Here is a 46,741-nt window from a genome sequence, read left to right on the forward strand (position 1 = left end):
ATCTAATGTGATTTATTTTTTGAAGTTCTTTACGCCTTCATCTAAGAAGTTGATAAAGTTTTCCACATTTAAGTCATACGCTTTCGCTGGAATCATCTTTTCACCTTCGCTATTCAATAAGCAGTAATACGGTTGTGCATTACTGTTGAATTTTACGATTTGGAAATCGAAGTTCTTCGCTCCAATTGTTTTCTTCATTTTCTTATCAAAAGTAGATTGTATCCACTCCTCTTCTGGCAATTCTGTTGGATCATCAACATATAACGCTAGAATGATATAATCTTCTCTTAAACGCTGTAATACTCTAGGGTCTGACCAAACATTATCCTCCATCTTACGACAGTTGGCACAGCCGTGTCCTGTAAAGTCAAGGAAGATAGGCTTGCCGAATTTTTTAGAAGCTTCTATCGCCTGATCGTAATCAAAATAACCTTTCAGACCGTGTGGTAAATCAAACAAATCGTCATATTTCACAGGAGTCAGCAGTGTTTGCTTTTTGTTTGGTCCAGAAATTTGAGCCGCATCTATTTCTTCGCGGATAACACTTCTAATATCAAATGTATGACGTGAAGACTGTGGTAAGATACCTGACAGCATTTTTACTGGAGCACCAAATAAGCCAGGAATCATATAGATCACAAAACCAAAAACGGTTGTTGCTAAGATCATTCTTAGAGGACTGATTGAATCAACTGGAGAGTCATGAGGCAGTCTTATTTTTCCTAATAAATAGAGACCAAGCATCATAAATATCGCAATCCATATCACTAACATAATATCCTTATCCAAAATGTGTAAATGATATACATTGTCAATGTTAGATAAGAATTTAAATGCAAATGCTAATTCAATAAAACCTAAAACTACTTTGACTGAGTTTAACCATCCACCTGATTTTGGCAAGCCTTTCATTAAGCCAGGGAAAAGTGCAAAGATCGTAAAAGGCAATGCGAATGCAGAAGCAAAGGCAATCATACCTAAAACAGGCTTTAATGCCGCTCCGTTAATAGACTGAATTAGAATGGAACCTACAATTGGACCTGTACATGAAAATGAAACTAGTACCAATGTAAATGCCATAAAAAATATAGCTACTAATCCTCCTTTATCAGATTGCTTGTCCATTTTATTGACCAATGAACTAGGAAGTGTTATTTCAAACATCCCAAAGAAAGACAAGGCAAAAATGATGAAGGTGACGAAAAATAAAGTATTCGGTATCCAGTGGTTACTAAGCTGATTTGCGAAAGTGGCATCCTTAGTTAAAGGGATTAATACTGCACCAAAGAAACCGTAAATCGCAATGATTGAAAATCCATATAAAAATGCTTTAGACTTTCCGCCACTTTGATTAGTGAAAAATGACACTGTTAACGGGATCATTGGGAAAACACAAGGCGTAAAAATGGCTGCTAATCCAAACAGAAAAGCTGAGATCATAAAGCCAAGAATGCTCTCATCTTCAGCACTGCCCTCCGCTTGTTTTGGGGATTCAAAAGTAAAATCTTTACTTAATGGAATACACTGTCCTGTTTCATCTGAACAGCTTTGTCCTGAAATACTTGTTTCTATTTTAAAAGGAACTTCAAGGATTTTTAATTGCTGAGTGAATTCACCGTGTTTTTTAAAGTACGTGATATCACCCTCCCAAAGTTCATCGTATTTTTTCTTTGGATTGACTGGAGTAAACTTTCCTGCAACTTCAAATGTTTTGTTCAAAGTATATTCTACCTCTGTCAGCATTGGTCCTAAATCAGGATCAAAATCTGAAGAATAAAGGTACCATCCGTCTATGATATCAGCTTTATAAGTGATAGTGATAACGTCTCCTTTCTGAGGTGAATTGTTTGATAGTTCAGCACTCCATTTGACAGGGTTAATCAATTGGGCATTGGTAGTAGATACCATCCCTATCAGGAATAGACCTATTAGATAAATTGATCGAAAAAATGTGTTCATGTTGTTTTTAAAATCGTTTTAGATCGTTTCTTCTCTTAATACAGAGCGGAACTGACTTACTTTCTCTCCGAATTTCTGTTTGAGTTGAACATGCAAATCCTGTTCGTGTTGTCTCATAAAACGGTCAGCGTCAGATAAGGTTTCTACATCTAACATCAGTGCAAAATTACTTCCGGTAGCTTCCGCTTTCTCAGACAATAATTTCATTAGTTTATGACTTTTAAAACACTTGGTATTCGCAACTTCAGGAATGAAAAAAGTTTTCATCCATTCTTTCCATGCAGATAGCACTTCATCGTCTACATGGAAGGAGATATTATATATGATCATGGTATGTAATTTTCTGCAAAATAAAGACTATAGTAATAATGTACTATTTTTTAAAATTCTTTTTCATATTGACCTACAAGCTATACCCGTTTTCAAGCAGTTAAACACTTAAAATTGGGAAAAGTTAGATTATTATTTTTTTGCCTAATCAAGGCAGAATTGAAGAGCATAGCATAGCTATGTGATGAAATTCTAACGCTGAGTAGTCAAAAAAAGAAGGTCTAAAACTTCCGATTTTAATTGTATAACTGCTTAATACCTAAGCAATCTATTTTATCTAAATAATGAAATTTATTGAGTACAAATATCAATTCATTTCTTCAAAGATTGATTGTATATACTTCCTTACTACTTGTATAAATTTCCTTTGTATTAGAACGTAAATAATTACGATGTTTATTTTAGTTGTATTATTCTAAGAAATCATGTGATTGAGTAATGTAGACTGGAAAGAAATTTCATTTGAGAAGTGTAATAAAGTACGTAAATATTTACGTTTATTAATTTTGAGATGCTATTGATATAAATTCTACATCTGTGATATTGTAAAGAAATTTGGGTATTTAGGGGTAACGGAGATAAGGTTTGGAACTTTTTAATCCAAATTAGGATTGAAGGAGTAAAGAATACTTCGATTACCATGATTTTAAGAGTTAGACCTTTTATTCTTTGAAGATTAACGTCAGAAAAATGGAATAAAAAAAAGATCTTACATGGGAACTAAAACGGAGTATTAGTCATATCGTAAAAAATATTGACTATGAAACCTAATTTTATTAAAACATACCCTACTATTCCTCTATTAAAGATGAAGGTTTGGGAAGAAATTAAGACCTTTGCACAAGAAGAATATCAGCAACTAGCCATCATAAAATGCTTTAAGAGGGATTTTTATGATTTGATTTCTGAGGCAAGAGGAGGAATTACGGACAATAATACCCCGTTACTTCTTCAGTCGTTACATACTTTAAAAGGTATTGCGGGAACAATAGGTGCTACTAGACTTCAGTTTATTACTAAAGAAGCGGAAGGAATGACACGGATAGACAGTGCTTTTATTGATGAAATAGAGCAATGTGGCAGGGTGTCAATAGATGCATTGAATAATCATTGTGGATAAGGTAAATCAAAAGGAAAAGTATTCAAGACTTATAAAGGAAGAGGCAAAACGCCTTGGTTTTTCAGAATGTGGAATTGCAAAAGCAGGTTTTTTGGAGGAAGAAGCAGATCCTTTGGAAAAATGGCTGAAAGCAGGAATGCATGGGGAAATGGGTTATATGGCCAATCATTTTGATAAGCGACTTGATCCAACTAAGTTGGTAGAAGGAGCAAAATCAGTGGTAATGCTTTCTTATAATTATTTTCCAGCCAAAGATTTAGCACAGGAAGGGAATTTCAAAGTAGCAAAATATGCTTACGGAGAAGATTATCATTATGTGATAAAACGAAAGCTCAAGGACCTTGTAAAGTTTATCAATGCTGAAATTGGTGAAGTGGAAGGGAGAGTGTTTGTAGATTCTGCTCCTGTGATGGAAAGAGCTTGGGCTAAAAAAGCGGGTTTAGGCTGGATTGGGAAGCACAGTTTGCTATTGAATAGACAAATGGGGAGCTTCTTCTTTTTAGCGGAACTGATTATTGATTTAGATCTTCAGGAAGATGCTCCAATCAAAGATTACTGCGGAACGTGTACCCGATGTATTGATGCTTGCCCAACAGATGCAATTCCGGAAAAAGGAATTGTAGATGGAAGTAAATGTATTTCTTATTTGACTATAGAACTAAAAGATCAGATCCCTCAAGAGTTTCAAGGAAAAATGGAAGATTGGATCTTTGGTTGTGATATCTGTCAGGATGTTTGTCCTTGGAATCGATTCTCAAAACCACACAATACACCTGAATTTTCTCCTCATGATCACTTAGGTGAAATGTCTAAAAATGATTGGCAAGAGATTACAGATGAGGTGTTTAAGGAAATTTTTAGAAAGTCAGCTGTAAAAAGAACAAAGCTTGAGGGCTTAAAGAGAAATATTTCTTTTACACAAAAAAAGTGATCACCTTCTGGTTTAGGTGACCACTGTAATAATTTCTTGATTTTTTAATGTGAGTGAGTATGTTTTATTTTAGCCAACTAGTGCATACGAATTAATATGTTTGTTGCACTCATTTTGGATCGTAAAGGCATACTTTGGAAAGTTTGATTTTCCCCATGATCTCAAAGAAAGAACCTCGTTGATCGATAGGATTCCCAAAGATTTGCGTAACTCTTTTAAAAATAAGTGTCTGTCAAATGACACTTTTTTGAGAATTACCTTAGTATATTCAAGCATGATCGGGTACGGTTTTACTTGGTTATCTTGAAAATTAAAAATTTGGTTGAACAATTATTTTGACATCTGCTAATAAGTGTAACGCTAATATAGTGTATAAGTTACATTTTTATTAGTTATAATACATTTTTTTAAACTTTTTTCACATCTTTTCTTCCTTCGAATTATAGATATTTACGGTATGAAAAGATCACTATTGAAATTTTTTACTTTTAAAGGCTCAATACAACAAATTGGGCTTCTTGTACTTTGCTCAATCCTGTTGTCATTTTCTACTTATGCACAAACAGTAAGTATTGCAATCGGTAGAACAGAGATTGGTCAGAATGAAAATTTTGAAATCACTTTAACTGTTAAAAACGGTCGTTTGACCAAGTATTCAGAGTTTCCTGATATTGCAGGATTCAAAAAAGGAAGACCGTCTACATCAAGTCAGACTTCAATTATAAATGGTCAGGTTTCGACACAGCAGAGTGTGGTTCAGATGTATGCACCTACTCAACAAGGTACATTCAAGCTGGCACCTTTTACAATGTCTGTCAATGGAAAATCTGTAAATAGTAATGGAGCAACCATCAAAGTAGGTGCTCCGGTACAAAGACAGGTGTATGATCCTTTTGCAGATTTCTGGGGTGGAGGTTCATCAAGAAACCAACAAAACCAACAATTTATAGATGTAGAAGCAGATGCATTTTTCTCAGTAAGCACTGATAAGAACAGTGTATACAGAGGAGAAGGTTTTAAAATGGACATCTCTTTCTATGTGGCTGTGACGAACAGAGCAGAAATGGATTTTTATAAACTGGATGAGCAAGTGACTGAGATTTTAAAGAAAGTAAAACCTAAAAACTGTTGGGAAGAAAACTTTAATATTGAGTCTGTACATTCAGAATATGTTACTGTAAATGGTAAATCTTACCGTCAGTACAAGATATATGAGGCAATGTTCTATCCTCTGAATACTGAAGATATTGTGATTGAGCCTACAGAGCTTCAGATGATCAAATATCAGGTGGCACAAAGACAGTCTTTCTTTGGCAGAAATAGCAAAGAGACCGTTGAGGTGTTTAAGTCAAGAGGAAGAACAGTAAAGGTGAAGCCACTTCCAGATAGTCAGTTTAAGAGTATTGCGAGTGTGGGGAATTACCGCTTAAAACAAAAGTTGAGCGACACAGAGATTCAAACAGGAGAAAGTGTAACGCTTGAATTTAAAGTGGAAGGTGTAGGTAATATTTCATCAATCCGTGAGCCGGACTTAGTAGAATCAGAAGATTTACTTTTCTACCCTCCGAGTGTATCTCAAAACATTAAGAGAGCCAATGGCAAGGTGGTAGGTTCAAAAGAGTTTGTCTATTATATAGAGCCACAAGAGCCAGGGGAATATAATTTGAAGGATTTTATCAGCCTGACAATTTTCAATACAAGAACAAAGAAATACGAAACGTTATATCCTGAAGGCACAGTGGTGGTAAAAGGAAAGAGTCTTAGAGATGCTAAAATCTCAAAAACAGACCTTGGTTCTTTTTATGACGCTATGAAAAATGCAGATAACACTTTATTATCTATGGATAATACACCGATGATTCAGATTATTTTGAACATCTTTGTACTTATCGCATTGATTATTACAGGCGTGTTACTCTTTAAAAAGTTCTAATTAAAGAAGAAATTATGAAGGGAAATTTCTCTCTATATATATTTAATATAATAATAGCACTGTGTTTTTTCACTTCTTGTGAAAGGTATGTAGATACTTTTCCTCCAGTGATAGAGTTTTTTCTGATCAATGATAATGATGGGAAAAACGGTGAGGTGGATGTTGATACTTTAAGTACTGATCTTGAAATCCGTGCTTTTTTTAGAGACGAGAGCAGTATGCTTTCTTATACCATTTCTTTTGAATATATAGGAGGGGATGATTCACCGGGTTTGAGAGTACCCGCTTATCTAAATCAATTTGATACATTTCCGGTTGCTGGAGCTCAGACAGAAATTTTCAGAACGATAAGAGTGGCTTCAGGTCCAGATTCTGACAATTCAGCAGTAGCGGCAACAGGAGATTATAATGTGCACATGGATGCTAAAGATGTAGCTCTAAATAATGCACAGCGAGCAACGATAGCGATGGAGTTTAGAAACTATACTCCTTTCTATAAATTTTCTGAGATAGAGCAGGATTCTACTACAGCACAAAAGGATGTAACCTTCCCAATCAACTTTATTTTAGGAGATTTGGATAAAAACACGAACTCTCTTTCTATGGAGATGTTCTGGCTTTTGTATGATCCAGATAATATTGAAAACGGAGGAATTACCGATTCATTGATACAAGTGTTCCCAGTAGCGACGCCTACTCCTGGAAATGATTCAATTCCTTATAATGAGTCTTTTGTTTTCCCAGATACTGGTAACTATGAACTAAGGTTTAAAGCGGGAGACGAAAGAAGAAATGAAACAAATGCCAATATTTTCATCCGAGTAGATAACTAGAAAGTATTCCATATAAATAGAAAGACCTCTTACAGTATTTGTCCTGTAAGAGGTCTTTTTTTATTAATAAGGTATCAGAGATTAATCATTCTTATAACCAAACATCTTCAAGCTTTTATCATTCTTTCTCCAGTCTGAATCTACTTTCACATGCGTTTCAAGGAATACTTTTTTCTGAATGAATTTTTCTAATTCTTTTCTTGAATCAGCCCCAACATGTTTCAGTTTAATACCACCTTTGCCAATGATAATACCTTTTTGGCTTTCTCTTTCTACCATAATTGTAGCTTTGATTTTCACCATATCATCACTTTCTTTAAAGCTTTCTACAATCACCTCACAAGAATAAGGTACTTCTTCTTTGTAGTGCATAAAGATTTTTTCTCTGATGATTTCAGAAACAAAGAAACGCATCGGTTTATCCGTCAACTCTTCTTTGTCATAGAAAGCCTCATGTTCAGGAAGTAGATTAAGAATTTCATCTAGAATGGCGGGGACATTAAAGCCATGTAAAGCAGAAACAGGCATAATCACTTTAGGATTAAGCTTTTCTTGCCAGTATGTTACTTTTTTCAAGACATCATCTTGCTTTGCCTGATCAATTTTATTGATAATGACAATGATCGGTGCCTTTGTTTTCTCCAACTTTATAAGAGCATCTTTCTCTTTAAAAGTTTCAAAAATATCTGTTACAAAAAGTACAACATCAGCATCATTCAAAGAGTTGTCCACAAAGTCCATCATAGACTCATGCAATTCGTACTTAGGATTGATAATACCAGGAGTATCTGAATAAACAATCTGATAATCCTCAGAACTCATAATCCCCATAATACGGTGTCGAGTGGTTTGCGCCTTGCTTGTAATAATGGAAAGCCTCTCTCCCACCAACTCATTCATCAACGTTGATTTACCAACATTTGGTTTTCCTACAATACTCACAAAACCTGCTTTGTGCTTTTTCCCTTCACTCATGATAATGTTCTACTTAAATTATATATGTTCAAAGTGTGCAAAAATCCTTTACACACCCACAGTTCTATTAAAATGTGCCATACCAAAATAGATACAGCGGTATGGAAGTTCTCCATTAAAATAATCAAAAATTGCCTTTACTCCTTGATTCGCCCCTACATTTCTGATTGCTTCTGCTACAGCTTCTAGTTGTTCTCCATCTACATATTGGAAAATATCAATATTGTATCCCATCTCATACAAAGAAGCCAAGTGATTTAAAATACTTTCATCTCTTAGCTTTCTTTCTTGAGCGATTTCATGGATAGAAAGACCTTTCTGATACAGTTCATAAGTCAGCAGAAGTGAACTTCCTTTGATTTTAAAGCCTTCTTTAGATTTGGAAATGATATAATGAACAATAGCTCCAATAAATTCATTACCATACTTTCTAAGCTTAGTTTCACCCACACCAGATACTTTGATCATGTCATGCACAGAAATAGGCATTTTCTCTGTCATGTCTTTTAATGTAGCATCACTGAATACAACATAAGGAGGAATGCTGTCTTTATCAGCAATTTTCTTACGAAGCACTCTAAGTGTTTCAAACAAGTCTTGACGCAGTTGTTCCTTCGCTGTCACTTTCTTCGTTGGAGCCTTAGAAGAAGGTGTTTCCTTAAACTGTGAAAGCTTCGCAAAATTAACAGGAAATTTCCCCATTAACACATTCTCACCTGCTTTTGTCACTCTAAAAGTGTTATGATGTTCGTAGGCGATCTCAATTAATCCAAGATTGAGCATCTGCTGTAAATACAATTGCCAGTGATCATAAGAAATATCATGACCAGCACCGTATGTTTTGATTTGATCGAACCCCTGACGAATAAGATCTATTCTTCTAGAACCTCTTAGTATATCAATCAGCATACCAGCAGAAAGAGATTTATTCATTTCCCTTTTGGCTCTGATCACAGCCGACATTGCTTTCTGAGCAATGACAGTTCCATCAAACAGTTCTGGAGGATTTCGGCATACATCACAGTTGCCACAGTCTTTCTCAAGACTTTCTCCAAAGTAACTTAATAAAATACGTCTACGGCAGGTTCTCGTTTCAGAATATTGTTGTATTCTTTCAAGTTTAGAAAGTTGAAGCTGTGACTGTCCACTTTCCCCCACCATATCTCTCAATTGCATTACATCAGCAAATGTGTAGAAAAGCAAAGTATCAGACGGCAACCCGTCTCTACCCGCTCTACCAATTTCCTGATAATAGCCTTCCATATTTTTAGGAAGATTATAGTGAATCACCCATCTCACATTGGGTTTGTCGATTCCCATACCAAAGGCAATAGTAGCACAGATAATAGGAATATCATCTTTGATAAATCCTTCTTGTACTCTAGCCCTTTCATTTGCAGGCATCCCTGCATGATAATATAAAGCGTTATGTCCGGCGTTGCGTAATTTTGTCGCAAGGCTTTCCGTATTTTTTCTCGATAAACAATAAATAATTCCTGACTGATTAGGTCTTTCAGCAAGGAAATGCAAAATTTTCTCTATCCTTTTCTGCCCCGCTTCCACTCTCAGACTTAAGTTGGGTCTGTCAAAAGAAGAAATGAACATTCTTGGATCAGTCATACCCAGCTGTTTTGCGATATCATTTCTAGTGGCTTTGTCTGCTGTAGCTGTCAAAGCAATAAATGATACATCTGGGAAACGCTGTCTTAAAGAAATAAGTTTGGTGTATTCCTGTCTGAAGTCGTGTCCCCATTGAGAAATACAGTGTGCTTCATCAATTGCAATAAAGCTGATGTATACTCTTGATAGGAAATCTAGAAATTGAGAAGTAAGTAGTTTTTCAGGAGAGATATATAGAAGTTTCAACCTTTCATGAATAAGGTCTTCTTCCACCTCCCTCATTTCAGTGTAAGATAACGTACTGTTTAAATAAGCTGCAGGAACACCGTTTGCTTTAAGGTTTTCCACCTGATCTTTCATCAGTGCAATTAAGGGAGAAATTACAATGGCTACTCCTTGAGAAATAATTCCTGGAATCTGATAACAGATTGACTTTCCACCTCCTGTAGGCATTAAGACAACCGTATCTTGTTTTGCAAGCACATTTTGGATAATGTCCTCTTGCATTGGTCTGAATCGGTCATACCCAAAATACTGTTTGAGGGCATGTTGCGCAGTTGAGATATCCATTGAAAAGTTTTTTTGTCAAAATATTTCCGCAAGTTACTATGAACTTGATCGCTATACAAAAAATGTCAGTCTTTAATAATAAGAGTTCTAGATTGATAACAACCCTTTGGAAAATGTAATAATCTGAATGTCTTCAAATATAATTTTTTCAAAAAAGCATCTGATTTCGTGAGTAAAAATATTAAATCCGTAAAAAAAATACCGAAACCGGTTGCGGTGTAGATAATACAATTACTCTACTAAATCTATAGTTTAAAGCATCGAGTGCATAGTGTTTTGATTATAAATTAGATACAAAACAGTATTTTTATTCGAAAAGTTTAAAATAATACGTTGATTATTTGCGAAATAGTTAATATTATAATATGTTTACAGTCAAGAAGTCAACCAAATAAGGAAATGATTGAAAAAATCGCAATTTCCTGTTTGACTTAGTTAAAGGGTGACTTAGTATCATTCTTTAATGAATATATTTCGATGGAAGTTTAAATAATTGAATTGGTTAGAAAGAAGGTGAGTAATGCTCACCTTTTTTTATGCTCAATATTTTGCCCAAGAATTCCCAAAAGTAATTTATCTTTGTACAGCTTAAAGGCTATTAATGAATATTGTATTTAACATTGTTCATAATAGCCGATTTGAATAAAGTCTGACAAATCATAAAGAAAAATCAATTTATAATGTGAAGAACATCTATATTAGAAATCTAATTGAAGCTTTATTGGTTGAAAACTTTGTTTCGATTAGGACGCACAATTGTTTAGCATCAGTCCAATTGATTGGATGTTAAAATGTAAGAATAATTATATTTCATATTCTACTTATGAGTAATTACAAGAATATTTTTGTTATTGATGATGATCCGACAAATAATTTGATTTGTCGTAAAATGATAGAGAAAACAGGATTTGGAGAAAACGTAACCACTTACCTCAACGTACAAGAAGCTGTAGACGCTTGGGAAGAAGTACAGCCTGAGGTGGTGTTTTTAGATATTAATATGCCTCCAAGTACTGGATGGGATTTCTTGGATCAATTGAAAGCTAAAAATATAGAAAACGATAAGGTATATATGCTTTCTGCAGAAGTCACATCAGAAGATAGAAAAAAAGCAACGCAATATGATCAAGTGGCAGGTATCATTATCAAGCCATTAACTCCTGTGAAGTTGGAGGAGATCAAATAATTGTGTCTGAATAGATTTAGACGAAATTTTATAAAAGGTGATAATCTGTAATATACATAAGAGGTGGTGGAAAATAGCAGTTTGGAGTATATGCATGTTATTGCCTTTTTTTTCCTTTGGTCAATCGTTGGAAAAGGACACGTTGACGATCAAGGAACATGAAGTATCAGAAATTCAAGCCGAACTAGATTCTTTACTCCGCAATAATTACCACTTAGAAGCTACTGCATTGGCAGATAGTATATTAGTTCTGGCAAAAGAAACTTATAGCAACACAGATCTGCGGATCGTATTGATTCATAAACGTATTGCTGAGAAATTCGCAGATAACGGTTACTCCAATATTGCATCTCAATACATACAAAGAGCATTGGCAATTTTACGCTCTAACCCTACTCCCGATTATGCCTTTATTGGCGATATGTATATTTATCTAGCCCAGATTTTTAGGCATCATCAGCTCTCCAATATTGCCATCAATTATTATGAACAGGCTTTGGAAGCGTATGAACAAGCAGAAGGAAGGGAGCATTATTTTCGTCTGGTGACGGTTTATATGACATTGGGTACTTTTCATTATGAAATAGAAAATTTTGGTACAGCAAGTTCTTATTATACAAAGGCTTCAAACCTTATTTCTAAAATGGATACACAGTACCGTGCGGATATGGTAGAGATCCTTAACAGGATTGCGAAAGCGCAAACTAGGACTGGAGCTTATAAATTAGCAATCCAGAATTTAAATCAATCCATTCAGATCGCTAAGAAAGTTTTTGGAAAAAATTCTATTGAACTAGCCAATCAATATGAATCACTGGCAGAGGTATACCTTCAGAGAGGTGATTCTCAAGAGGCAAATACATCAGCTGAGAAAGTGGTGAAAATTCTGGTAGGTAACATCGGCACTGCCGAAAGAAGGCAGACCTATGAGAGAAAAATTGCAGATACTTTTTTCTATAAAAGAGAATATGAATTAGCACATCAGTGGTATCAGAAACTTTATGCTGATGCGTTGATAGCCAATCAGGATCTCAATGATTTCACACAGCTGTCGGATTGGTATATTCAAGTGGCTGGTAAATTTGAAAGGGTGAAGGAAGACGCCATAGCTTTGAAAATCTATCAAGAACTATTACAGCAGAATCAGGAAAGGTTTGGTGAGAATAATTTGAAGGCGGCGGAGATGATGCACTTTATTTCAAAATGCTATGTCCGCTTGAATGATTTTCAACAGGCAGAAGACTATACCAATAAAGCTTATGCCATTGAATGGGAAATAGGATCAGAAAAAGACTCTACACAGCTTGCGATCCAGAATATAGATATGGCAGGCTTACTACTGATGAAAGGAGACACAGTGGAGGCAGTGAAGTTATATCAAAATGTGGAAAAACTGGAAGAGAATCGTGAGAGCAGATGGAAGGCAATTGCCTATAATAATTTGTCGATGATTAATTTTCATCAGCAAAAATTCAATGAAGCTTACTATTACAGTGAACTGCTGTTGGGGTATTATAAAGAAAACTATGGCCGTGATTATATCAAGACTATAGGTTGTTATTTATTGATGGGAAATATTATTTATGCCCAGGGAGAAAAAGAAAAAGCCGTAGAAAATTACTACAGCAAGCCTATCCGATTGGCGGCGCAGTTGTTCAGAAAACCCAATGAAGTGAGCTTTCAGGCCAGCAGAAACCTCTCAGACTATTATAAAAATCTAAAAAAAGAAGACCTGTCTCAACGTTACGCTGCTTACGCACGAGAGATACAGGTCGTTATATCTTCGGAAAATACCAATTAAATCAAAACGGAGCTTTGCTTAGCTGTTTTTGATTTCTGATAGTTTCTCATTTAATGTGTCTAAGATGTTACGGAGGTGACGCTCTAGTTCAGCCCAAGCCATTACCGGGTCAACAGAATTGACATCCTCTTTATAGTTAGCACCTACTTCAGCCATAAAACGCTCTAAAGTGTCAAGGTTAAAAGTATGTAGTCTTGTGCTAAACTTGTGTTTAACAGCGCTAAAAAGGTCAGAGTCTTTATCTTCTAAAGCTAATTTTAATTTTGGAAAGTCAGATTCAAATTCATCAATAGAAATTGATAAGAAATCTACATATCCATCTTTGTCCCCTTCGAAAAGAGTATCTGTAAAACTGAAATCCATAGGATAAGTTGATATTGCCATAATATTAGTTCATTTTAAAAATATGAATTCTTTCTAAAAAATTCTAGATTTTAGAATGATAATCATCAAATCCATAAGATCTCGATGAAAATCTAAGGTACACCGCAAAGATAGAGGAGGAAAAACACTCCAATGTATAGTCAACACTTAATAAAAGTAAATCACTAACGATCATTAAAAGTTTATTTAGAATATTTTTTAATGAAATGTTTCAATTCGGTTGCTTTTAGGTTTTTTGTTGAAAGAATGAACCGCAATAATACTTTTTTATGACTAGGAATTGAAGTACTATTTTCAAAAAATCCTTACTTGACTTCTGAATTATGAAGCAAGCACAAGGCGTATTTTAATATCCAAACGATTTTCTTCAATTTTTATCAAAATAAAGGCTATTGAAAATCAGGTCGTTTACATTCATTTTTATCTTTTTTCTTATTTTCTTTTGGAAATATAAAATCTCGCCTTACCTTTGCATCGCTTTAAACGAAAAGCATGAATGAATAAGCGAAAATAGCTCAGCTGGTAGAGCGCAACCTTGCCAAGGTTGAGGTCGCGGGTTCGAACCCCGTTTTTCGCTCCATTTAAAAATTTCATTTGTCAGCAATGGTAGATGAGCCGGGATGGCGGAACTGGTAGACGCGCAAGACTTAAAATCTTGTGAGGGCAACCTCGTGTGGGTTCGATTCCCACTCCTGGTACAAAGTATGCGAAAATAGCTCAGCTGGTAGAGCGCAACCTTGCCAAGGTTGAGGTCGCGGGTTCGAACCCCGTTTTTCGCTCTAAGTGCCAAGTTATTAAATGGCTAAGATATAAGGAAGACTTGACTTCCTTTCAATAAAAACAAGAAAATACTTTCATTTGTCAGCAATGGTAAATGAGCCGGGATGGCGGAACTGGTAGACGCGCAAGACTTAAAATCTTGTGAGGGCAACCTCGTGTGGGTTCGATTCCCACTCCTGGTACAAAGTATGCGAAAATAGCTCAGCTGGTAGAGCGCAACCTTGCCAAGGTTGAGGTCGCGGGTTCGAACCCCGTTTTTCGCTCTAAAAAGCCTAACAGAATTTCTGTTAGGCTTTTTTTTATGTCTTTTTTGGTGTTATCCTTACATTTTTTTGTATTTAATGGTGCTGAATGCTTTAAACTTCTTACATTTGCATGTTTTTAATATCACTTAGTGACTTCGGACTAATTTTCAAGTGAGACGGTCAAATGGCGGAGTGTTTGGAAATTAGGGCGTAAAAACATTAAGATTTAAATACGAACAGATTCATATATAAAGCATTTTTTTTTAGTTTATCATGGCAATAATTACGAAGATCCGAGAGAAGTCTGGCGTTGCAGTTGGATTGATCGCAATAGGTCTGATTTTATTTATGGTGGGGGGAGACTTAATGTCACCTAACTCAAGATTATTAGGAAGCAACAAACAAATTGTTGGGGTTATCGGCGGAGAAGAAGTTGAATTGAGACAATTCAGTGAAATCGTCGATGGCATAAAAAGCAATTACCCTACACCTCCAAACGAGCAACAAATGCAAGGTGTTCGTCAAATGGCTTGGAACGAGTTGATCTATCGTGTTGCTTATGGTCAACAAATGGAAGAACTTGGTATTTCTATTTCTGCAGAAGAATTAGATGATATCATTTCTGGTAACAACATCGCTCCAGAATTCGGTCAGTACTTCAGAGATTCAACTGGTGAAGTAAGCAGAGAGAATATCAAAATGTACCTTGCTTCATTAAAGCAACAAGGTCCTAGTTCTCCTCAGTACCAACAATTCTTAAGCTTCGAGCAGCAATTGAAAACTTCTCGTACTAGAATCAAATACGAAAATCTTATTTCAAGAACTTACTTTGCTTCTGACTTGGAAGGAAAGAAAGAATATGAAAAACAAAACGATAAAGTTGAAATCGCTTACTTAAACGTACCTTTCTACAGCGTTCCAGATTCAGCAGTAAACACTACTGATGCAGATGCAAAAGCATACTACAACGCCAACAAAGAAGAGTTTAAGCGTGATGCCAACAGAGGTATTGAGTTTGTAAGTTTCCAAGTGAAAGCATCAGATGCTGACAAGAAAAACTTAGAGGCAGATATGCAAGACCTTGCTAGAGCATTTGAAAGAACTTCAAATGACACTGCATTTGTTGATGCGAACACTGAAGGAGCTACTAAGTTCTTATCAGCAAACATGACAGGTCTTCCTACAGTTTTAGATGCAAACGCATTAGAAGAAGGAAAAGTTTATGGTCCTTTCTTCGCTGCAGGTGCTTACAGAGACTACAAAGTATTAGGTACTTCAGAAGATACAGTTTACTCTGCTAGAGCTTCACATATCTTATTCAAAAACGATAAGGATGATGCTAAAGCAAAGAAAGAAGCATTAGCTACTTTAAGAAAAATCCAAGGTGGTGAAAACTTCGAAGAATTAGCGAAGAAAGTAGGTGACGCAGCTCCTACTACTAAATCAAGAGGTGGTGACTTGCAGTGGTTCTCAGAAGGACGTATGGTTCCTGAGTTCGACAAGGCAGTATTCTCAGCTAGAAAAGCTGGTTTGATCTCAAGATTAGTAAAAACTTCTTTCGGTTACCATATCATCAAAGTAACTGAAACGAAAACGAAAAAGCAGTTTGAATTAGCAGTAGTAGAGAAGAAATTATCTGCTTCAGATGCTACAATCAACGAAGCTTACCGTAAGGCATCAGTATTTGCTGCTTCAGCAAAAGGTGGTAGAAAAGCATTTGAAGAGTTAGCGGAAGAGCAAAAGATCTTCATCGAGCAAGCTTTAACAATCGCTCCTACTGCAACTTTCATCAACAGCTTAAGAGGTAACTCTGTAAGACAAGTGATCCGTTGGGCATACACTGAGGCTAGCATTGATGAAGTATCAGAAGTATTTGACTTAGACGACCGTTTTGTTGTTGCTACGTTGATGACTTCACGTGAAGAAGGTATTGCTGACTTTGATGAAGTGAAAAACGAGGCAATGGTTGAGGCGAAGAAAGCAAAGAAAGCTGAATTCATCACAACTAAATTAGCTGGTTTATCAGGTTCTATCGAGGACATGAGAAAAGCTTACGGAAACGGTGCTAAAGCGGATATCGCTTCAGATCTTTCTTTAAATGATGTATCTATCCAAGGTATTGGTATTGCTCCAAAAACAATTGGTACTGCATTTGGTTTAAAAGAAGGAGAAGTTTCTGCTCCAATCGTTGACGAGAACAGCGTAGTAGTAATCAAAGTAAGAAAAGCAGACAAAGCTTTAGAAACTGCTGACTACTCAATCTACCAAACTCAAGTAGAAAACAGATACAACAGATCTGCTAACTACAACATCTTGGAGGCTGTAAAAGAGCTTTCAGAGGTAAAAGACGAGCGTTACAAGTTCTTCTAGGAACTTTCAACATATAATAAAAGAGACTGCCTCAAAAGGGTGGTCTCTTTTTGTATAAAACGAAAAGTACAATCAATGGGAAATATCAAGATTATAGAAACAAGCGACGGTTCAAGTTCTTTGTTCAATGAACAGCTGAATGAAACGTATCATTCGAATCATGGTGCATTGACAGAATCAAGATATGTATTTATCAAATCAGGTTGGGAAGATGTGAAGGACGGAAAAGATAAAACGTCTATTCTTGAAGTGGGTATGGGCACTGGGTTAAATGTGATCCTAATGATAGAGCAAGCCTTGAAAAATCCTGATCATACCTTTTCCATGATTACCTTAGAGCCTTTTCCTTTAAAGGAAGAGTTGATTGAAGGCTTAAATTATACTGATCTTTTAGAAGATGAGTTGACGTCTTATTTCAAAACAGTGCATTCTTGTGAATGGGAGAAGGGAATTGCTATTTTACCTAATTTCACCCTTACGAAAAAGAAAGCAACCTTGCAGGAATTTGAAGCGGAAGAGAATACATTTGATGTGATTTTCTTTGATGCCTTTGCTCCAAACAAACAACCTGAGGTGTGGTATGTAGAGAATCTTACAAAATGCTTTGCAGTGAATAAAAAGGATGGCTTGTTTGTGACGTATTGTGCCAAAGGGCAGCTTCGTAGAGATTTGGTGAGTGTAGGTTATGAAGTAGAGCGTTACCCAGGCCCTCCAGGTAAGCGTGAGATGTTGAGAGGTTGGAAGAAATAATAATTAAAGAATGAAGACAGGATTATTTTTTGGTTCATTTAACCCCATTCATATTGGGCACCTGATACTTGCCAATGCCATGATTCAAAGTGGTGAGGTGGACGAAGTTTGGTTTGTAGTTTCTCCTCATAACCCTTTTAAAAAAAGAGGATCATTGCTTCACGAATTTGACCGTTTAGATATGGTCAACGCCGCCATTCAAGATAATTACAAGTTTAGAGCATCAGATATTGAGTTTAGAATGCCTAAGCCGAGTTATACTGTGGATACACTGGTTTATCTTCAAGAAAAGAATCCGAAACATTCTTTTAAAGTGATTGTAGGAGAAGATAATCTCGCTGGTTTTAAAAAGTGGAAAAACCACGAAATTATCTTAGAAGATTATGGCCTGTTGGTTTACCCAAGACCACATGCAAAGCCTTCTGATTTAAAAGATCACAAGAATGTGAAAATGATCAATGCTCCTATGGTGGATATTTCTGCTACTTATATCAGAAGCTGTGTCAAAGAAGATAAGGACTTTAGGTATATGGTTCCTGAAGGGGTGAGAACCTTGATTCAGAGTAAAGGATATTATAAATAAAAGATGAAGGCTTAATAGATAAAAATCTACTAAGCCTTCTTTGATTGAAGTTTAAAGATGAATGTATTAGAATCTAAAATTGATATTGATGCCTGTATAAATGTCAAATAATGGTTCTCCTCTTAGTTTCCTTTCATAAAAGCCAGAAAGACGATAGTTATTGCCTAAATCAATGCCTCCTTCTATTTTATAATAGATTACAAAGTCATCAAAGTTCCAAACCCACCTATTGTCTATAGCTACATTAATCCATTTGTCATCATACTGGTATTTCACTGAAGGTTCAAAACGAACAACGCTGGAGCAACAGTATTTTCTACAGCTTGAATTGTCGGTATATATGCTCTCCATTGATTAGAAAAAGTGAGGTGATTCCCCATTAATTTCCATCCGTATTGGATCATTGGCTCTAATGTATAATGACCAAATAACCCTGATAAGTCAGAATTACCTGTTGGTAAATGCATTTTCATTGTAGCGTTTAAGCCTAGAAAATCTTTGCTATTGGAAGGAATAATAGATCTTGTGTATGAGATATTCATGTCTCCTGGAGAATATATTTTTCGTCCTTCTTCCGTGTATTGCGTTTCTATTAATTCTACAATCAAGTGACTATTGTCTTTAAAAGTAATTCCTCCTTTTAAAAGAAAATAAGTGGCTTGATGCATCGAGTTGAAGTTATAGTATTCTTTGTGAAGGCTGATAGAAGTGAGCCTTGTTTTTGAAGGAGACGTGTCTTGTCCAAAAACAGTGAATACTGAAAATAGTAAGAATAGTATGCCAAGAGAAATACGATGACTCATAACAAGGGAATGTAAATTGTAGAAATAAAAAAAGGGGATGTGCACCATGACTGAAGTCATGGGCAAGTGATACTGACTCCACCAACACTAAAGTATTATCTTCATTTTCAACCTTCAAGACTTCAGTCTTGGATAGGTTGCTGTATTACCTGCCCATAGTTTTAACTACGGTGCACTTAACACTCAATGACTTTATTCCAAATACTTAAATGGATGAATTGACGATCCTCTCAATAAAGTTGAAAATGCTTTTGGTATTATATATAGGTTAATAAAGGAGAGTGAATTAAAAAATATAGAGATAGATAGTCTTCTTGCTGTTCGATACTTCTTGTCAAAACCATATCATCATAGATGATAAACTTCTCCTCTTGAAAAATTAAACCATCACCAAATTCATTTTTCTGAATAAAACCACTTCCATACTTTGAAGGAAAATAGAATCGATCATTATCAATAGACGCTTCCATCTGCTGACTTAGTTCTTCTAATAAGTTGAGGATAGAATTGATTTTGATATTTCTCATATTAAGTTTATTGGTGATGTGATTACTATTAAGTAAAAAGTTTCCTCAAAATAAAAAAATCCCTTACAGCATACACTGCAAGGGATCTTTATATATGAAATCTATTTTATCAGTTGTACAATTAAAATCGGAATTTTTGAATTTTCTTTTTTAGCCTACTCTTCGTTAGAATATCATCACGTAACTATGGCTATGTTCTTCTATTCTGCCTCGATTAGACTAAAAAATAATTAACCAATTTATCCCAATTTCAAATGTACAACTGCTTGATTCAGAATTATAATTCTGCGAAGAAGTCATTTCCTTTGTCGTCAACGATGATGAAGGCTGGGAAGTTTTCGATTTCGATCTTACGAACCGCTTCCATTCCTAAATCTTCAAAGTCAACTAACTCCACAGATTTGATGTTCTCTTTTGCAAGAATTGCTGCAGGACCACCAATTGAACCTAAGTAGAATCCACCGTGCTCGTTACAAGCGTCTGTTACTTGTTGTGAACGGTTACCTTTTGCCAACATGATCATTGAACCACGTTTTGCTTGGAAAGGTCCTACATAAGGGTCCATTCTACCGGCAGTAGTTGGTCCGAATGAACCTGAAGGCATTCCTTCTGGCGTTTTCGCAGGACCAGCATAGTAGATTGGGTGATTCTTGAAGTACTCTGGCATCTCCTCACCGTTGTCCAACATTTCTTTGATACGTGCGTGAGCGATATCACGAGCTACGATCAATGTACCTTTTAAGTTCAAACGAGTTTTGATAGGGTATTTCGTCAATTCAGCTAATACCTCATCCATTGGACGGTTCAAGTCGATTTCAACTGGGTTGTCCATTTGTGATTCTTCAGTAGGAATCAAACGACGTGGATCTTTTTCTAACTCTTCTAACCAGATACCATCTTCGTTGATTTTCGCTTTGATGTTACGGTCAGCTGAACAAGAAACACCAATACCTACTGGGCAAGATGCAGCATGACGAGGTAAACGGATTACTTTCACATCGTGCGTGAAGTATTTACCACCGAACTGAGCACCGATTAAGCTCTCTTGACAGATCTTTTGGATTTTTTCTTCCCACTCTACATCACGGAACGCTTGACCGCCCATGTTACCTTCAGTTGGCAAGTGGTCATAGTAACCTGCAGATGCTTTCTTCACTGTAGCCATGTTTGCTTCAGCAGAAGTACCGCCTACTACAAATGCTAAGTGATAAGGAGGACAAGCCGCAGTACCAATTGATTTTAATTTTTCCTTTACAAAAGCAGTCAAACTTTCTTCGTTCAATAACGCTTTAGTTTGTTGGTAAAGGAAAGTTTTGTTGGCAGATCCACCACCTTTTGCCATAAACAAGAACTCATAAGAGTTACCTTGATCTGAGTAAATGTCGATTTGAGCAGGAAGGTTAGTACCTGTGTTTTTCTCCTCAGTCATTGTCAAAGGAACAACTTGAGAATAACGAAGGTTTCTTTCCTTGTATGTTTCATAGATACCACGCGATAACGCTTCAGCATCATTTGAACCTGTAATTACGCCTTCACCTTTTTTACCCATTACAATAGCAGTACCTGTATCCTGGCAAGAAGGTAATTGTCCTTCCGCTGCTACAGCTGCATTTTCTAACAATGTACGAGCAACAAAACGATCGTTATCAGAAGCTTCTGGGTCGTCTAAGATTTTAGCTACTTTTTCTAAGTGTGCTGTACGAAGGTAGAAAGATACATCCGCCATTGCTTCTTGAGAAAGTAGTTCAAGACCTTTAGGGTCTACTTTCAAAAACTTACGTCCGTCTACTTCAATTGTAGAAACATAATCTTTGGTTAATAATCTATACTTTGTAGTGTCGTCCTTTATCGGGAAAGGCTTCTGATAAAAAAAATCGCTCATTGTTTGTTCATTTATTGTTTCCTATAAACAGTCAAAAGTGTTGATTAGTAATTGAATGCATTAATTCTAACCTCCTCAATACTTCAACTGCGCAAAAATACAATGCAAACATGAGTACATAAGTGAGATATGTCATAATTGTAAATACATTTTAATGATTCTTATAAAAAAGTGTGTTGAGCTACTTCATTTTCACCCAAAAACACCTTTTTCAGAAAAATAAGCGTTAAAATCACATTTTTTTCTACTTTTTGTTATGCTTGCATAATAATTTTCATATATTTGAAAATGAATGTTATGCAAGCATACGTTTTTAAGTGAATGGTTGTTTTTGTAATACATTCATCATTGCAGAATAATTAAGATACACACATCCAATAAACAATACATGAATAAACACGAGTAGTTTATTCTCATCCAAAATAACAACACACAAAATTTATACAGATCAATGAATACTGTAACCAATAAAAAAGCAATTAAAGGCGGTGAGTTTTTGATCCGCGAGACAGAGGCGAATGAGATTTTTACGCCAGAAGAATTTTCAGAAGAGCAGGTGATGATGGCACAAGCCACGAAAGATTTTATCGATCAGGAAATCACACCAAAAGCCAAAGAAATTGATGGACATAACTGGGAATTAGTAGAACAAATTTTTGCCAAAGCTGGTGACTTAGGATTATTAGGTATTTCTGTTCCTGAAGACATGGGTGGCTTAGGAATGAGCTTTAATACTTCTATGTTAATTGCAGATGTATTTGGTGAAGCAGGTTCATTTTCAACAACTTATGGTGCACATACAGGTATTGGTACTTTGCCAATCCTTTATTATGGTACACAAGAGCAAAAAGAAAAATATCTTCCAAAATTAGCAACAGGCGAATGGGCAGCCGCTTATGCACTGACAGAACCTGATGCAGGATCTGATGCTAATTCTGGTAAAACAAAAGCAGTATTAACTGACGATGGAAAACACTACCTATTGACAGGTCAAAAAATGTGGATTTCCAATGCAGGTTTTGCTGACTTATTTATTGTTTTCGCAAAAATCGAAGACGATAAAAACCACACAGCATTTATTGTAGAGAAGTCATTCGGTAACATTACGATGAACGAAGAGGAAGAGAAGCTTGGTATTAAAGGTTCTTCTACTCGTCAAGTATTCTTCAATGATACTGCAGTGCCTGTTGAAAACATGCTTTCTGAAAGAGGTAATGGATTTAAGATTGCCGTTAACATCTTGAACATCGGTAGAGCGAAGTTAGGTGCTGGTGTGTTAGGTGGTTGTCGTGCAGTGATCGATCACTCTATCAGATATTCTAAAGAGCGTAAGCAGTTCAAACAGCCTATCGCAAACTTTGGAGCAATTAAGCAAAAATTAGCTCAGATGGCTACTAAGACTTATGTAATTGAGTCGATGTGCTACAGAGCTGGACAAAATATAGAAGACCATACTGAAGAATTATTATCAAGCGGTATGGATGAAGCAAAAGCGAAACTGAAAGGTGTAGAGCAATTCGCTATCGAGTGTGCTATCCTTAAAGTCTTCGGTTCTGAAACATTGGATTTTGTAGTAGATGAAGGTGTTCAGGTCTATGGTGGTATGGGCTTCTCAGCAGATGCACCAATGGAAAGAGCGTACCGTGATGCACGTATCTCAAGAATTTATGAAGGTACGAACGAAATCAACCGTATGCTTTTAGTAGGAATGATGATCAAGCGTGCCATGAAAGGTGAATTGGACATCGTGTCACCTGCAATGGACGTTGCAAAAGAGCTGACTTCAGTTCCATCATTTGAAACAATAGATGCTTCAGTGTTATTCAACATTGAAAAAGATATTTTGAAGCGTTTGAAAAAAGCAGCCTTAATGGTAGCAGGTAGAGCGGTTCAAGTATTTGAAGCAAAAATCAACGATGAGCAAGAAATTCTGATGAATGTTGCTGACATGTTGATTCAGATTTATGCAGCAGAATCAGCAATGCTTCGTACCGAAAAGATGGTAGAAGAAAAAGGTGAGGAAGCTTGCAAAGAGCAAATCAATATTTCAAAAGTGTTTATTCGTGAGGCGGCAGAGCAAATTGCTACTTCAGGTAGAGAAGCAATTGCAGGTATTGCCAAAGGCGATGAGCAAAAAGTAATGTTGATGGGCTTGAAACGTTTCACAAAGTATGAATTAGAAAACGTACACGTGTTGCGTAGAGAGTTAGCGGATACTCTGATAGAGAAGGATACTTATCCTTTCTTTGTCATCTAATTAATAGAAAATAATATATAAGTACAAATTCAAAATTATCTCATACTAATTCTATTTATTGTTTTGCGATTACTTCCTTCAAAAAACTTTTAATAGAACCACTATTAATACGTTTTTTAGCGTTGTACTCACAAAAAATAAATTAAAATTAACTATGATTTATTTTTGATTTAGTACTTAAGAAATTTGTCTTGCCCTATATCGAGTGAGGGCAGGATTAAATAGGACGATTAAATACTTGGTTACATGAAAGAAAAAGCCAACCTGTTTCGGGTTGGCTTTTTTTAATGACTTAGTACTTACTTCTCAAAAAAAATACTTAACATTAAACATCAAATTTTTTCCCAAACTTAAACTAATATTCAGCTATGAAAATTATTGATCTCTCAAAACCAATTCAATTCAACAAAAAAGACCCATGGTTTATGCGTGTCAAAATCAAGCACAAACCACATCGCAAGGCAAAATGGCTGATCCGTCTTTTTGGTCTTCCTTTTAAATTATTTCCAAAAGGATTTGAAGGATGGGCAGATGATACCATCGAAAAAATGGGTGTTCACTCTACCACTCATATTGATGCCCCTTGGCACTACTCTCCTACTGTGGCGGGGCAAAAAGCGAAAACCATTGATGAAGTTCCATTAGATTGGTGTTATGGTGAAGGGTTGGTGATTGATATGAAACACAAACTAGACTTTGAACCTATTACTCAAAAGGATATAGAAACTTTTCTTTCCGAAAATAACCTTGAGTTAAAACAAGGAATGATCGTGTTGATTAAAACAGGTCGTGATAAGTTCAATGGTACGGAAGATTTCCATAAAGTGGGAACAGGAATGAGTGCCGAAGCGACTCACTTTTTAATTGATCAAGGCATCAAAGTGATGGGAATTGATGCATGGGGTTGGGACTTGCCATTACCTTATTTGGTAAAACAAGCGAAAGAAACTGGAGATAAAGAGTTGTTCTGGAATGCTCACCTTGTTGGTCAGGAAAAAGAGTATTGTCATATGGAGCAATTAGTGAATCTTGACGCATTGCCTTATTCAGGTTTTAAGGTAGCTGTTTTTCCATTGAAAATTGTAGGAGCATCTGCCGCGCCAGCGAGAGTAGTAGCGATGATGGACAACTAGATTGAGTGAAGAATGAAGAATAAATGGATCTTGTAGTGATTCGTAATCCACTATTATAGCTATATATTTTTCATTCAAAATATTCATTTTCTTTAGATATAACTTTTAAAAAGGAGCCTTAGATAGCAATAGATTTAGTGCTGGTTTTATACAGTGTTAAGTTGTGAATTTAGCTACTACGAGGCTCTTTTTTATGCCTAAATTTTTAAGATAATTCATTTTTCATCTCATTTTTATGGAAAAAAGATTTGTTTTTATTGTTGTTGACTAGAAATAGAGTGGATACATTGTTTTGGGATTAACTTATTTATTTATAGTTGTTTAGTGTTTTAATTTTTATTGTTATTAATGTTGATGTAGCACTGATGTAGTAGTGTATTTGGACACATGTAGCATATGGTTTTTTGAATTTACAGTTGTTTGCGACTTAAAATTGTGTGGGATCTAACGATGAACTTTTATCAGAAAATATGTCTGACAAAAACACGAAGAAATCTCGCAAGAGTAATCAATCCTTGGAGAAGGAGAAATTACTTGAGATGATTGAAGTACGAAAAAAGGAGACAGACGTGCTTCAGAAATTACTGCACCTATTAAGGTTAAAATAATTTCTAGCCAATTCAATTTTTTAAACCGCTAAACAGACTATCAATGAGAAATCATTTACCAAAGGTATTGACTGTCTTGATATGCCTTTTAGCTGCGGTATTTAGTACCACAGTTACCTATGCACAAGAACCTGTTATCTTTTCAGATGGGGTGGCACAAGGCGTGATCAGAGTCAAGTTCAAAGAACAAACAGATGCTAGATTACAAGTAACTCCAATGAATGGAGGAATTGCAACACTAGGCATTGCTACTTTCGACGCAACTGCTCAACAGTATGAAGCTCAAAATATGAGGAGAGTATTCCCATATAACGCTAAGTTTGAGCACAAATTAAGAAAACACGGATTACACTTATGGTACCAAATGGAGGTATCTACTTCGTCATCTATTGATGCAGTAGTACAATCATTCTCTACACTTGCTGATGTAGAAATGGCTGAGGTGATCCGAGAAAAAAGATTAATTGAGCCGGATGCGAAGTTCGCTCCAATCTCAAAAGATCAAATTCAGACATTATCAGAAACAGCTCCTGTAAATGACCCATTGCTTTCAAAACAATGGCATTACAGCAATGATGGTTCTGATGCTGCATGGACAAAAGGTGCAGACATTAACCTTTTCAAAGCTTGGGAAACAACAATGGGATCAAACAACATTATTGTTTCTATTCACGATGAAGGTATTGATGTAAACCACGAAGATTTGAAAGCCAACATGTGGATCAACGAAGCCGAGTTAAACGGTGTAGAAGGAGAAGATTCAGATGGAAACGGATATATTGATGATATCTATGGGTGGAACTTTGCTTCCGCTTCAGGAGCTATTGCTCCTCAAGGTCATGGTACACACGTTGCAGGTACAGTAGCTGCTGTTAACAACAACGGTATTGGTGTTGCAGGTGTTGCAGGTGGTGACGGTGAAAACCAAGGTGCATTGTTGATGTCTTGCCAGATTTTAGGCGGTCCGCTTATCGATGTTGCTACTTCTTACATTTATGCCGCTAACAATGGTGCGGTTATCTCTCAAAACTCATGGGGATATACTTCTGAAGGGTATTTTGATCAAGTAGTACTAGACGCTATTGATTACTTTATCGCAGAAGCAGGTGATTACGAAGGTTCACCGATGAAAGGTGGTATTGTAATTTTCGCATCAGGTAACAGTAATCATGCAGGTAAGTGGTATCCTGGATACTATGAGCCTTGTTTTACAGTAGCTTCTACAAACCCTCAAGATCAAAAAGCAGATTACTCTAACTATGGAGACTGGATTGAGTTATCAGCGCCAGGTGGAGAAACATCTTCAGCTTTAACAAACGGTGTATTATCTACATTGCCAGACAATGATTATGGATTCTACCAAGGTACATCAATGGCATGTCCTCACGTATCAGGTGTTGCAGCATTAGTACTTTCTCACTTAGGTGGTGAAACAATGACACCAAATAAGTTGAAAGCACAGTTATTGACAGGTGTGGTTTCTATTAAGGATCAAAACCCTGATTATTTAGGTCAGCTAGGATCTGGTAGAATTGATGCTTCTTTTGCATTAAAAGAGAATGAAGGAATTGCTCCTGATTCTGTATCATCATTTGAAATTGCTTATGAAGGTTTTGATCATATTGCATTAAGATGGATGACTCCTGCTGATGAAGATGATGGCCAAGCAAGCACATTTGATATTTATTATTCTGAAGGAGAATTTGATTTAGAAACAGCTACTGTAGTAAAAGTAAATTCTGCTAGTGCTATTGGAGACTGGAACGTAAGACAAATTGATGGATTAAAAGCAGAGACAGCTTATTCATTTGCTATTGTAGCAAAAGATAGATGGGAAAATGCGGCACCAATGTCTGTTGTGATTAATGGTGCAACTAACCTTGGTCCTAAGTTGACATTCTCTAAATCATCAATGTCTATCACAGCAGATGTAGCAACATCGACGACTGCTTCAGATGAGATCACATTCTTGAATGAAGAAGAAGGAAGATTAATTTACTCTTTAGAGACAAGATATAAGAATCACTACCCTAAGACTTATTCTACAATTTCAGTAGGTCAAATGACTGAAGCTTCAAAATTAGGAGCTCAATCTTCTCCACGTTTAGAAGTAATGTCATTAAGTGATCATCCTGAATTAGAAGAGTTTGAGGAATATAACTTGGAATATTGTAATTCGGCATTTTTTCCATCATTCTTTATTGGAGATACTGATTTGTCGATGTCAAATACAGCGGCTACAGCTTATGTTGCTCCAAAAGGTGGTTTTAACCTTACGGACATTGAGTTTTACTTAAACACTTTGACAGAAGGAAATACTTACGCTCAAATCTACCAAGGTAATATTTTAAGCACAGCGACTTTGAAGTGGCAAACTGAATTAGAACCTCAAGATGATAACATTCATAAGTTCGAATTAGATGAGCAACTTTACTTTCCAGAAGGAGAGGTATTCTGGATCGTATTAAAAGTACCAGCAGGAAATCAATATCCTTTAGTAATTGGTGAATACAACTTCTCAAAAGAAGGAGAAGACAAAATGTTCTACAGTAATGACGATGGTAAGACATGGTCTTATTTAGTTGATGCGATTGGTGATAAGACACAAGCGTTTTTAGTTTCTGCAATGAGTAAAAACCCGTCTGTAGGTGAATTTATTACATTACAACCTGCTTCAGGTGATATTGTAGGTAACTCAGAGCAAGTAATTACAGCTACTATTGATGCCTCTACTTTAGTAAACGGATCGTATACTTCTGTAATGTTTGTAGAGTCAAATGATCCTGAAGAACCATTGAAAAAAATCAATATTTCAACAAGAGTAGATGGTCATAAATCAGATATCAAAACGTTGGATATCGTTGATTTTGGTAGTGTTCAAGTAGGTCTAGAAAAAGAGTTGATTATTGAGGTTGGTAACTATGGTTATGGTATTTTCAAGTTAGCCGACAATGTTACTCAAGAAGGAAGTGAATCTTTTAAGATTACTGATGAACCTTATTCGTTCCAATCTAGAAAAATTGGCCAAGTAAAGATCAAATATACACCAACTCAAGGTGGAGCAGAGACGGCTAAGTTTGTATTTACAGATGCTACTTATGGTGGATCTTTTGAAATCAATGTTGTTGCATCAGCAATTGAGCCATCAAAAATTGAATTAACGCCAGCTGAACAAACATATACTCTAGCATTGGGTGATACAGATGAAGGTGTATTTACCATTAACAACACAGGTAACTACCCATTACAATATTCAATTCCAGTTTATGATGAGAATGTTGAAGAAGGTGTGCATCGTTTCGGTTATTCATGGGAATTAGTAACGGACAATTTTGTTTGGGAAGAGTTAGATGGACAGGAAGATGTTTTGGACTTCACTAAACAATTTAAAGATGATTCATTCCTTGATTTTATTGAAGTTGAATTAGGGTTTGATTTCCCATTCTATGATACTTTGGTGAACAAAATGCATGTATCACATGTAGGTATGATTGCCTTGGATACAAAAGACCCTGTAAATGGTAGCTGGGGTAAATTACTAGGAGCAGATTTTACTTCTAATGGTTATGTAGCAGGTTTGTACATGTATTCAAATATTGGTTTAGATACTAAATTCCTTTACAAAAGATTTAATGATCGTATCATAATGGAGTATAAGAACATTTATACAATTCCGAATGAAGATACTTTCAATGAGTCTTATAAGCTTTCTTATCAAATTGTATTACATGCAGATGGTAATGTAGAGTACAGATATCAAGATGTTTGGGGGATTAGAAACTCAAATCAACCATTTATTGGTGTGGAAAGCCCTAATAAAAAAGATGGTTTCTATATCTATGAAAACTCACAACAACCGGAGAAGTTATTTACTTCAAAGAATACAAACGTTACTATTAAAGTAAATCACCCAGGTAGAAAAATAGCTAGAAACTTAAGCAGTACAAGTGGTGTAATTCCTGTAGGTCAGTCTGTAGATATTGCTTATGATGTCGTAACAGAAGGATTGGATGAAATGAGAAATACTCAGAATATTTCTATCTATACAAATGATCCTGTAACACCATTAGCTCATTTTACAGTTCATGCAGATGTTACAAGTGGTGGTGAAGCAGAAGTGACAATGACTAAGGATGAAATCATTTTTGGTGATGTTTTCAAAACAGCAATGCCTTCTTCAACAGTAATGTTAAGAAATAAAGGTAATAAGCCAATTTCGTTTACATCAGTAGTAGTTGAGAATGGTTCGTTCGACGTTGACAAAACTTCTTTCACAATTGATCCAAGACTTTCAGAAACAATAGAGATATCATTTACAGCAAGTGCTACAGGTGCAATGTCAGATAACTTGATTGTGACAGATGAGTATGGAACAGAATATATACTTCCTATTTCTGCTAATGTTATTCATGCACCTATGATCAGCGTGGACAACTCAGACCGTCATTTTACCTTGAATTCGGGAGAAAAAGAACAATTTTCAATTGTTGTAGATAACTCTGAAGGAGGAGCGGATCTAGAAGTGTTGCCAATGGGGTCACATTGGTTATATGAAGAGAAAGAAGTACAGGCGATGAGTGTAATTCCTACTTACTCTTATGCTTGGAAAGACAATATGAGAGAGTTATCAGGTTTTGAAGATCCGGAATCTCCAACTTATCAATTGATCGATATTACGAAAAACGGTCAGAAGATTGAAATCGAATTGGATGATTATTGGGAGCCTGTAAAATTACCATTTACGTTCAAGTACTATGGTATTGAGTACGATAGCATTTACATCGGTATTCACGGTCAAATGAGTTTCAACTACTACCATGGTGCTCCTTTAGGAGATAAAGTATGGTACCCATTAGAAATTCCTTTTGCTCATGATATCAATAACTTGGTAGCACCACTATGGATGGCAGGTGGAGAAGATTACTATGATGAAACACCTACAAAAGGTATCTGGTACTACGAGGATGAAGAGAAATTTGTGGTGACTTATGAGCGTTTCCAACACTTCGGAAACATCTTAGGTGGACATGCTACAGCTGAGACAGTATTCTACAAAGATGGTAGAATCAAAATGCAGTATAAGACTTGGAATCAAACAGGTGTTGATTTCTGGAGTAAATGGTTGACAATTGGTTTAGAAAATCATGATGGAACTGAAGGTGTAATGGTGAACTTCTACCGTTCATACATCAGAGATGGTTTAGTAATCGAATATACACCAACAGAAAAAACAGTTATTCCTGCAGGTGATTCTAAAACAATGAATTTTACAGTAGATGCTGAGAAACTTTTAGATGGTAACTATAAATCAACATTAAGATTGATCAGTGAGTCTCCAAATAATGAAGAAGTTGAGATTCCAGTGCATCTAACAGTAAATGGTACAGCAGATTTACAGTGGGGTGAAGAGATTGTAGATGCAGGAGATTTGTTATGGTCAGAAGGAGAATCTTTAGAATTTGAATTTGATGTTCAAAATGTTGGGACGAAATCTCTTAATTTAATGGAAATGAAGTCTTTAGGCTCAACAAATCCAAAGATCGAACTTTTTGTAGCTCCATTATTATGGGATGGTACATTTGGAAATCCGAATTGGCAAAATATTAATAATTTTAATCCATTGTGGAACCCATGGCCAACTATATCACCTGAAGATGGCTTATTAACAAGAGTAACAGTTACTCCTTCAGAAAGTGGTGTATTCTTAGATTCAATCGTAGTAAACGATGCTATGGGTCTTACAGATACTATAGTGTTGAAAGCTAATTTGATTTTACCTCCATCTATGATTGTAGATACTGATACTATTCATGCAATGTCATTAGATAATGAAGAGGTAATTACAGAAAAAGTTACAATCAGCAATGTTGACGGAGGTTCTGACTTACATTACACAGTAGAGTCTGAGTTCGTAAGAGCAGGTTTAGCAACTTCAGTATTCAATAAGTTCAATTCAGAAATCAATACTGCATCTCTTAATGCTTCAGTAATTGCATCTCAAAACACAGGAATTCAAACAACTCAAGAGTTTGATGATGAGATCAACTACTTCAAAGGTTATGAGAAAGCAGGTGGAATTGGTTATGGTGCAAACAGCTTCAGTACTTTAACGAAGTTCAAAGCTCCATCAACAGGATTTAATTTATCTCACGTTTCTACTTGGTATGTACCAGCAGGAATGGCGAATGCGACATTGGAGATTGCGATCGGAATCGGTGATATTGACAATCCTACAATCTTACATGAGCAATCTTTTGAAACGGAAACTGCAATTGATGATTTAGAAGGAGCGTTATTCACATTTGAATTAGAAAAATCTCTTCAGTTCCACCCAGGTGAAACAATTTACATGATCATCACTTATCCATTCGGTCCTGCAAGACCACAAGGTTTTGTAGAATCAGCGGAGACAATGTCAGATATCTCATACATTGAAGTAAATGGTGGATGGTTAGACGTGACGACTGACAGTAGATTCCCATTATTGCTTTGGATGAATGCTTTACATCAGTCAGAAAGAATCACACCATGGGTTACTTTATCTTCATTTGAAGGAATAGTAGCAAAAGGAGAATCTGTAGATGTAGATGTTTTATTTACGCCAACAACTGCACTTTCAACTTCAGAAAAAGCAGTATTCAAATTCATCAGCAATGATATGAAAGCTGAAGTGGAAGAAGTAACAGCAATGATGACATTAAACAATGCACCTGAATTTGTTGACTTCCCTGCGAACATTGAAATTGATGAAGCAATGGATTCAACTTTCATGATCACAGCAGTAGATAATGACGGTCATGACTTCACATTCGAAGTAGGTGAGCACGTTCTTATCGACAGCAGTTATGTAAGTAATGATACATTGTCAATTCAGATTGTAACAGATTATGAAAGTGCAGGTGATCATACTTTCAACGTAACAGTGACAGATGAGCACGGTGTAGCAAATACTTCTCAAATCAATGTAATGGTGAACAATGTAAATAGAGCACCAATTGCAATTGAGCAAGATACATTGTACTTAAAGCCAGGTGTAGCACCTACTTTCATTGATCCTACTGAAATCTTCTCTGATGAAGACGGGGATGAGTTGACATTTGGAATTGCTACATCAGATGACGGTGTAGTAATGGCAAATCTTTCTCAAGGTCAGTACGCAATTTTAGGATTGACTGAAGGAGAAACAGAAGTGGCATTAATTGCTACAGATATTCACGGTGCGTCAGTAATGACAATGCTTTATGTAATTGTTGATACAGAGTTGCCAACATCTATCGATAAGGATTTCGTAAGTCAAACAAACTTAAGAAACTATCCTAATCCAGTGTTGGGCACAACAACATTTGCTTTCAATATGATACATCCAGGAGACGTATCTATTCAGATATTTAATATGAATGGAGTGTTGGAACAGACTATTTCACTTGGCCGTTTAGGCAGTGGAAGTCATGAAGCAACTATTGATTTATCATCATTAATGACTGGAATGCATATCTATACTTTATCAGTAGACGGTAGTGTAGAAATGTATAACAAGTTGATCAAAAAATAGAATTAGAACGAAATTCACTTATATAAAACCACTGGGTCTTTGATCCGGTGGTTTTTTCTTTTCTAAACTTTTTTTTAAAAAAAATCTCCCCTTTGTAATAAATCCGAAAAATTGGCTACTAACCCAGTAAACAAGAATTAAATATTACTATTATGAGCATCTTTTCAAACTTTTATTCTCTTATGATCCATGACAGCAAATCTGTTGAGACTTATAACTTCAATGGCGATGATTTAGCCTTTGATTATCTTATCCATAGAATAACAGGTAAATACGGAATGCGTATTTTAAAGCAGGAAGAAGATCGTTTTCAGTTACTTTTTGAAGGGAGTTATTTTGTACCCACAAGTTCTCTTGAAGACATGGTGACTTCAAGGTGTTTAATTAATGTGGAACGTTTTGAAGAAGGCGAATTAAAAGTAACCTCATTTGAAAAGTTGATTTCTCCTTTTAACCATGAAAGGAAAAGTTTTGACAGAGTAGTTCAATGCAAACTCAATACATTTATGGCTTATCTTCATCGTGAGAACAACATTAAAACAGCAAACTAATGTCAATTGAATTTTATGAGGAATATATAGAAAGCAACAAATCCATCATTTATAAAATTTGTAGAGCTTATTCACACTCGCAGGAAGAATTTGAGGATTATTTCCAGGAAGTATGCCTTCAGCTTTGGCGTTCAAAAGAAAGTTATCAACAACAGTCTAAGTTATCAACATGGGTGTATAGAGTTTCGTTGAATACTTGCCTTTCTATGGTCAAAAAAGAGACGAAAAAGGTAAGTACTGTTGAAATCAATGAAAAGATAGATCAAGTGCATCAGTTCTCTGAAAAAGAAGAACGCTTGGAGGAATTGTATAGAGCAATCAGAATGTTGAAGGAAGTAGACAGAGCCATTATTCTATTGTATTTGGAAGAGCATTCTTATCAAGATATCGCAAGTATAATGGGTATTTCTTCTACCAATGTGGGAGCAAAAATAAATCGGATTAAAAAGCAATTAAAAGAAAATATGTTATGGAAGAGTTTGACTTAATCAAAGACGTGTGGGCAGAGGGGCATCAAACTTCTCCCGACTTAAAATCAGTAAAAGAAACCGCTAAATCTCAAAGAATGAAATCTATGAACGCAATCGAAAAAATCGTCAATAAGACAAAATTAGAATGGATTATTACATGGGGAGTTATATTATGTATAGCATTTTTTTATGGAATAACTTCAAATAATTGGATAGTAGTTGTACTTGGGGTATTACCGATTGCTGTCTATTTTCTGGATTATTTATTAAAGCTAAAGAAAGTAAGATCTTTTGATAGTTTGGATACTTTGAACTATTTGAAAAATGTGAAAGCCTATATCTTAAAAAGTAATCAGCAACAAATCAAAATGCTCATTTATATATTGCTTCCTTATTCATTGCTCTTTGGCTATTTCTTTGGAATTTCATTAGGTTTAGAATCTGAGGGAGATAATATCAGTAGATTATTTGTTTGGGATAATCTTACTCAAACTGTATCAGTAACCTCCATAGTAGCCTTATCAATCGCGTTTCTTTTGTTTAGAAAATTCGCTCCTCTGTTGATAAATTATTGGATTGATAAATTTTATGGTAAAGATTTTAAAGGAATTGATGAGATGATTGAAGATTTGGAAAGTCATTAAAAAAGAAAAATCCACTGAATATAGTTTTCAGTGGATTTTTTAGGGGTTTAAAGTTCTAACGATTTGAGAATTGACGCTCCCTCCTCAAACTCATATTGACTTACTTTTTGTTCAATTTCTTTGAGTTTATCAACCGTTTTTTCATCCTTTACTGATGGAATTATTTTCTTAATGATTTCGGAAGCTTCTGGATCTCCAGCTTCTAAAAATTCATTGAGTTCATCTACTAAAGGAGAAAGGTTTTCAATAATATCAACAACATCATTTGAAGTTTCTTTTTGTTCAAAACCTTTGAAGTAATGATTGATGATCCCTAAGCTTTTTTCTACTTCAGCAATTAAATCATCAAGTAAAGCTTTCTCATAGCCCTTATTGTATTTTAAGGCATGTTCTACAAATTCAGCTTGAGAATATACATTTGAAATCCCCAAGTTGGCTGCCACTCCTTTGATAGCATGTGCTTCTTCCTGAAGTAAAGTGAAGTTCTGCTCCTCTTCTATTTTCAATAAGCGAGACTTAGCATCCTTTTGCTTCTCGGCAAACTTTTGGAGCACACTGATAAATAATTCTTTATTTCCACCGCACCTTTTGATGGCAGATACTGTATCAATTCCTTCAATGACAATTTCACTTTCTTGCGAAGTGGGTTGCTGTTCTTCTTTTGGAGATTTGTTGTGAAGTTCAGGATTTTCAGCTTTGATCCACCTGCCCATAATGGCAAAAAGTTGCTCATTTTCAATAGGCTTTGCAATGTGATCATTCATCCCTGCTTCCCTAGCTCTATCTTTATCCTGCGACATCGCATTGGCTGTCATCGCGATAATAGGCAGATCAGTAAAACGTTGATCCTTTCTTAGTTCTATTGTAGCTTGATAGCCATCCATTACCGGCATTTGAATATCCATCAACACACCTTCATAAGGATCTCCTTCTTCGTAGGCTTTGATCACCGCTTCAATTCCTTTTTGACCATTATCAACCGTATCAATAAATACACCTTGTTTGGCTAAAACTTCAGAGGCAATCAGCTGATTGATTTCATTATCTTCAACTAATAAAACTTTAGCACCAACTACTTGCTTAGGGAACCCATTCTTATTTTTGAACTCAGAAGAAGCCGCAAAACCAAAGCGTGATAAGAGAGTATCTAACAGTTGCTGTTCTTCAACAGGTTTTACGATAATACCAGAAACCTGATGTTCATCCAGCTGTTTTCCTAGTTCTACTTTATCATGAGCAGTGACCATAAGGATATCAGTAGTAGCATGGATTTTTGATAACTGACGAATTCTTTTTGTCGTCTCTACTCCGTCAATTCCAGGCATACGCCAATCCATCAGAATAAAATCAAAAGTAGTATTGGAGCCCTCAATTAATTCGAGTGCTTCTTCACCACTATTTTTGATCATGACATTACAGCCAAATCCTTCAAGATAACCTTTCAATACCAGACATGAATTTTGATTGTCATCTACCACCAAAACTTTGCTTCCAATCAGACTCTTTAAATGATAAGAATTTTCATTGGTAATGGATGAAGGATCAACTCTTTCACATTGTACCGTAAACCAGAATGTAGATCCAATACCATAAGTAGACTCTACTCCTATTTCGCCTCCCATCAGTTCTGACAATTTTTTAGAAATAGAAAGACCTAATCCTGTACCTCCATATTTTCTTGTTGTGGAGGTGTCAGCTTGATTGAAAGATTCAAAGAGTCCTTTACGCTGTTCTTCAGTAAGGCCAATACCAGTGTCTGTAACTTCCACTCTTAATGTGGCTCCTTCAGCACTTGTATCTTGAATAAATGCTCTTAGCGTCACGCTTCCTTTAGAAGTAAACTTGACGGCATTGTTGAGTAAATTCAATATAATCTGGCCCAATCTCAATGGATCTCCTCTCAATACCTGTGGTAAATCTGGAGAAATTTCAAAGTTGAGTGCAATACCTTTATCAGCAGCTTTTAGACTTATCACTGTTGATATATTTTCCAATACCTCATTATTCAAATTGAAATGGATAGATTCAATATCAACTTTTCCAGCTTCAATTTTTGAGAAATCAAGTACATCGTTGACAATCCCCAATAAGGATTGAGACGAAAGCTGTATCTTTTTCAGATAATCCTGTTGTTTATCATTTAGATCCGTATCCAATACAAGATTGGTCAGTCCCATAATTGCATTCATAGGCGTACGGATTTCATGACTCATATTGGCAAGGAACATACTTTTGGCACTTGCCGCCTCTTCAGCAATTGTTTTAGCGGCTTTCAATTCATCCTCAGCCGCTCTTCTATCAGAAATATCAATAATTACATCAGCAAGGTAAACAGGTTCACCAGCTTCATTTTTCACAAGGAAGTAATTCTCGAATGTGGAAACATATTGGTTCTTGGCGGTTTTCATTTTCAGTTCTCCACTCCAAGCCCCTGTTTCCATTACTACAGGTAGCACTTCCTCTTGTATTTTCTGTTTCGATTCTTCTGTATAATAACTTTGAATTTTCTTTTCGTAAACAGCGTCTACTTCATCTTCTCCAAGTAGTACTTTCAAAGAATCGTTGACATAAACAATAGATTGGTCTCGCATATCAGCCATACCAAGGCCATTGGAAGAGGACTCTGCAAAGCGTCTGAAAATCCCTAATTCCTGCGTTCTAGTCTCTACTATTTCATCAAGATTCTTATTGAGAACTTCTAACTTTTCTAAGTTTTCTTGAAGGTCAACATTATTAGTATAGAGGTTTTTATGTAACCTTCTATTCATTCTAAAAACTAAAATCCATCCAATAATGGCCCCAATAATAGATAAGATAACACCAGTCAGGTCGATCTTAATTCTTTTTTCTTTCTGATTGAAAATGTTCTTAATCTGCTGATCCAAAAGTGTAGAAAACTTTTGCATAGAAGAGATATAAACACTTTTCTGATCATTGTACTCACTGCTGTTCAATAAAAGAAATGCACCCTCTTTTTGCCCTTGAGCGATCAATTGAAAAACACGATTCTCAATTTCTATCAGCTTTTCATTGGCAGAACTAGTTTGATTGAGAAGATTTCGGATTTCTTTCGATTCTTCTAAAACCAAGGCCTCCTTAATGGCATCATCCAGTTTTTCCTCATACACTCTGTATTTATCTTCCCATTTACGGTCACCTGTCAAAGCAGCCATTTGAGTAGATGTAGTTAATACTTCATCATAATAGATAATTTGTTTTTGCAGAGAAGAAACTTTCCAGATGATTCTATTTTCTCTTTCAGAATCACGGTAAGAGTGATACAATTCCCATCCAAAAAAGGAAAAAGCGATAGCCGTCAAAAGAGAAGCCAAGAAGAAGAAAGTGGTTTCTCTTTTGTTTTTATATCGAGGGTCCAGTATTGGTTGTTTGGACATAGTTTATTGGTTTATGGCGTAATATTATCGTGTAGATCCATATCGGGAATCTACATAAGAAAGCATTTCACTAGGTTTTAGAGCTTGACTAGAATTACCCATTCTCACATAAAATGCTTCATCTGCATCTCTACTAAAAAAGACTGGTCGTGGAGAAGGTTCGCAATGAATAACCATCACTCTTTCTCCTTGTAAATCATGAATATTTGTATTTACAGCTCCCGCAAGATCAGCACCCAGGTATTCTCTTAGTAGATTGTGCCAATGAAGGAGCAGTTTATCTTCATTTTTGAATCCATCTTTTTTCATGCCTAACGCATTTCCATCATCATCTACTCCCACCAATAGATAACCACCTTTGCCATTAAGCAAAGCTGCTACACTTTTCAAACACTGATTTTCAATGCGGGATTCATTTTTATTGGTATAAAGATTAAATCTCAGGGTAGATTTGAATTCTAAAATTTCACTTTCTCCTTGATTGATAAGACTTTGAAGATCATTTTCAGATAGAGTGCTAGGGCTAGGTGCAGATTGATTTTTCAACTGTTCGATCTGTTCTCTCAATTGCTTTTCCTGAGAAACTATTCTCACTCTAGTGTTGATTCTTGACATCACTGTCTCCGGATCAAAAGGCTTTGTGATATAATCAGAAGCGCCTAATGCAAAGCCTTTCTGTTCGTCTTCAGTTCCAGTTTTTGAAGTTAAGAAAACAACACTTATACCATTTGTTTCAGGATCTTCTTTCAGAATTTTGCAGACCTCATAGCCGTCCATTTCCGGCATCATCACATCTAATAAAATAAGGTCGGGTTGAGGCTCTGATTTCGCTAGGTCTAACGCTCTTTTACCGTTTAAAGCTACTTTCAATTTGTATTCATTTCCTAGGAGTCCTCTTAGTATATCAATATTTTCTGGAGCATCATCAACAATAAGGATACAAAATTTGTCGTCTGTCATAGTAATTAAAAAAAGATTGGTAATGTAGCGTTTAAAGTAAATTGGCTACAAAAAAAGGGTTAATTAAATATGAATGCTGTAGTTTATAATAATGGCTTGATTACCAATAAAAATCATTCATCCGACAAAGTTAATAATTATTGCCAAATAACTGTTAAACTTTTGTAGCATCTATAATTAGAGAGGTGTAGTTAGGATTACCATCCTTATTGCGTTCGTCAAATTTGAGGGATCTTCTAATTGTACCATGACTTAAACTCCAATCAGAGGTCACAAAATGTTTGTTTTCATCGAAGTATTCTACCGGAGTGACCTTAAAACCAATGACTTCTAACATCTTACCCAATGATTGATAGTTGTAAAGCACTTTGTGATCATCAGCCCCTGCTCCTTTTCCGCCTGGCTTTACAAAATCAATATATTCTGGGTCTTTGTGATAGCCGTCAGGAACAGCAATTCTTAATGTTCCTCCTTTCTGAAGAAACTTGTAACAGTTTTCAGCCGCTAAGGCACCATCTTCTTGTGTAAGATGTTCCCAAACGTGCTCTCCCATAATATTTTGGATAGAGTTTTTCTTGAAATAAAAATCCCAGTTCTCCTCTTTTAAAATATTCAGTCCAAAAATATCACTTCCTATCCACCCTTGATCATGAATGCCTGAACTACCGACAACAAGTTTGTAAGGGGAAGATGACTTGAAGACTTTGTACTTCAATTTAGCGGATTCTACTAGTCGGGTGATTGGGAGAGGAGTTCTGAACATAATTTTATAATTAAGAGTATAAGTACCAAGCTAAAAATAAATAACACGAATTCATATTATTTTTTCTGATTACTGCCTTCAAAAAAACGATCAGGATAATTCATTAAAAATAATTCTGATTTAGCCCTTGTGATTGCTGTATATTGCCAGCGAAGGAAATCAGTATCAATCATATCGTCTCTTAAGTACCCTATATCCACAAAAATAGCATCCCATTGTCCACCCTGTGCTTTATGGCAGGTCAATGCATAAGCAAATTTTACCTGTAAAGCATTTAAGTACTCATCTTCTTTTAATCTTTTATTACGGATTTTTGCATCTTCAATATCAGCGTATTCCTCTATCACAGAATTATACAATTTTCTTGATTCTTCTCTTTCCAGTTGTGGGGTAAAAGAGTGAAGAGTATCCAGAATTATTTTAGCTTCTACTGTGGGGTGATTCTCATAATCCAATAATCTGAAACGTATATCACAGAAACGGAAGCCGTATTTTTCTTCAATATTCCCAACACCTGCTACTTCAATAAACTCACCATTGGCCAAAAATCCGGCAGGGGAATCTTCATCTAACCAGAAATAGTTATTTCTAACCACCATCAAATAATCTCCCGCATCTAGTTCCTCTTCTCTGAAGTGAATCTGCCTTCTGATGTATTGATTATACTGTGTAGCCGCACGATTGGAACGGGTAATGATGACCGTATTTTCAACACCATATTTATCATAGCCATACAGCAGTCCATCTTCTAAGCGGTCCGAACCCATTTTAAAGATGTCTTTGAAAGAAGTAGTGTTAAATTGAATATCGGTATTTTGAGCAAGGCAATTTCTTACTAAAGTGGCATTGTATAAAATGCCAGAAGTAGAAGCTTGTCTCACCACCTCTGTTAGTTCATGACTGATAATGCTCAGACGGAAAACGTTCTGTAAGTAGATTTCATCCAAGGCAGGGCTGATTTCCTGTTTTACCGGAGGAAGCTGAGCTGTATCTCCAATTAAGAAGAGCTTATTATTGGATTTAGGGTCTTCAAAAACATAATCAACAATAGATTTTAAAAGTCCCTCACCTGCTGTATGAGGCTGATCATCAATCATTGAGGCCTCGTCAATAATATAAATAGTATTTTGAGCCTTGTTTTTTTGTCTTTCAAACCTCAATAACCCCGTTTCTTTGTCTTCAGTTTGTTTATAGATGATACGGTGAACGGTATAGGCCTTTCTTTTTGCATAAGAAGACATCACTTTTGCCGCTCTGCCTGTCGGTGCCAACATCATGGTTTTGTAAGAATAAAACCTCAAAACATTAGCAAAAGCTGTTAAAACAGAGGTCTTACCCGTACCCGCATATCCTTTTAATAAAAATGTGTTGCGTCGGTTGTTTTTCTCTAATACAAAGTGATCCAAAAGGTCAAAAAGTTTTTTCTGACCGTCTGTAGGTTCAAAAGGAAAAGATGCACTGATCCTTTCAGAAGGTGTGATCATAAATTCTTAGGGGATAGATGATATTTACGCGGCTCTCATTGCTTCTACAGGGTCCATTTTTGCAGCAGAAATTGCAGGTGCAATACCCGAAATAATGCCGATCAGACCTGAAATAAGCATACCAATAATCAGGTTGGTAAAGTTAAGAGAAATCACAAAGGTTTCCGTAGATAACAGTGATAATAGCGAAACTAAAAACAGTCCGCCCATTCCTCCAAAGAAACTTAAGAACATGGATTCACATAAAAACTGCAATAAAATAAAGTAGTTTTTAGCACCTAATGCTTTCTGAATACCGATCTGTGATGTCCTTTCTTTTACAGAAACAAACATAATATTGGCAATACTGAAACCGCCTACAAGAATGGAAAAAAGACCAATAATACCACCTGCCACTTTCAATGAACCAGTAATACCATTGACAAATTCAACGATAGCATCCGTTCTGTTGAGGGCAAAATCATCATCTTCTTTGGGTTTCAATCCCCTTTTAATTCTTAATAAACCACGCAATTCTGCTAGAATTTCTCCCATATTTTCGTCCTTATCATACCCTTTCGCAATAAGGTTGGTATTGATCCACCGTCCTTTTGATGCATACATTTTGATGAAAGAATTGTAAGGGATAAAAATCACATCATCATTGCTTGGTGTAGGAATAAAGCTCTCTCCTTGCTTCTCAAAAATACCAATGACTTGAAACTTTGTTCCTTTAGCCTTTATGATTTTTCCCAGTCCATCACCATTAGGAAAAAGCTGTTTCGCTACATCGCTTCCGATGACTGCTTTTTGAGTTCCGGCACTCATTTCACCTTGTGTGAAATAGCGTCCCTCGCTGATAGGCATAGAATTGATTTTATTGTATTCATAAGAAGCACCAATGATTTTTCCATCTTCAAAAGTGTTGCTTCTATAGTTAATGGTATTTCCTCTTTTCTGCTCATAGATAGCAATAGATTGTACCCATTTCGCATTTTCCTGAATAAATTCTAGCTCACTTTTATCAGGATTCGGGCGTCTGTAATATTTCCACCAAGGGTACTCCCCCTCACCAAATGAAAAGGGCCATTTTCCTATGTAAATCACATTATTACCAAACACTGAAAGACTGCTTTGTATACCATTATTGAGAGCATCAACTAAAGTAAAGATGGCAATAATGGCAAAAATACCAACCGTGACACCGAGCAGAGAGAGGACTGTTCTAAGTATGTTTTCTTTCAGAGCATGGACTGCAAATCGGAAACTTTCGAAAAAAAGTTTTATAAAAAGCATGTTTTATAAAAAAAATGATGGAAAATTGATGATAAAATCTCTATCTAAAAGATTGTTTGGAAATTATCTAATCTTTATTTGTTAAATTTACCGTCTTGATTTTCAAGGTACGCATTTTGTGTGTATTGTGTAAAGTTAAGCTAATATTGATATTTACAGAAAGAAAATAATACGTAATTTCATTCCATGAAGCTATCCCAATTCCAGTTTGATCTGCCAGAAGATCTAATCGCTCAGTATCCTGAGGAAAATCGTGATGATGCACGTTTAATGGTTTTACATCGTAAGACAGGAGAAATTGAACACCGCAAGTTCAGAGACATCGTGGAATACTTTGATGATGGAGATGTGTTGGTAATGAACGACACTAAGGTTTTCCCAGCTCGCCTTTATGGTAACAAAGAAAAGACAGGTGCTAAAATCGAAGTTTTCCTTCTTCGTGAACTCAATAAAGAATCTCACTTATGGGATGTATTGGTTGATCCTGCTCGTAAAATCCGTGTAGGTAACAAATTATACTTTGGAGACGGTAGTTTAGTAGCGGAAGTTATTGACAACACGACTTCAAGAGGTAGAACGATCCGTTTCTTAGTAGACGGTGAGGAAGAAGAATTTTATAGAACAATTGAGGAATTAGGTGAGACGCCAATTCCAAGAGATTTAGGTCGTGAGGCTGAGCCATCAGACAAAGATCGTTACCAAACTATCTTTGCTGCTAATAAAGGTGCCGTAGCAGCTCCTTCTGCAGGTCTTCACTTTACACCTCAAATCGCCAAAAGATTCGAAATCAAGAGTGTTGATATCACTCCTATCACATTGCACGTTGGTTTAGGTGCCTTCAGAGATGTGGACGTGGAGGATTTGACAAAGCATAAAATGGATTCTGAGCACTACAGAGTAGGTGAAGAAACAGTAGAAGTGGTAAACAAAGCATTAGAAAACAAGAAAAATGTTTGTGCTATTGGTACTACAGTACTTCGTTCTTTAGAAACATCTGTATCAGCATCTAACACATTGAAAGGAAACGAAGGATGGACAGACAAATTTATCTTCCCTCCATACGATTTCAAAATTGTAAACTCAATGGTGACAGGTTTCCATAAGCCTAAATCTACATTATTAATGATGGCTACTGCATTTGGTGGTTATGATTTAGTGATGAGAGCTTACGAGGAAGCAATCAAAGAAAAATACCGTTTCTTAAGCTATGGAGACGCTATGTTGATTTTATAATCAGCGTATTGATTTCTTTCCAAAGATCATATTTATAAGGTTGTAGATCATAGCGGTCTACAACCTTATATTTAGTGATTTGATAAAAAATGTAAAAAAAAATCAAAATAAGGGAAACCTTAATGATGTTAAACCGTATACGTAATGACTAAAGTAGACGTTAATGTTGTACAAGAAAGTGACTTCACTCTAATCGATGTGGTTGGAGAGCTCGATGCAAGTTCATCTGTAGATTTAGATACAAAACTACAAGAAGTGATTGACAGAGGAGACAAGAAGTTATTAATAAATTGTGTAGGGTTAACTTACATTTCATCTGCAGGAATTGGTGTTTTTACATCCAGATTAGACGATATCGAAGCAGACCACATTACGATGGTTTTGTTTGATGTTGCAGATAATATTAGAAGTGTATTCGAAATTTTAGGAGTAGATCAATTTTTAAATCTGGCTACCACCAAAGAAAAAGCCATCCAAATTATTAAAGGACAGTGATGTTTAGAAAAAAAGTCAACTGTGAGACCGCTAATCTACATATAATCCGAGAGTTCATTCTTTCGGCATTAGCTAGCTACAGTGTACCTGATTCTAAACGAGATATGATCGTTGTGGCAGTTGACGAGGTGTGTGCAAACAGAATGATTCATTCTAACAGCTGTGATCCCACCAAAGAAATAGAAGTAACTGTTACTACTACTATAGATGCCGAAAGTGTGGTTATCGAAATAAAAGATAACGGTGAAGCTTTTGATATAAAAACTTATCAGTCCCCTACTATCAATGATGTAATTAAAGAACATCGTAAAGGAGGAATGGGATTGAGATTAGTAAAAAATATTATGGATGCTGTTCAAGTTGTTCAAGTCGGAAAACATCAAGTTTGCAGGCTGGTAAAACAAATTTGAAAGCATTTTTTATTAAGAGAGATACTGAGAAGTGTCTCTTTTTTTATGGTTGAAAATCTGTTCAAGTATTAATTTACTATTTTAGTTGCTAAAAGTAATTAAGTGTTTCGTACACCATAGTTAAAACTATGGGCAGGTGATAAAACAACCTAGTCAAGACTTAAGTCTTGAAGGTTGGAAACGGAGGCAACGCTTTAGTGTTGTCGGAGTAAATATCATCAGCCCATGACTTCAGTCATGGTGCACGATAATTTGTCTCTTTTTCATTCTAAAACCCTTTCTACATTAACTTTATCAGAGCGTTTCCAGTAGCCTCTTAGCCCTGCTTCGTGAAGTAAGAATTAATAGTGTAGTGTAACGAGCATTATTTCTATTCAAACTCTTTATTCTTAATTCTTCATTCTTCATTTTTTTATCTTAAATTTGTCCGGTTACTCCAATAATCACCTCGATTTTCATTGGTGTGGCCAAAAATTAATATAAGATCTTTTTGAGTCACATGGTAATGAAAGAAATTTTGCTCAGTAAGGTAAGAGTATCAGACCCTTCCTCAACCTATCACAAACAAATTGTAAACATCCTTATTAAGGATGGTATCATCAACAAAATTTCCACTGAAAAAATCGATGCTTCCAATGCTGAAGTCATTGAAGGAAATGAGAAACTTTACGTTTCATTAGGTTGGTTTGATATGAGAGCAACTCTAAATGAGCCTGGTGAAGAATTCAAAGAAGATATTGCCTCTTTAGGAAAAGCAGCCGCTTTTGGTGGTTTTACAGACGTTGCCACTCTACCAAACACATCTCCAGTTATTCAATCCAAAGAAAGCATTCATTTCGTTAAGCAAATGAGCACTTTTTCTGCAGTTCAAATCCATCCTATGGGTGCTTTGACAAAAGACTGTAAAGGAGAAGAGATGAATGAGGTGAAAGACATGCATGATGCCGGTGCTGTAGCGTTTACAGATGGCGTAAAATCATCTTGGCACCTTGGCGTTATCAAAAGAGCCTTGATGTACATGCAATTGTTTGATGGTTTGATGATCGAAAAAGCAGATGAGAAAACGCTGAACAACGACGGTCATATGAACGAAGGTATTCCATCTACATTGATGGGAACAAGAGGTATTCCAAACGTAGCGGAGTGGTTAGCCATCCAAAAAATCATCTCATTGTTGACTTACACAGACGGCAGAGTACACTTTGCCAATATCTCAACACCTGAGTCAGTAGACATCATCCGTAAAGCAAAAGCAGAAGGGTTAAAAGTAACATGTGATATTGCTGCTCATCAAGTAGCCTTCACAGACGAAGATTTAGCCTCTTTTGATACTAACTTAAAAGTAAATCCTCCATTCCGATCTCAAAAAGATATTGACGCTCTTTGGGAAGGAATCAAAGACGGTACAATCGATGCGATTGTTTCTTCACACACTCCTCAAGATACGGAGTCAAAACGTTTAGAATTTGATTTAGCAGATTTCGGTATCATCGGTTTAGAAACAGCTTTCGCATCTATCGTTTCTAACTTACCAAAAGAGATTGATGTAGATACAATTATTGAGAAGTTGACAACAAATCCTCGTCAAATCTTGAAGGTAGAACAAGCACCAATCGCAGAAGGTAGCAAAGCAGTATTAACAATCTTCGATCCTAAAGCTACATGGACATTTGCTGAAAGTGATATCCAATCAAAATCAAATAATACACCATTCGTAGGAAAAGAATTAAAAGGTAAAGCCGTAGCGATTGTCAATAAAGGGCAATTGGTGAAGGCTTAGGACTTTTATTATTATAAATGATGAACACCATCATGAATATCTTTTTGAGGTATTTGTGGTGGTGTTTTTATTATGAAATAAGTATTGAGACATTTTAAAGTATAACTAAAAATGAGCTTTTGAAAATTGAAGAAACAACTGTTTACCAA

General features: G+C 35.9%; 33 protein-coding genes and 5 tRNA genes. 24 read left to right on the forward strand and 14 right to left on the reverse strand.

All coding sequences use genetic code 11. From position 1 onward, the window contains the following. Nucleotides 1-12: 12 nt before the first annotated feature. Nucleotides 13-1,959: a protein-disulfide reductase DsbD family protein gene (locus HHU12_RS07985; protein WP_169656219.1), complete on the reverse strand. Its 1,947-nt coding sequence runs from the start codon at nucleotides 1,957-1,959 to the stop codon at nucleotides 13-15. Between the two features lie 18 nt (nucleotides 1,960-1,977). After that, nucleotides 1,978-2,289: a DUF4286 family protein gene (locus tag HHU12_RS07990; RefSeq protein WP_169656220.1), complete on the reverse strand. Its 312-nt coding sequence runs from the start codon at nucleotides 2,287-2,289 to the stop codon at nucleotides 1,978-1,980. A gap of 760 nt (nucleotides 2,290-3,049) precedes the next feature. Here HHU12_RS07990 and HHU12_RS07995 point away from each other — a divergent pair. The 4 genes from HHU12_RS07995 to HHU12_RS08010 all read left to right on the forward strand — a co-directional run bounded on the left by HHU12_RS07995 (nucleotide 3,050) and on the right by HHU12_RS08010 (nucleotide 7,106). Then, nucleotides 3,050-3,409, forward strand: a complete 360-nt coding sequence (locus tag HHU12_RS07995; protein ID WP_169656221.1) for an Hpt domain-containing protein — start codon at nucleotides 3,050-3,052, stop codon at nucleotides 3,407-3,409. Further along, on the forward strand, nucleotides 3,402-4,340 hold the full coding sequence (gene queG, locus HHU12_RS08000; RefSeq protein ID WP_169656222.1) for a tRNA epoxyqueuosine(34) reductase QueG: 939 nt from the start codon (nucleotides 3,402-3,404) through the stop codon (nucleotides 4,338-4,340). Before HHU12_RS07995 ends, queG begins: the two co-directional genes overlap by 8 nt. Before the next feature lie 457 nt (nucleotides 4,341-4,797). After that, nucleotides 4,798-6,273 (forward strand): BatD family protein, encoded by a 1,476-nt coding sequence (locus HHU12_RS08005; protein WP_169656223.1) that lies wholly within the window; start codon nucleotides 4,798-4,800, stop codon nucleotides 6,271-6,273. 14 nt (nucleotides 6,274-6,287) lie between these two features. Next, on the forward strand, nucleotides 6,288-7,106 hold the full coding sequence (locus tag HHU12_RS08010) for a hypothetical protein (RefSeq protein ID WP_169656224.1): 819 nt from the start codon (nucleotides 6,288-6,290) through the stop codon (nucleotides 7,104-7,106). An 81-nt stretch (nucleotides 7,107-7,187) separates the two neighbouring features. Here the strand turns inward: HHU12_RS08010 and era are convergent, their stop codons facing one another. Both era and recQ read right to left on the reverse strand, forming a co-directional pair. Beyond that, nucleotides 7,188-8,081 carry a GTPase Era gene (era, locus tag HHU12_RS08015; RefSeq protein ID WP_169656225.1) on the reverse strand — a complete coding sequence of 298 codons (894 nt, stop codon included), beginning with the start codon at nucleotides 8,079-8,081 and terminating at the stop codon, nucleotides 7,188-7,190. 48 nt (nucleotides 8,082-8,129) lie between these two features. Continuing rightward, complete coding sequence (gene recQ, locus HHU12_RS08020) at nucleotides 8,130-10,271, reverse strand: DNA helicase RecQ (RefSeq protein WP_169656226.1); 2,142 nt, start codon at nucleotides 10,269-10,271, stop codon at nucleotides 8,130-8,132. A gap of 823 nt (nucleotides 10,272-11,094) precedes the next feature. Between recQ and HHU12_RS08025 the strand changes: the two genes are divergently transcribed. Together HHU12_RS08025 and HHU12_RS08030 are read left to right on the forward strand one after the other, a co-directional pair. After that, nucleotides 11,095-11,457 (forward strand): response regulator, encoded by a 363-nt coding sequence (locus HHU12_RS08025; RefSeq protein ID WP_169656227.1) that lies wholly within the window; start codon nucleotides 11,095-11,097, stop codon nucleotides 11,455-11,457. Nucleotides 11,458-11,584: 127 nt separating this feature from the next. Next, on the forward strand, nucleotides 11,585-13,258 hold the full coding sequence (locus HHU12_RS08030) for a tetratricopeptide repeat protein (protein WP_169656228.1): 1,674 nt from the start codon (nucleotides 11,585-11,587) through the stop codon (nucleotides 13,256-13,258). 18 nt (nucleotides 13,259-13,276) lie between these two features. Here HHU12_RS08030 and HHU12_RS08035 read toward each other — a convergent pair whose 3' ends face one another. After that, nucleotides 13,277-13,642, reverse strand: coding sequence for a hypothetical protein (locus tag HHU12_RS08035; RefSeq protein ID WP_044211212.1), 366 nt, complete (start codon nucleotides 13,640-13,642; stop codon nucleotides 13,277-13,279). Nucleotides 13,643-14,146: 504 nt separating this feature from the next. On the opposite strand from HHU12_RS08035, the gene HHU12_RS08040 reads away from it, so the two are divergent. From HHU12_RS08040 to nadD, 8 genes are all read left to right on the forward strand, one after another. After that, nucleotides 14,147-14,222 (forward strand) — tRNA-Gly (locus HHU12_RS08040). Between the two features lie 34 nt (nucleotides 14,223-14,256). Continuing rightward, a tRNA-Leu gene (locus tag HHU12_RS08045) sits at nucleotides 14,257-14,340 on the forward strand. A gap of 8 nt (nucleotides 14,341-14,348) precedes the next feature. Beyond that, nucleotides 14,349-14,421: transfer RNA gene (locus HHU12_RS08050), tRNA-Gly, on the forward strand. A 99-nt stretch (nucleotides 14,422-14,520) separates the two neighbouring features. Continuing rightward, a tRNA-Leu gene (locus HHU12_RS08055) sits at nucleotides 14,521-14,604 on the forward strand. Nucleotides 14,605-14,612: 8 nt separating this feature from the next. Beyond that, nucleotides 14,613-14,685: transfer RNA gene (locus tag HHU12_RS08060), tRNA-Gly, on the forward strand. 255 nt (nucleotides 14,686-14,940) lie between these two features. Continuing rightward, entirely contained in the window at nucleotides 14,941-17,037 is a 2,097-nt protein-coding gene (locus HHU12_RS08065) for a peptidylprolyl isomerase (protein WP_169656229.1), read from the forward strand. A 75-nt stretch (nucleotides 17,038-17,112) separates the two neighbouring features. Next, on the forward strand, nucleotides 17,113-17,787 hold the full coding sequence (gene mnmD, locus HHU12_RS08070; protein ID WP_169656230.1) for a tRNA (5-methylaminomethyl-2-thiouridine)(34)-methyltransferase MnmD: 675 nt from the start codon (nucleotides 17,113-17,115) through the stop codon (nucleotides 17,785-17,787). 10 nt (nucleotides 17,788-17,797) lie between these two features. Further along, nucleotides 17,798-18,370: a nicotinate (nicotinamide) nucleotide adenylyltransferase gene (nadD, locus tag HHU12_RS08075; protein WP_169656231.1), complete on the forward strand. Its 573-nt coding sequence runs from the start codon at nucleotides 17,798-17,800 to the stop codon at nucleotides 18,368-18,370. Between the two features lie 66 nt (nucleotides 18,371-18,436). Here nadD and HHU12_RS08080 read toward each other — a convergent pair whose 3' ends face one another. The 4 genes from HHU12_RS08080 to HHU12_RS08095 all read right to left on the reverse strand — a co-directional run bounded on the left by HHU12_RS08080 (nucleotide 18,437) and on the right by HHU12_RS08095 (nucleotide 21,582). Next, a complete protein-coding gene (locus HHU12_RS08080; RefSeq protein ID WP_169656232.1) occupies nucleotides 18,437-18,646 on the reverse strand; it encodes a hypothetical protein in 210 nt (69 codons plus the stop codon). Continuing rightward, nucleotides 18,643-19,173: a hypothetical protein gene (locus HHU12_RS08085; protein ID WP_169656233.1), complete on the reverse strand. Its 531-nt coding sequence runs from the start codon at nucleotides 19,171-19,173 to the stop codon at nucleotides 18,643-18,645. The genes HHU12_RS08080 and HHU12_RS08085 overlap by 4 nt, the downstream gene beginning before the upstream one ends. 257 nt (nucleotides 19,174-19,430) lie before the next feature. Continuing rightward, a complete protein-coding gene (locus HHU12_RS08090; RefSeq protein WP_169656234.1) occupies nucleotides 19,431-19,700 on the reverse strand; it encodes a hypothetical protein in 270 nt (89 codons plus the stop codon). Nucleotides 19,701-19,977: 277 nt separating this feature from the next. Further along, nucleotides 19,978-21,582, reverse strand: coding sequence for a fumarate hydratase (locus HHU12_RS08095; RefSeq protein WP_062619593.1), 1,605 nt, complete (start codon nucleotides 21,580-21,582; stop codon nucleotides 19,978-19,980). 451 nt (nucleotides 21,583-22,033) lie between these two features. Between HHU12_RS08095 and HHU12_RS08100 the strand changes: the two genes are divergently transcribed. From HHU12_RS08100 to HHU12_RS08125, 6 genes are all read left to right on the forward strand, one after another. Continuing rightward, nucleotides 22,034-23,839 carry an acyl-CoA dehydrogenase family protein gene (locus HHU12_RS08100; protein WP_062619594.1) on the forward strand — a complete coding sequence of 602 codons (1,806 nt, stop codon included), beginning with the start codon at nucleotides 22,034-22,036 and terminating at the stop codon, nucleotides 23,837-23,839. 368 nt (nucleotides 23,840-24,207) lie between these two features. Continuing rightward, the gene (locus tag HHU12_RS08105) at nucleotides 24,208-24,972 is read left to right on the forward strand and encodes a cyclase family protein (protein ID WP_169656235.1); all 765 of its coding nucleotides are present in this window, start codon (nucleotides 24,208-24,210) and stop codon (nucleotides 24,970-24,972) included. A 651-nt stretch (nucleotides 24,973-25,623) separates the two neighbouring features. Continuing rightward, the gene (locus HHU12_RS08110) at nucleotides 25,624-33,132 is read left to right on the forward strand and encodes a S8 family serine peptidase (RefSeq protein ID WP_169656236.1); all 7,509 of its coding nucleotides are present in this window, start codon (nucleotides 25,624-25,626) and stop codon (nucleotides 33,130-33,132) included. A 152-nt stretch (nucleotides 33,133-33,284) separates the two neighbouring features. Continuing rightward, nucleotides 33,285-33,683, forward strand: coding sequence for a hypothetical protein (locus HHU12_RS08115; RefSeq protein ID WP_169656237.1), 399 nt, complete (start codon nucleotides 33,285-33,287; stop codon nucleotides 33,681-33,683). Then, complete coding sequence (locus tag HHU12_RS08120) at nucleotides 33,683-34,171, forward strand: RNA polymerase sigma factor (protein WP_169656238.1); 489 nt, start codon at nucleotides 33,683-33,685, stop codon at nucleotides 34,169-34,171. Before HHU12_RS08115 ends, HHU12_RS08120 begins: the two co-directional genes overlap by 1 nt. Beyond that, on the forward strand, nucleotides 34,153-34,797 hold the full coding sequence (locus HHU12_RS08125; RefSeq protein WP_169656239.1) for a hypothetical protein: 645 nt from the start codon (nucleotides 34,153-34,155) through the stop codon (nucleotides 34,795-34,797). The genes HHU12_RS08120 and HHU12_RS08125 overlap by 19 nt, the downstream gene beginning before the upstream one ends. Before the next feature lie 47 nt (nucleotides 34,798-34,844). On the opposite strand, the gene HHU12_RS08130 is transcribed toward HHU12_RS08125, so the two are convergent. The 5 genes from HHU12_RS08130 to HHU12_RS08150 all read right to left on the reverse strand — a co-directional run bounded on the left by HHU12_RS08130 (nucleotide 34,845) and on the right by HHU12_RS08150 (nucleotide 42,674). Continuing rightward, on the reverse strand, nucleotides 34,845-38,192 hold the full coding sequence (locus tag HHU12_RS08130) for a hybrid sensor histidine kinase/response regulator (RefSeq protein WP_169656240.1): 3,348 nt from the start codon (nucleotides 38,190-38,192) through the stop codon (nucleotides 34,845-34,847). Nucleotides 38,193-38,216: 24 nt separating this feature from the next. After that, the gene (locus tag HHU12_RS08135; RefSeq protein ID WP_169656241.1) at nucleotides 38,217-39,152 is read right to left on the reverse strand and encodes a response regulator; all 936 of its coding nucleotides are present in this window, start codon (nucleotides 39,150-39,152) and stop codon (nucleotides 38,217-38,219) included. 154 nt (nucleotides 39,153-39,306) lie between these two features. Next, nucleotides 39,307-39,915: a class I SAM-dependent methyltransferase gene (locus tag HHU12_RS08140; protein ID WP_169656242.1), complete on the reverse strand. Its 609-nt coding sequence runs from the start codon at nucleotides 39,913-39,915 to the stop codon at nucleotides 39,307-39,309. Nucleotides 39,916-39,971: 56 nt separating this feature from the next. Further along, a complete protein-coding gene (locus tag HHU12_RS08145) occupies nucleotides 39,972-41,399 on the reverse strand; it encodes an ATP-dependent DNA helicase (RefSeq protein ID WP_169656243.1) in 1,428 nt (475 codons plus the stop codon). A 24-nt stretch (nucleotides 41,400-41,423) separates the two neighbouring features. After that, the gene (locus HHU12_RS08150; RefSeq protein WP_169656244.1) at nucleotides 41,424-42,674 is read right to left on the reverse strand and encodes an ABC transporter permease; all 1,251 of its coding nucleotides are present in this window, start codon (nucleotides 42,672-42,674) and stop codon (nucleotides 41,424-41,426) included. 186 nt (nucleotides 42,675-42,860) lie between these two features. Between HHU12_RS08150 and queA the strand changes: the two genes are divergently transcribed. The 4 genes from queA to HHU12_RS08170 all read left to right on the forward strand — a co-directional run bounded on the left by queA (nucleotide 42,861) and on the right by HHU12_RS08170 (nucleotide 46,592). Beyond that, a complete protein-coding gene (gene queA / locus HHU12_RS08155; protein WP_169656245.1) occupies nucleotides 42,861-43,907 on the forward strand; it encodes a tRNA preQ1(34) S-adenosylmethionine ribosyltransferase-isomerase QueA in 1,047 nt (348 codons plus the stop codon). A gap of 144 nt (nucleotides 43,908-44,051) precedes the next feature. Next, the gene (locus tag HHU12_RS08160; protein WP_169656246.1) at nucleotides 44,052-44,402 is read left to right on the forward strand and encodes an STAS domain-containing protein; all 351 of its coding nucleotides are present in this window, start codon (nucleotides 44,052-44,054) and stop codon (nucleotides 44,400-44,402) included. Next, nucleotides 44,402-44,812 (forward strand): ATP-binding protein, encoded by a 411-nt coding sequence (locus HHU12_RS08165; protein WP_169656247.1) that lies wholly within the window; start codon nucleotides 44,402-44,404, stop codon nucleotides 44,810-44,812. The genes HHU12_RS08160 and HHU12_RS08165 overlap by 1 nt, the downstream gene beginning before the upstream one ends. A gap of 505 nt (nucleotides 44,813-45,317) precedes the next feature. Further along, nucleotides 45,318-46,592, forward strand: a complete 1,275-nt coding sequence (locus tag HHU12_RS08170) for a dihydroorotase (protein WP_169656248.1) — start codon at nucleotides 45,318-45,320, stop codon at nucleotides 46,590-46,592. Nucleotides 46,593-46,741: the final 149 nt, after the last annotated feature.

Source organism: Flammeovirga aprica JL-4, from assembly GCF_012844305.1.
In the GTDB taxonomy this organism is placed as follows: domain Bacteria; phylum Bacteroidota; class Bacteroidia; order Cytophagales; family Flammeovirgaceae; genus Flammeovirga; species Flammeovirga aprica.

Bases quoted from the DNA above. Each gene is read 5' to 3' on its own strand.
- HHU12_RS07985 (WP_169656219.1), bottom strand. From the start codon at position 1,959: ATGAACACATTTTTTCGATCAATTTATCTAATAGGTCTATTCCTGATA.
- HHU12_RS07990 (WP_169656220.1), bottom strand. From the start codon at position 2,289: ATGATCATATATAATATCTCCTTCCATGTAGACGATGAAGTGCTATCT.
- HHU12_RS07995 (WP_169656221.1), top strand. From the start codon at position 3,050: ATGAAACCTAATTTTATTAAAACATACCCTACTATTCCTCTATTAAAG.
- HHU12_RS08005 (WP_169656223.1), top strand. From the start codon at position 4,798: ATGAAAAGATCACTATTGAAATTTTTTACTTTTAAAGGCTCAATACAA.
- HHU12_RS08010 (WP_169656224.1), top strand. From the start codon at position 6,288: ATGAAGGGAAATTTCTCTCTATATATATTTAATATAATAATAGCACTG.
- era (WP_169656225.1), bottom strand. From the start codon at position 8,081: ATGAGTGAAGGGAAAAAGCACAAAGCAGGTTTTGTGAGTATTGTAGGA.
- recQ (WP_169656226.1), bottom strand. From the start codon at position 10,271: ATGGATATCTCAACTGCGCAACATGCCCTCAAACAGTATTTTGGGTAT.
- HHU12_RS08025 (WP_169656227.1), top strand. From the start codon at position 11,095: ATGAGTAATTACAAGAATATTTTTGTTATTGATGATGATCCGACAAAT.
- HHU12_RS08035 (WP_044211212.1), bottom strand. From the start codon at position 13,642: ATGGCAATATCAACTTATCCTATGGATTTCAGTTTTACAGATACTCTT.
- HHU12_RS08065 (WP_169656229.1), top strand. From the start codon at position 14,941: ATGGCAATAATTACGAAGATCCGAGAGAAGTCTGGCGTTGCAGTTGGA.
- mnmD (WP_169656230.1), top strand. From the start codon at position 17,113: ATGGGAAATATCAAGATTATAGAAACAAGCGACGGTTCAAGTTCTTTG.
- nadD (WP_169656231.1), top strand. From the start codon at position 17,798: ATGAAGACAGGATTATTTTTTGGTTCATTTAACCCCATTCATATTGGG.
- HHU12_RS08085 (WP_169656233.1), bottom strand. From the start codon at position 19,173: ATGAGTCATCGTATTTCTCTTGGCATACTATTCTTACTATTTTCAGTA.
- HHU12_RS08090 (WP_169656234.1), bottom strand. From the start codon at position 19,700: ATGAGAAATATCAAAATCAATTCTATCCTCAACTTATTAGAAGAACTA.
- HHU12_RS08095 (WP_062619593.1), bottom strand. From the start codon at position 21,582: ATGAGCGATTTTTTTTATCAGAAGCCTTTCCCGATAAAGGACGACACT.
- HHU12_RS08100 (WP_062619594.1), top strand. From the start codon at position 22,034: ATGAATACTGTAACCAATAAAAAAGCAATTAAAGGCGGTGAGTTTTTG.
- HHU12_RS08105 (WP_169656235.1), top strand. From the start codon at position 24,208: ATGAAAATTATTGATCTCTCAAAACCAATTCAATTCAACAAAAAAGAC.
- HHU12_RS08110 (WP_169656236.1), top strand. From the start codon at position 25,624: ATGAGAAATCATTTACCAAAGGTATTGACTGTCTTGATATGCCTTTTA.
- HHU12_RS08115 (WP_169656237.1), top strand. From the start codon at position 33,285: ATGAGCATCTTTTCAAACTTTTATTCTCTTATGATCCATGACAGCAAA.
- HHU12_RS08120 (WP_169656238.1), top strand. From the start codon at position 33,683: ATGTCAATTGAATTTTATGAGGAATATATAGAAAGCAACAAATCCATC.
- HHU12_RS08125 (WP_169656239.1), top strand. From the start codon at position 34,153: ATGGAAGAGTTTGACTTAATCAAAGACGTGTGGGCAGAGGGGCATCAA.
- HHU12_RS08130 (WP_169656240.1), bottom strand. From the start codon at position 38,192: ATGTCCAAACAACCAATACTGGACCCTCGATATAAAAACAAAAGAGAA.
- HHU12_RS08135 (WP_169656241.1), bottom strand. From the start codon at position 39,152: ATGACAGACGACAAATTTTGTATCCTTATTGTTGATGATGCTCCAGAA.
- HHU12_RS08140 (WP_169656242.1), bottom strand. From the start codon at position 39,915: ATGTTCAGAACTCCTCTCCCAATCACCCGACTAGTAGAATCCGCTAAA.
- HHU12_RS08145 (WP_169656243.1), bottom strand. From the start codon at position 41,399: ATGATCACACCTTCTGAAAGGATCAGTGCATCTTTTCCTTTTGAACCT.
- HHU12_RS08150 (WP_169656244.1), bottom strand. From the start codon at position 42,674: ATGCTTTTTATAAAACTTTTTTTCGAAAGTTTCCGATTTGCAGTCCAT.
- queA (WP_169656245.1), top strand. From the start codon at position 42,861: ATGAAGCTATCCCAATTCCAGTTTGATCTGCCAGAAGATCTAATCGCT.
- HHU12_RS08160 (WP_169656246.1), top strand. From the start codon at position 44,052: ATGACTAAAGTAGACGTTAATGTTGTACAAGAAAGTGACTTCACTCTA.
- HHU12_RS08165 (WP_169656247.1), top strand. From the start codon at position 44,402: ATGTTTAGAAAAAAAGTCAACTGTGAGACCGCTAATCTACATATAATC.
- HHU12_RS08170 (WP_169656248.1), top strand. From the start codon at position 45,318: ATGAAAGAAATTTTGCTCAGTAAGGTAAGAGTATCAGACCCTTCCTCA.